The organism is Blautia hydrogenotrophica DSM 10507, from assembly GCF_034356035.1.
Lineage (GTDB): Bacteria > Bacillota > Clostridia > Lachnospirales > Lachnospiraceae > Blautia_A > Blautia_A hydrogenotrophica.
The window spans coordinates 2639434-2693343 of record NZ_CP136423.1 but is presented as its reverse complement, the minus strand read 5'-3'; the positions used below and the strand labels follow the sequence as shown (position 1 = coordinate 2693343).

Sequence of the window (53910 nt, the reverse complement as noted above, 5' to 3'; positions counted from 1 at the left end):
TCTGAGCAGGAAAAACCACAGAGTGAAGCTTCTCAGGGAGGTACAGAAGAAGGGATTCAGATTCCAGGGTATAAGTCTATTGTGATTCCGGCAGGAAAAAAAGAGGTGTCCGTGGAACTGACGAATCCTGAGGAGAACAAAGTGTATTTCAAGATTTCTTTCTATCTGCCAGAAACGGATGAGACGATTTACACCTCAAAACTGATTAAACCGGGTCAGCATTTGTACGATATTACATTAAAAAAAGAAATGGAAGCAGGGGAATATCCCCTGGTAGTCAAGTATGCCACGTGCAGTGCAGATGAGAAGAGAACTCCAAGGAACAGTGCGGAGGTCAACTGTACTTTAGTTGTGAAATGACGATGTTGTTGCGCTTAAGCGCTAAACATAAATAAAAGTAAAGGAGAGAGAATATGAAGCTAACAAAAATCTTATCAGGGGTTCTCACGGCTGCGATGGTGGGAACCATGCTGTGCAGTACAGCTTTTGCTGCGGAGCCGGCAAACGGAGAATACACAGGAGAGATTCATTTTCTCAATGGAAATGGTACGGGAGCCGCGAGCATGTGTGATTCCATCTTTGCACATGAAGCGGATGTGACAGTGAATGACGACAGTGTAAATCTTACTTTCTATGTGGCATATCCGATTCCGTCATTCTCAAATCAGGGAACTGACGGAACGATCAAGGATGTGGTTTTTACCGTAGATGAAGAGCAGTATACAGCGGAGTCTGACATTACCACAAAGCCTGTGAAGACATTCGACACTGCAGGTCCTATCTTTGGAATTAATGAGGGAGATGAGCTGACCACACAGGTTTTGAGTATCAATCTTCCAAAGACGGTACTGGATCAGCTGGAGGCAGGTGAAGTTGCAGCCAGCGCTTATGTAAATGTTGTCATGAATACGACTCAGAATTTCTATGTACAGGTGACTGACCTGCAGGCGGCAGGAGCAGAGGAAGACAGTCAGGACATGGAGATCACGGCAAATGTGGAAGAGGCAGTTTCAGAGCCGACATACAATGTTACAATTCCTAGTTCCGTAACTCTGGGAACTCTGAGCGCTGAGGCAGATAACAAGATTCAGTACAGTGTGGAAACAGAGACTAAGAACCTAAATGGTGGGAGTGTCATGATTGAAGTGCCAGAAACGGGAGTTCTGACAAGTGGAAAGAACCAGCTGGCATTCGCTAATAGTTTTAAAAAGCAGACTATCAGCGACGATGGTTCCAGAACAATGCAGGGAACAATTTTAGTAAAGGCTACTGACGTGGCGGCAGCGGCAGCTGGAAACTATACCGGAACAACGACTTTCTCTGTTACGTACACAGCTCAGTAGGAAGATGAACAGACAGTGAAAACGACGGAAATCCTCAGGCATATTGTCCGTGAGGATTTCTGATTTTCTATAATGGAGGAGAAGATGAGAGAAATAAAGGCTGTAAAAAGGATAGGGCCTCTGCTTTTGGCGGCAGTTTTATCTGTGGGGCTGTTTGGTCAGCCTTTGGCAGTAAAAGCTACAGTGGCAGAAAAATCCTCCGGATCATACACTAAAAATGGTACGTTTCATATTGACCAGTTTGGCGAGTATGACATCAATACGGCGGTGACAGTGACTGATGGTAAGATTTCCGACGTTGATGTGTCGGGAGAGAATTTCGGGGGAACTTACGCAGAGGTAAATAAGGGAAAACTGGCGACGGCAGTAGAAGGAATTATGGACAAATTTGTGGGACTTTTGGATACGGATGCGGACGGAATTCGGAATGTGGACGTAGTATCCGGCGCCACTTACTCTTCCAATGGAATTAAAGGGGCGGTGGCAGATGCTCTTGACCTGGATATTGACGGGGAAGGGCCATCAGACGTTCCCAGTGAAAAGCTGGAGGCCGGTACTTATGATATCACTGTAGCTGTCCGCAGTGACGTTATAGACCACAGTCTGGTGGAGACGGATACGACACAGGCAGTTCTTCAGGTGGATGAGGATGGAAAGATGACAATTTCCTACCGTATGGTCTCCGGAACAGATAGGGAACCTATGTATATCCTGGACTTTAATGGATATTACAAGGACAATGACCCTTCTCAGGAGCTAACCCTAGAAGGCGCTTCATACAGTACCGAGGAGAGAAACGGCTATACGGTAGTCACCGATGTCAGGTTCCCTCTGTCTGGGATGAGTCAATACTATTACTGTAACAATTATCTGTATGTGCCCGCCATGAGCAACTTAAATGGTGAAATCAGCGGAATTCTCTTTGACCACGGCAAATTTAATATCAAGACGATAGTGACGATGCATTGGGACACGCTGAAAAAAGCGGGCGGTTCCTCGGAGAGTTCAGAAAACATGCAGATCTCTGCGAGCATAGAAGAAAAGACTTCCTCCCCTTCCTACGTGGTAACGGTGCCTTCTTCCATTTCTATGGGGGATTTGAGCATTGTCAAAGACAATGTGAAGGAGTATGAGATAGGAGTATCTACCCAGGACAAAGAAGGGGCGGTTACTGTGTCAGCTCCTGGAGGAGGTGAGCTGTACAGCGGAAAGAATTCCCTGGATTTTTCCAATGATTTTGGAACCCAGACGTTCACTGTGGGGAAGGAGAAATTATTGGACATCAAGACCGATACCGGAGATATCCAGGGAACGAAGCTGAAAGGAAAGATCACGATCACTGGCGAGGATGTCTCAAAGGCAGCCGGCGGAAACTATACCGGCACCACGACATTTACCATCCGCTACCAAAAGGATGGAGAGACAGCGGAAGCTTTAAAAGAGGGCAGATATACGATTGACATCACCTTATGGCACGTTACCTTAAGTCAGCTTTCCATGGGAAACGGGGCAGTGGTTTCTCCAGGTGTTATTATGGTGGGGGCAGATGGGAAGATGAATTTGGAATTGACTCTCCAGCCGCTGGAGACTTCCGGGTTGAAAGGGTATCTGTACAATCTGAAAAAGGTGGATATGTCCACGGTGGAGTATAACAGTGTCAAGTATCCGGTGAAGTATGAGGCGGAGGATGCCGAAGTGCTGGAGCGATTTAGCGGTGTCTATGACGACTATAACAGTCCGAGCTCTCCTTCTTACGATGAGAGTACCGGCGGCAGGGAATATCCCAGAAAAATTTCTATTCCGATAGAGATGAATGAGGATATGAATTATGTGGAAATACATATTCCCGTCATGGAGTCTCTCGGAGAAGGACAGGGGATACAGGTGGCAAGGTTACATCTGGACTGGGACAGCCTCAAAGAAGCAGACGACGAGTTGGATATTAAAAACCTTGCGGATGGTGTGTACTCCGTCACAGGGCACATGGTAAAGGTGGATAAAAAGACACTTTCCATGTCTGACAATGCCATCAATCACACTGTCAAGCTGACTGTTAAAGATGGAAAATACTATATCACCTTGAATTTCAAAGGGTTGGAGATCAGCGAAAGACTGGGATATCTGAGCAAATTGAAATACTTTACCACAGGATATACGGTGGATGAATACGGCAATCCCGTGGGAAATCTCAAAGATGTCACTGTGGATTCCTATCAGAAGTATGAGGACGGTTTTCTGGTGAGTGACAGCTATGGGACGGACTATCCTGATCTCGTGACTCTGGAACTAATTCCGGAGGCGCTCGAGGATGGCTATGTTCCGCTGCAAGTATTTGTGCCGATTATGGAGTCGATCGCGGCGGGAACGGGGATACAGTATGCCTTCTTGAGTCTGAATTGGGACAGCATTGTGGCAACGACGGCGGATGACCCGGCCTTTGACGACAGCGATGTCAATGTCAAGCCCGGCACCACGACGACTCCCACAAAAGTACCCTCTCAGATTCCTGGGAATCCCACACTTACCGGCGGTGCTGGATTGAACGGAGGTTCCAGTTTAAATGGAGGTTCTAGTCTGAAAGGAGGTTCGGGCTTAAGCAGTGGTTCGGGTCTGAATAACAACGGAACTTCGGGATTGAAAGCATCCAGTGTGAAGACGGGAGATGAGATGCCTTTAGGAGGCTTTTTGGCTCTGGCAGTGTTTTCGTTGGGAGCTGGGTGTCTGATTATCTGGAGACGGCGAGAAGAAAATTAGAATAGACCTGACAGCAGGGGGTGTCTCACTAAATGGTGGAATACCATATTAGTGAGTACCCCCTTTTTTGTTGTCCAGACAGCGGGAAAATAACCAGGGATAGATGGCCAGAATCCAGGTTACCACGATAAAGTACCGGAAGAAACCGGAGAAGAGAGAGGCGCCCAGGAGAGGCTTTAGGCCCTGTTGAAGAATGAAAGTTATGAGAAGTCCCAGGAGGAAACGGGTGATTTTCTTTGACTTTTGCAGAGGGAGAGAAAACCGAATGTAGCATTTTTCCAGGTAGTATCCAAGGGCAAAGCCGGCACCGGCGCCAGCGGCTTTTGCGCAGTCTGAAGCGTAGTCCAAAGCTAAAATATCTTGTCTATAGAGGAAATAGGCATATAGCAGCAAAGACAGAGAACACAGAGCGAACAAAAAAGCGGTCAACCTGGGCCTGGAAAGTTTTCTGGTTCTTCGGTACAGGAACCAATGAAAGAAGAAAGCGGAGGCCAAGGAGATGACCATGGCGGTCAAAACATCCTTTAAAGTATGGCAGCCCAGGTACATCCTGGAAAAACCTATGAGCAAAAACGACAACACACATAGAAATTTTTTCCAGTTTTTCTCAGAAGCCAGGGCAAGAGAGCCGAAAAGGGCGGTACCGCTTTGGGTGTGCCCGCTGGGAAAGGAGTAACCCGTGGCGGCGGGAACCGCTGAAGGGACTGCCTGAAATCCGGGGTCCAAAATCCAAGGCCGGGGAATTCGAAAAGTGATTTTCAATCCCTGCACGGCCAGACCTGATACAAAGTAGGTGAAACCGATGGTATAGGCAAGCTTTTTATTTTGACACCAGTATAGCCAGCAGATTACAGCCACAGCGAGAGTTTCCTGGCCGAGATAAGTGATAAGCTGAAAGAGAGTATCAAAAAAGGGAGTTCTGTATTCAGCCAATAGGTTTAAGATTTCCATATAATCCTCCTAATATAATGATTTAGAGCGAAACCAATGAGTATAGGTGTCCTGAAAACCTAGTGAGCGATAGAGATTTTTGGCGGCTAGATTATCCGGAACGACTTGAAGATAGGCCTTTTTGGCACCTTCTTGAATCCCTGCTTTTAGGATTTCCTGACAGACAGCCCGGCCCAGATGATGACAGCGAAATTTGGCGTCCACGTTGATGGCATACAGACCGATGTGGTCCCGGTCAAGGATGCCAAGGCCGATAGCGCGAATTTTGCCATCCACCAAGATAGAGGCCGCCAACGTCTTTTTGGGGATGGCGGCATACATGGTCGGAACGATCAGACGGTGGGTTGAATTTGTGGTGTGTTTTAAGGCAAATAGAGTTTCCAGCCATTCAGGAGTGATTTTTGTGGAAATTTGTACGTCGACTTTTATGGGTTTTGAGACAAATTGGCATAGATTCATGGATTTGACTTCTGTCACATGCTCGATTTCATAGCCGAGTTCCTCCAGCATAAGGTCAAAAGCAGTTGGAAGCAATGGGGTGATTTTAAAAATGCAGGGGGTATTCCAGTAACGGTATATTTCTTCACAGTAACGAATCTTCTCTTCAAATGGGAGAGAAGAAGGGCCGATTTGTTCCACACAGTTTGTACGATGCGTATAAAAATAGGAAAAACGCAGGATCCATCCGTCGTAGATTTGCATTTGATGGGACGGCCATGCATTTAAAGAGAGATCTTCAATTGTCTTTATGTAATCTATCATAGTGATACCTCCAGTTTTTCCTATTATATGGTGGAATGAAAGGAAAAACAAGAGGAACTATAAGAATGGAAAGAAATATTCCATTTACAGATAAGAATTATAATGGTAAAATAGTTACAGTCCAGCCAGCACCATTCGAAAAAACGCATTGCGTGCTTATTGTGGCTGACGCCACCGTTTTACTCATTGAATGGCGCTCAGCTCATACAGATGTCCGCTCGCAAAAACATACAAGTGTAGTTTTGTGCTTCCCGTACACTGTATGGCTGAACTGTTACAAAAAGATACGATTGTGTAAGGAGCGTTGGTAATGTCTAAATTTTTGAAATTTATTGTGCATCTGGTGATTTTCTGTACCATCATATGTATTCTTGCTCTCGCCGTGCCGTCTTTCTTTGGAATTTATACGGCGGTTAACGACGGTACTTATGAGGATACGAACCTTCCAATGGGCTCTGTGACCTACGCAAAGGAAGCGGATATTAGCTCACTGACCAGAGGGGAGGCTATTCTGGTACAGGAAAATGGGAATATTTATCGTTACAATGTGCAGAATGTCGATCTGGAAAACAAGATTTGTACTGTGGTGAATCCGGCGAGTTCCAGTGAAAAAGAGATCAGTGTTGCTGTGAAAAATAAAGTTCCTAAAATTATCATCACAGTGGGTGTCATTGGCTTTCTGATGGCGGCTACCAAAAGTGTGGAAGGAATCATAATTTTAGGCTTGTCAGTTCTCTTTTTGATTATCCTGTACGTCATCGCGGAAATTTGGAAAAAGCCGTCAAAGAAAGTGGAAGAAGACAGTGACGGAGCTATCACGAAGACGAAAAAGGAACTGAAACAGGAGGAAAAGCAGAGGGCGAAACAACTTCGTGAAGAAGAGAAACTTATCAAAGCCCAGGATAAAGAAGACAGGAAGAAGAATAAAAAAGAAAAGCGCAGAAAGAAAAAGACAGGTGGTTTCGTGGATGAAATCTACGAGGATGAACTGGAGCTGGAGGAAGAACAACCGACGATGAATATTGTTCAGGAAGCTCATGAAGAGCTGCGAAAGGAGATCGGTGCGGCTACCGAAGAAAGTGAGCACATTCAGGAACAGTCGCGGGAAGAGGCTTTGGTCCACCAGACAGTGGTGATACCTACAGAGGAGGTCAAAGAGGCTGTGCGTCCAGCCGAACAGAAGCTGGAAGAGGAAGTGCAGCCCGAAGTGAGGAAAATGGCGATTCCGCGATGGAGCGCAAAACAGTTGGCAAAGAAGGCAGAAGCTGCCGGAGATGAGCCGGAAGTATTCGAAGACGAGATCGCAAAGGTGACGTTTTTTGATTATTCTGAGATTATTGCCAGTGGAAAAGAGAAAAAAGAAGAATAAAGGATGGAGGGCTGTTTAGGATTTTGAACAGCTCTCTTCCTATTATAATAGGACGTCTTGTATCCTTGCTTTTTCTGCTCATGAAAAAAAACAAAAAAAAGCTTGCATTTTTTAGAAACGTCCTGTATACTCATAGATGCTGTGACATGATAGCTGTGAAGCGTGAGGTTGCTGTCCACTGTGGCAGGTTTTCCGTGGAGCGAATGTCAAGTTAGGAAACTGACGACAAGTCACTGTACAAGTTCAGATATCCACAGAAAGTGTGGAAATAGTGTGTGTGAAAGTTAGGACACACACGGAGATGTGTACAGTCACCGCTTGTCGTACTGATAATAAGTGCGAAAAGGAGGCGACTTTTTTTATGGCAAGTCAAGTAATGAGAATCACATTAAAGGCATATGATCATCAGTTGGTAGATGCATCTGCGAAGAAAATTATCGACACTGTAAAGAAAAATGGAGCAATGGTGAGCGGTCCGGTACCTCTTCCGACAAAGAAGGAAGTAGTTACCATCCTGAGAGCGGTTCACAAGTATAAAGATTCCAGAGAGCAGTTTGAGCAGAGAACACACAAGAGACTGATCGACATCATGACTCCAACCCAGAAGACGGTAGATGCTCTGTCACGTTTGGAAATGCCGGCTGGTGTTCATATTGATATTAAAATGAAAACAAAATAATTAAGTTTGGCAACACTATATGATTACCGAAAGGGTAATCCGCTATAAGGAGGAAAATAAAATGAAGAAAGCTATCTTAGCTACCAAAGTCGGAATGACTCAGATCTTCAATGAAGACGGAGTGCTGATTCCAGTAACTGTATTACAGGCTGGACCGTGTGTGGTTACACAGGTCAAAACAGAAGAAAATGATGGATACAGTGCAGTTCAGGTTGGTTATGCGGACAAGAGAGAGAATCTTGTGAACAAACCAATGAAGGGCCACTTTGAGAAGGCTGGTGTGTCCTGCAAGAGATTCGTAAAAGAGTTTAAGCTGGACAATGCGGCTGAATATGAATTGGGCCAGGAGATTAAGGTGGATGTCTTTGAGGCAGGAGACCACATCGACGCTACAGCAATCTCCAAAGGTAAAGGATACCAGGGCGCAATCAAGAGACATGGACAGTCTAGAGGACCTATGGCTCACGGTTCTAAATACCATCGCCATGCAGGTTCCAACGGTGCGGCATCTGATCCGAGCAAAGTATTCAAAGGAAAGAAAATGCCGGGACAGATGGGTAACAAACAGATCACTATCCAGAATCTGGAAGTTGTTCGTGTTGACGCAGAAAATAATTTACTGTTAGTAAAGGGTGCTGTTCCAGGACCTAAGAAATCCTTAGTAACCATCAAAGAGACAGTAAAGTCCTTATAATAAGAAAGGAGGAGCACTAAGAGATGGCAAACGTATCAGTTTTAAATATGGAAGGCAATGAAGTTGGAACAATTGAACTGAATGATGCGGTTTTTGGCGTTGAGATCAATGAGCATCTGGTACATTTGGCAGTTGTTCGTCAGCTTGCAAATAAACGTCAGGGAACACAGAAAGCGAAGACTCGCTCAGAAGTTCGCGGCGGTGGAAGAAAACCATGGAGACAGAAAGGAACCGGCCATGCAAGACAGGGTTCTATCCGCGCTCCACAGTGGACCGGCGGCGGTGTTGTATTTGCTCCGGTACCAAGAGATTACAGTGTGAAGATGAACCGCAAAGAGAGACTGGCAGCTCTGAAATCAGCGCTGACCGCTAAGGTTCAGGACAATAAGTTGATCGTGGTAGACGATTTGAAATTTGAGGCAATCAAGACAAAAGATATGCAGAACGTACTAAACAATCTGAAAGCTGAGAAGGCACTGGTTGTCACACCGGCTGTAGATCAGAATGTAGTATTATCTGCTAGAAATATTCCGGAAGTTCAGACCGCAACGGTGAACACCATCAATGTTTACGATGTGATGAAACACAAGACCCTGGTTCTGACCAAGGATGCAGTAGCTTCAATCGAGGAGGTGTACGCATAATGGCAGCAATTAAATATTATGATGTAATTCTGAAACCGGTGGTTACTGAGAAGAGCATGAACGCTATGGGAGAGAAGAAATATACTTTCTTAGTACATCCGGAGGCGAATAAAGCACAGATCAAAGAAGCTGTAGAAAAAATGTTCGAGGGAACAAAAGTAAAGAGCGTCAATACCATGAACATGGATGGGAAAAAGAAAAGACGCGGAATGACAGTTGGAAAGACTGCGAAGACGAAAAAAGCGATTGTAGCTCTGACAGAAGAGAGTAAAGATATCGAGATCTTCGAGGGACTTTAAAATTGACAGGGAAGAAGAGTGGAAAGTATGACGAGATCAGGTGGCCCAAAGGGCGACGAATGTCACCTCGGAAAACAAGTTTCCTCGGTCGCATTACACGCTTACAAGTCTCAAAATAAATCATTTCTTACGTACAAGCACGACGAACTGATTTCTTTTGAAGAATTGACGAGTGTCACCTCGAAAGCGGAGCTTTCTCGGTCGCGTTACATGCTTACAATCCTTAAAATAAATCACCTCTTACGTGTGAGCACGACGAGTTGATTCATTTTAAGTCTTGACACTCTGTTTATCCCGAATATGTGCACGGAAGCACGATAAGAAATTCGAAAGGAGCAAAACCATGGGAATTAAAACCTATAATCCATATACTCCGTCCAGAAGACATATGACTGGATCTGATTTCTCTGAGATTACAAAATCTACTCCTGAGAAATCTCTGGTGGTATCTCTGAACAAGAACGCTGGACGTAACAACCAAGGTAAAATTACTGTTAGACACCGCGGAGGCGGAAGCAGAAGAAAATATAGACTGATCGACTTCAAGAGAAGGAAAGACAATATTCCAGCGATTGTAAAGGCGATTGAGTATGATCCAAACAGAACTGCAAACATCGCTTTGATCTGCTATGCAGACGGTGAGAAGGCTTATATTCTGGCACCAGAAGGACTGAAAGTCGGCGCGAAGGTTATGAACGGACCGGAAGCAGAGGTTCGTGTGGGTAACTGTCTGCCGCTGTCAGAGATTCCTGTAGGTACCATGATTCACAATATTGAGATGCACCCAGGAAAAGGCGGACAGCTGGTTCGTTCCGCTGGCAATGGTGCACAGTTGATGGCAAAAGAAGGAAAGTATGCAACACTGAGACTTCCTTCTGGTGAGATGAGAATGGTTCCGATTGTTTGCCGTGCATCCATCGGCGTTGTTGGAAATGGCGATCACAACCTGATCAACATCGGTAAGGCAGGACGTAAACGTCACATGGGAATCAGACCTACCGTTCGCGGTTCCGTTATGAACCCCAATGACCATCCACATGGTGGTGGTGAAGGTAAGACCGGTATCGGACGTCCGGGTCCATGTACTCCATGGGGTAAACCTGCACTGGGTCTGAAGACCAGAAAGAAAAACAAACAGTCCAACAAGTACATCGTAAGAAGAAGAGATGGAAAAGCATTAGCAAAATAATTAGGAGGTTAGAACATGGCTCGTTCATTGAAAAAAGGACCTTTCGCAGACGCTAGTCTGTTAAAAAAGGTAGATGCATTAAATGCAGCAAACGATAAAACAGTTATCAAAACCTGGTCACGTCGTTCTACCATCTTCCCGTCATTCGTAGGACACACGATTGCTGTTCACGACGGAAGAAAACATGTGCCGGTATATATCACAGAGGATATGGTTGGTCACAAACTGGGTGAGTTCGTGGCAACCAGAACTTACAGAGGACATGGTAAAGACGAGAAAAAATCAGGCGTTCGTTAATAGATTGAGTGTGTGAGAAAGGAGGATTTATCCAATGGCAAAAGGACATAGATCCCAAATTAAGAGATCCAGAAATGAGAATAACAAAGATACAAGACCATCCGCAAAATTATCTTATGCAAGAATCTCTGTACAGAAAGCATGCTACGTGTTAGATGTAATTCGTGGGAAAGACGTACAGAGTGCGCTTGGTATCTTGACATATAACCCAAGATACGCTTCCAGCGTACTGAAGAAATTACTGGAGTCCGCGATCGCAAATGCGGAAAACAACAACGGTATGAATATCGAAAACCTCTACATCGCAGAGTGTTACGCAAACAAAGGACCTACGATGAAGAGAATTCAGCCGAGAGCTCAGGGAAGAGCTTACCGTATCGAAAAGAGAACTAGTCATATCACAATCGTGCTGGATGAAAGATAAGGAGGGAAAACATGGGACAGAAAGTTAACCCACATGGTCTTAGAGTCGGAGTGATCAAAGAATGGGATTCCAGATGGTATGCGGACAAAGATTTTGCAGACTGCCTGGTTGAAGATTATAACATCAGAAAATTTCTGAAGAAAAAACTGTACACAGCAGGCGTTTCCAAGATTGAGATTGAGAGAGCGTCTGACCGCGTAAAAATCATCATCTATACCGCAAAGCCTGGTATCGTAATCGGTAAGGGCGGTTCTGAGATTGAGAAAGTAAAAAAAGAACTGAAAAATTACACAGATAAGAAATTTATCATTGTAGACATCAAAGAGGTGAAAAGACCAGACAGAGACGCTCAGCTGGTAGCAGAAAACATTGCGTTACAGCTGGAGAATCGTATCTCTTTCCGTAGAGCTATGAAGTCCACCATGTCCAGAACTATGAAAGCCGGTGCACAGGGAATTAAGACTTCTGTATCCGGACGTCTGGGCGGCGCTGATATGGCCCGTACAGAATTCTACAGTGAGGGAACTATTCCGCTGCAGACACTTCGTGCAGACATCGATTATGGCTTCGCAGAGGCAGACACCACTTACGGCAAGGTTGGCGTAAAAGCGTGGATCTATAATGGCGAAGTACTTCCAACAAAAGGAGCTAAGGAAGGGAGCGATAAATAATGTTAATGCCAAAGAGAGTAAAACGTCGTAAACAATTCCGTGGATCCATGAGAGGAAAAGCCCTGAGAGGCAACAAGATTAATTATGGTGAGTACGGTCTTGTAGCTACCGAACCATGTTGGATTCGTTCCAATCAGATTGAAGCAGCCCGTATTGCGATGACTCGTTACATCAAACGTGGCGGCCAGGTTTGGATTAAGATTTTTCCAGATAAACCAGTAACAGCAAAACCAGCAGAGACACGTATGGGTTCCGGTAAGGGCTCCCTGGAGTACTGGGTAGCAGTCGTAAAACCAGGTCGTGTAATGTTCGAAATTGCAGGCGTTCCCGAGGCAACTGCTCGTGAAGCGTTACGTCTTGCAATGCACAAGTTACCATGTAAATGCAAAATCGTTTCTCGTGCAGACTTAGAAGGCGGTGATAACAGTGAAAATTAATAAATTTGTAGAAGATTTGAGAAGTAAATCAGCTACAGAGCTGAACGAAGAATTAGTAGCTGCTAAGAAGGAACTCTTTAACTTGAGATTTCAGAATGCAACCAATCAGTTGGATAATACAAGCAGAATCAAAGAGGTTCGCAGAAACATTGCCAGAATCCAGACAGTGATTGCTGAGCAGGCTAAGGAGGCGTAATCGTGGAGAGAAATCTGAGAAAAACCCGTGTGGGTAAAGTAGTCAGCAATAAGATGGACAAGACCATCGTTGTTGCGATTGAAGACCATGTAAAACATCCTCTTTACAAAAAGATCGTAAAGAGAACCTATAAATTGAAAGCCCATGATGCAAACAATGAGTGCAGCATCGGTGATACCGTAAAAGTAATGGAGACAAGACCTCTGTCCAAGGATAAAAGATGGAGACTTGTTGAGATTGTTGAGAAAGTGAAATAATTGGATAAAGGTAAAATTCGTAAGGAGGAATACCAGTATGATTCAGCAGGAAAGCAGACTTAGAGTTGCTGATAATACCGGTGCAAAAGAAATCCTTTGCATCCGTGTTATGGGCGGTTCTACTAGAAGATATGCGAATATTGGTGATACCATCGTTGCTACGGTCAAAGATGCAACACCAGGCGGCGTTGTTAAAAAAGGTGATGTTGTGAAAGCTGTTGTTGTTCGCAGCAAAAAAGGCGCTCGCCGTAAAGATGGCTCTTACATCAAATTCGATGAGAACGCAGCGGTAATTATCAAAGACGACTTAACTCCGAGAGGAACACGTATCTTTGGGCCGGTAGCCAGAGAGCTTCGTGAGAAGAAATTCATGAAGATCGTGTCCTTAGCTCCGGAAGTATTATAGGAGGGTGCCGTATGTCAGCTATGAAAATTAAAAAAGGTGATACTGTAAAGGTAATCGCTGGTAAAGACAAAGGCAAAGAAGGAAAAGTTCTTGCCGTCAACGTAAAAGACAATACAGTTCTGGTTGAGAGCGTAAATATGATTACAAAACATGCAAAACCTTCTATGGCTAATACAGAAGGCGGCATTATCAATAAAGAAGCTCCGATCCATGCTTCCAATGTGATGCTGGTAGCGGATGGAAAAGTGACTCGTGTCGGATTTAAGATGGACGGAGATAAAAAAGTACGTTTTGCAAAAGCAACCGGAAAAGTGATCGATTAATTAAGAGAGGAGGCATAGGAACGTGAGTAGACTGAGAGACGCTTACAAGAACGAAATCATGGATGCCATGATGAAAAAATTCGGATATAAAAATATTATGGAAGTGCCAAAACTCGAAAAGATCGTTGTGAACATGGGTGTTGGTGAAGCGAAAGAAAACGCGAAACTTCTGGATGCCGCAATCAGTGATATGGAACTGATCACTGGTCAGAAAGCGGTTGCCACAAAGGCAAAGAAATCCGTGGCTAACTTTAAAATCAGAGAGGGTATGCCGATCGGCTGTAAAGTTACCTTGAGAGGCGAAAAAATGTATGAGTTCGCTGATCGTTTGATCAACCTGGCTCTGCCTCGTGTACGTGACTTCCGCGGTGTAAATCCTAATGCTTTTGACGGAAGAGGAAACTACGCTCTGGGTATCAAAGAGCAGTTGATCTTCCCGGAAGTTGAATATGATAAAGTCGACAAAGTAAGAGGTATGGATATTATTTTCGTAACCACTGCTAAGACCGATGAAGAAGCTCGTGAATTACTGACATTATTCAATATGCCATTTGCAAAGTAGGAATATAGGAGGAATTATTCATGGCTAAAACAGCAATGAAAATCAAACAGCAGCGCAAACCGAAATATTCCACAAGAGAATATAATCGTTGCAGAATCTGCGGCCGTCCGCATGCGTATCTGAGAAAATACGGAATCTGCAGAATTTGTTTCCGTGAGTTAGCATATAAGGGACAAATTCCAGGAGTTAAGAAAGCAAGCTGGTGATCAAAGATACCATTTCAATATTAGAAAAAGGAGGCAACCTTAAATGACAATGAGCGATCCGATTGCAGATATGCTTACAAGAATCCGTAATGCCAATACTGCAAAACACGATACTGTAGATGTTCCTGCATCTAAAATGAAAATTGCGATTGCCAACATTCTTGTTGATGAGGGATACATTGCAAAATATGATCTGGTGGAAGATGGAAAATTCCAGACCATCCATATCACTCTGAAATACGGTGAGGATAAGAACCAGAAAATTATCACCGGCCTGAAGAGAATTTCTAAACCGGGTCTGCGTGTGTATGCCGGCAAAGATGAGCTGCCAAGAGTACTGGGCGGTCTTGGAATTGCGATTTTGTCCACAAACCAGGGAGTGATCACTGACAAAGAAGCCAGAAAGCTGAAAGTCGGTGGAGAAGTATTAGCATTCGTTTGGTAGGCACTGAGCGCTTAGCGAGTGTGAGTCCAAGGGTGAAGCAAGAGGTTAGTGCAAGGGTCGTTCCTGCGAAGAAATGAGCAGGAATTTCCCAGGAAGCACTTAGGGAGTGCGAACCCAAGGGCAAAGCATTGAATTAATCATAGAAATACTGAAAACAGAGAGGATAAAGCTCCTCTCCGACAATTTAAGTAAGGAGGAAAACAAGATGTCACGAATCGGCAGACTGCCAGTTGTGGTTCCTGCAGGTGTAACTGTAGAGATCACGGAGGACAATCATGTTACAGTAAAAGGCCCAAAAGGAACTCTGGAGAAGTTTCTTCCAGTGGAAATGGGTATCAAAGTTGAAGATGGTCATGTAGTGGTTACAAGACCGAATGATCTGAAAAGAATGAAATCTCTTCACGGTTTGACCAGAAGCCTGATTCACAACATGGTAGTGGGTGTAAGCGAAGGTTATACGAAGGTTCTGGAAGTAAACGGTGTAGGTTACAGAGCTCAGAAACAGGGCAAGAAATTGACATTATCCTTAGGTTATTCTCATCCGGTTGAGATGGAAGATCCAGAAGGACTGGAAACAACTGTAGACGGCAACAAGATTACTGTTGCAGGTATTGACAAAGAGAGAGTTGGCCAGTATGCGGCTGAAATCAGAGACAAGAGAAGACCTGAGCCTTATAAGGGCAAAGGTATCAAGTATGCTGATGAGGTTATCAGACGCAAAGTTGGTAAGACTGGTAAGAAATAATTAAGGAGAGTGTGAAAATGATTAAGAAAGTATCTAAGGCGGAAATTCGTCAGAAAAAGCATAGAAGATTACGTCATCATTTGAGCGGAACTTCTCAGACTCCACGTCTGGCTGTGTTCAGAAGCAACAATCATATGTATGCGCAGATCATTGATGACACAGTAGGTCGTACTTTGGTATCAGCTTCTACTCTTCAGGCAGAAGTAAAAGAAGGATTGGAACACACTGATAATGTGGAAGCAGCGGCTAAAGTGGGAACTGTGATTGCGAAGAGAGCAGTAGAAAAAGGCATCACTTCTGTTGTATTCGACAGAGGAGGATTCCTCTACCACGGAAAAGTAAAAGCACTGGCAGACGCAGCAAGAGAAGCTGGACTGGAATTCTAGAAGGGAGGAACGAGAACACATGAAACGCAATCTTATTGACGCTAGTCAGTTAGAATTAAATGATAAAGTGGTATCCATCAAACGTGTTACCAAAGTTGTTAAAGGTGGTCGTAACTTCCGTTTCACAGCTTTAGTTGTTGTCGGAGATGGCAATGGACATGTTGGTGCCGGTCTGGGAAAAGCAGCCGAGATTCCTGAGGCAATCCGTAAGGGAAAAGAGGATGCAATGAAAAAACTGGTGACAGTTGCCAGAGATGAGAATGGAAGTATCACTCATGACTTTATCGGTAAATTTGGAAGTGCTCAGATGCTGTTGAAGAGAGCCCCGGAAGGTACTGGTGTTATCGCAGGTGGTCCTGCCCGTGCGGTGATCGAGTTGGCAGGTATCAAAAATATCCGTACCAAATGTATGGGTTCCAGAAATAAGCAGAATGTCGTACTTGCAACCATCGAAGGTTTAAAACAGTTGAAGACTCCGGAAGAAGTTGCAAAACTTCGTGGAAAATCTGTTGACGAGATTTTGGCTTAAGGAGGACTGAAAAATGGCAGATAAATTGAAAGTTACTTTAGTAAAATCTACAATCGGTGCCGTTCCGAAACACAAAAAAACTGTTGAGGCAATGGGGCTGAGAAAGCTGAACAAGACCGTTGAGCTTCCGGACAATGCTGCTACCAGAGGAATGATTCAGCAGGTACAGCACTTGGTAAAGGTAGAAGAAGCCTAAGTATTAAGTTTAACAGTGATTATAATTTAGAAGGAGGTGCCAATCATGGATTTATCCAATTTAAGACCGGCAGAAGGTTCTAAGCACAGTGATAACTTCAGAAGAGGCCGTGGACATGGTTCAGGAAATGGCAAAACCGCAGGTAAAGGTCATAAAGGTCAGTTAGCTCGTTCTGGCGCGAAAAAGCCAGGTTTCGAGGGTGGTCAGATGCCATTGTATAGACGTATTCCTAAGAGAGGTTTCACTAACAGAAACTCTAAGGAGATCATTGCAATCAATGTAGACGTTCTGAACAGATTTGAGGACGGTGCTGATGTAACCGTGGACACTTTACTGGCGAGCCGTGCGATTTCTAAGGCAGGCGATGGAGTGAAGATTCTGGGTAACGGAGAGCTGACAAAGAAACTGAACGTAAAAGTTAACGCTGTCAGCGAAGGTGCGAAAGCAAAAATTGAAGCTGCAGGTGGAACAGTAGAGGTGATCTAATGCTGAATAGTCTTCGAAATGTTTTTAAAGTAAAAGATATTCGAAGAAAATTGTTCTATCTGGTAGTAATGATCTTTATCATTCGTCTTGGTTCCCAGATCCCGGTACCCGGGGTGAATGGTGAATATTTCAAGGAATGGTTCGAAAGTCAGTCCGGTGACGCATTCAACTTTTTTGATGCGTTCACCGGTGGATCATTTACGCAGATGTCCATCTTTGCTTTGAATATTACTCCATATATTACATCCTCCATCATTATGCAGCTTTTGACGATTGCGATTCCAAAGTTGGAAGAGCTGCACAGAGATGGAGAAGAAGGAAGGAAGAAGATTACAGAGATCACTCGTTATCTGACGATTGGTCTGTCAATTTTTGAGTCTGTGGCAATGGCGATTGGCTTTGGAAGGCAGGGATTGATTCCTGTGATGTCCGCCGGTTCTGATGCTTCTGGATTTGAAAAATTTGCGGCTGCCGCAGTCGTGGTTTTGTGTCTGACTGCAGGTTCGGCGATGCTGATGTGGATGGGAGAGAGAATCACAGAGAAAAAGATCGGAAACGGTATGTCTATTGTCCTGACAATCAATATCGTGTCCCGTATGCCGAGTGATTTTGCGACGTTGTATGACAGTTTTGTAAAGGGCAAAACCATTGCGAAAGGAACTTTAGCCGCACTGATTATTCTTGCAATTGTATTGGTTGTTGTTGTTTTTGTACTGATTTTGAACGGCGCGGAGAGAAGAATTCCAGTACAGTACTCTAAGAAAATGCAAGGAAGAAAGATGGTTGGGGGACAGTCAAGTCATATTCCGCTGAAAGTAAATACGGCGGGAGTAATTCCAATTATCTTTGCATCTTCGATTATGTCTTTTCCTGTTGTAATTGCTTCCTTTATGGGAAAAAGTAATGTTGGTGGAATTGGCGGAGAGATTATGAAAGGGTTGTCGTCCAGCAATTGGTGTAATCCAGACCAGCCAATTTACAGTATTGGATTGTTAATCTATGTAGTATTGTGTATCTTTTTTGCATATTTCTATACTTCAATTACTTTTAATCCATTGGAAGTTGCGGATAATATGAAGAAGCAGGGCGGTTTTATTCCTGGAATTCGTCCTGGAAAACCAACGACAGAGTATTTGACAAAAATATTAAATTACATTATATTTATAGGAGCAGTAGGGTTAGTCATTGTAGCCGTTATCCCATATTTCTTCAACGGTGTTTTTGGTGCGGACGTGTCCTTTGGTGGAACTTCCATCATCATTGTTGTAGGTGTGGTTCTGGAGTCGATCAAACAGGTTGAGTCTCAGATGCTGGTAAGGAATTACAAAGGCTTCCTGAATGATTAAAAAGTGAGGTTGTGGTGGAGACGCCACAGCCTTGATTTGGTGGGAGGTATTTTATGCGAATTATTATGTTGGGAGCACCCGGTGCGGGAAAAGGAACACAGGCAAAAAAAATAGCGGCGAAGTATGGGATTCCTCATATTTCTACAGGAGATATTTTCCGTGCCAACATCAAAGAAGGAACTGAACTGGGGAAAAAGGCAAAAACTTACATGGATCAGGGACTTTTAGTGCCAGATGAGCTGGTTGTGGATTTGGTTGTAGATCGGCTTCAGCAGGAAGATGCTCAGAAAGGCTATGTATTGGATGGATTTCCAAGAACAATTCCACAGGCAGAAAGTCTGGATGAGGCTTTGAAAAAAGTGAATAGCAAAATTGACTATGCCATCGATGTGGATGTTCCGGATGAGAACATCATCAACCGCATGTCTGGGCGCAGGGCTTGTGTGAAGTGTGGTGCTACGTATCATTTGATGTATGCGCCTACAAAAGTGGAAGGTATCTGCGATGCCTGCGGTGACAAACTGATTTTGAGAGATGACGATAAACCAGAGACTGTGAAAAAACGTTTGAACGTATATCACGAACAGACTCAGCCACTGATTGACTATTACACCTCAGCAAAAGTGTTAAAGAGAGTGGATGGTACTCAGGATATGGAAGATGTCTTTCGGGCTATCGTCGCTATTTTAGGAGAATGAGAATATGTCGGTATCTATTAAAACTTCAAGAGAAATAGAGCTAATGAAAGTTGCCGGAAAGTATCTGGAAGAGGTACATGAAAGGCTGGCGGAACACATCAAACCAGGGATTACCACCTGGGAATTGGATAAAATAGGAGAAGAGATGATTCGGTCATTGGGCTGTACTCCGAATTTTCTGAACTATAACGGTTTTCCTGCATCGTTTTGCATTTCTCTGAATGATGAAGTTGTACATGGGATTCCATCCCACAGTAAAGTGATTCAGGAGGGAGACCTGGTAAAAATTGATGCAGGTCTGATATACAAAGGTTATCACTCAGACGCCGCGCGTACTTATGCAGTGGGGGAAGTCTCACCGGAAGCACGACAGCTTATGGATGTCACAAAGCAGAGTTTTTTTGAAGGCATCAAACAGGCAAAAGCAGGAAATCATCTCTACGATATTTCAGCAGCCATCGGAGACTATGCAGAGAGCTTCGGATACGGGGTTGTACGGGATTTGGTTGGACATGGGATTGGAACACATCTCCATGAAGACCCGCAGATTCCCAATTTCAGACAGCACAGACGCGGTCTTCGCCTCATGCCAGGAATGACGCTGGCCATTGAACCTATGATCAATATTGGTCGGGCAGATGTGGAGTTTATGGACGACGACTGGACAGTTGTCACCCAGGACGGAACTTTGTCAGCGCATTACGAAAATACCATTTTGATCACGGACGGAGAGCCGGAGCTCTTAACTCTGAGTAAATAAATAGATAGACATAGGAGGTAAAACATGTCAAAAGCAGACGTAATTGAAGTAGAAGGTACCGTACTGGAGAAACTGCCCAATGCGATGTTCAGGGTGGAACTTGAGAACAAGCATGTGGTGTTAGCGCATATCAGCGGGAAACTTCGCATGAATTTCATTCGTATCCTGCCGGGGGATAAGGTGACAATTGAACTTTCTCCGTATGATCTGTCAAAAGGCAGAATTATTTGGCGTGATAAATAGTGAAAAGAGATACACCGGGGAGCTTGCTATGGCAGGTTTCCCGGTGTATTTTTATGGAACAAACGCTTTTTATACCATCCCGGCCATGAGTCCGGCTACTACGACGGATACGATAGAAACGGATACCATCCCAGAGATAATCATTTTTGGCATGATATTTTGCAGAATAATCTCTTTTTCTTCTTCATTGTCAGCGGAAGCATTGGCTACTTCGTTGGAGACAATGAATGTTCCTGGAAAACCAAAGAGGGCAGTAGAGGCCATGGCAATGCAGATATACCAGCTCTGTCTGAAAATTTTTCCTACCAGGATAGCCACAATTGCGAAGGAAATTACACCGATAACAATTACGATGATTAATGGTTTAATCATAGATAAAATCATCTGAGGCGTGGAGGTAGCAAGGCTAGTAAACACATTTACCAGGGCTGCACCAATGACGAAGGTGAATCCATTGGCCTTCGTCAGAGGAGCTTCGTCAAGAAAGCCGATTTCTCGGAAGAATACGCCTAGCAACAGGCAGATTACCAGGTTGTTGACAGTTCCGTCAGTCAGATTGGAGAGCCACTGGGCGAGACAAGCTATGACTGCTAACTTTGCCAGGAGAAGATTATCGCCATTGTATTTTTCAGGGATAGGAGGAAAGATTCTCCACTTTGGTTTTTGTACATCCTTTTGTTGTTTGTGTTGCAGTTTTAATTTACCGGCAGCGATCTCTTTTTTTAGCCGGAGAGCTTCTTTTTTGCAACAGACGGATGCAATCGGAAAACCGACAATACCTTGCACTATCAAAATTAAGGAGCCAAAGGCAGCTGCATCAGTGGCCCCTACACTGTTCATGGCCTCCGTCATCACCAGACAGGCCACGACAGCACCGCCTAAGACAGGAGCACTCACCAGTGCATAATATTCTTCTACGAATATTCGTCCGATATAGTAGACTCCTCCACAAATTGCAAGGGTGGAACACAAGACGATGATTACGGTTTTATATTCTTGAATTAAATCACTCAACTTAATTGTGGTTCCCATGTGGACTAACATCATGCCAATTGTTACACTAGAAAAAGCAACTAAGGTGGAATCCTCGAACAGCGTAGATGGAAGTCCATTCCAAAAACAGACAGCGAAGATAACAGCGGCCACAAAGAGCATGGAGATGATAGCTTTTGTCTTTGTCGCGACAAGGTCACCGATGGCGTAGATCAATAAGATAATAGTCAATGCATATAATCCGTTCATATAATTTCCCCCTTAAAAAGAACGTCAGCTGTGATTTTCCAGCCATCTCACCGCACAGTTACAAAGGGCGGCGGTGCCGTAAGGCAGTGCTGTCTCATCGAATGTGGCACGTGGATCGTGCAGCGAGTAATGATAGCCTAAGTCAGGTCCGCCGGCATAGAGTGTGGCAAAAAATGTGGGTATGTACTCTCCATAATACGAAAAGTCTTCAGAAAAGGTCTGAGGAGGTACAATACGTACATTATCCAGGATTTCCCGGCAGTATTTCCCCATCTCTTGTGTCAGTACTTTATCGTTGATAGTCGGACCGACTCCTGCAATATATGTCACTTCGGCAGTTGCTCCCCATAAATCTGCTGTTTTCACGGAGATTTCTTCTAACTGCTTTTTGAGAAAAGCTCTGTTTTCACGGGTATAAGTGCGTATACTTCCTAGCATGACTGCTTTGTCTGGGATAATGTTGGAGGCTGTACCTGACTCAAACTTACAGATAGACATGACAGAAGGTTCTTTCATGGAAACCTGTAGCGTGAAGAACTGCTGCAATGCCACTACGATGTTGGCAGCGGCGCTTAAAGCAGATATCCCCACATGGGGCGTACTTCCATGAGCACTTTTACCGTGTACTGTGATCTGAAAAGCGTCAGCGGACGGCATCATTTTTTCTTCACTGTAAGCGAGAGTACCAACCTGAAATTCCCCTTCCTCTATGGGACCAAAATTGATGTGAAAAGCCATGGCTGCATCCACTGTGGGGGACTCTAAAGCCCCAGCGGCAATCATGCTTTTTGCGCCGCAAAGTAATTCTTCAGCGGGCTGGAAGAGAAATTTAACAGTCCCTTTTAGTTCTGCCTCATATTTTTTTAAGATTTTGGCTGTGGCCAGCAGCATGGCGATGTGAGCGTCATGCCCGCAAGAGTGACAGGCTCCGTTTTTACAGGCAAAACTTAGTCCCGTCTTTTCGTCTTGAGGGAGGGCGTCCATGTCAGACCGAATCATCAAGGTTTTTTTACCGTTCCCGCAGTTACAAATTACACCGCCGCCAATCAGCTTAGGGATATATCCATAGGAGCGGAGTTTATCAGTCACAAATGCTATCGTCTTGTCAAGTTCAAATCCGACTTCCGCGTTTTCGTGGATGTGTCTTCGTATCTGTGACATTTCTTCTTGGAGTGCCTGGGCTTCTGAAAAAAAATGAATCATGCGTCATCACCTTTCTTTTATAAGATATAACAGTATTATAGAATTAGAATTATGAAAACGGAAATTGAAAAATATAATTAACTGATAAGAAAGAGTGATAACCCTATTTATATCAGAAAATAAAGAAAACAAAATATATTTTGAAATAATAGTTATAGTTCAAGCCTCCAATATCCCGAGAGGTGTGTTACTGCTCATGAAGCACAGGTGAGTGAACAGTAAGAAATAATAAAAAAGTAGCGGAATATCGGAGTGATGATTGTAGTACTTGGAAATTATAGTTATAATAAGAAAAAATAAGGTTCTTTATTTAGAATTAGGGGGAAGGGCGATGGAAATACGGCAAATATACTATGTGTTGGAGATTGCGAAGCAAAAGAGTTTTTCAGGTGCGGCGAAGGCGTTGTTTATTACGCAGCCGGCGATTTCTCAACAGGTCAGTTCGCTGGAAAATGAGCTTCAGATAAAATTGTTTCAAAGAGATACTCATAAAGTGATTCTGACGAAAGAAGGGGAACGTTTCTGTGAGTATGGAAAGAAAGTTTTGGAAGCGGTAGATAATCTCACAGAAGCATTTGGCCAGGGAAGATCCGATCAGAAGATGATATTGAATATCGGCGTATTTCCATTTTACCGTATCGCTGGTTTGGCCAGAGCTCTTACGTTTTTCTTTTCTACAAATCCCAACGTACTTGGGAGTATGAAAGTTGTGGAGAATTATAAAGCTTTTGAAAAGCTGAAAAATAAAGTTTTGGATTTTGCGATTATCAAGGCGATTCCTGAGACGATTCCTGGTTATATTAGTTATGATATTCTGCAGGAAGAGAATTTGTGCGCGGTCATGAGCAGTAAAAATGAATATGCAGTAAAAGAATATATCGATATCCAGGATTTAGGGAAACTTCCTCTGTTGACAGGGGAGAGAAACTCACATCTGTATGATTATATGAAGAATTTGTATGAGAGTAATGGCTTAAATTTTAATGTAGCGTTTTTTAATACCAACGAGGCAGAGTTGATGTTAGAGATGATGGCGTCTGGAACGGGCATCCTTCTGGCAACACAATCTATCGCTGAGAAGATATCGGGAAAAAATGCGAAAGCCTGTGTGATTATTCCGAGACAGAAATTGTGTACTGTCTTGGCATACAAAAAAGAGTGTAAGCTTAAGGGGCTGCAAATTGCATTTCGCAATCATATACTTCACTATTACCAGACTCTACAGTCAGAGGAAGAGGAAAATTTGGTGATGCAGGTGGAAGGCTCCGCAGCTGATTTCACGGAGAAAACAGATTTTAAATAAAAAATACAGTTTTTTTGCTTGCATTTTAGATTTTGGGGTGTTATACTATAAAGCGTACTTTTGTGACAGGACAGAGTTACTCTGCCCAAAATCAGCAAATTTGGAAAGGAGGATTTCCGGTGAAAGTAAGATCATCTGTGAAACCGATTTGCGAAAAATGCAAGATTATCAAAAGAAAAGGAAGCATCAGAGTAATCTGTGAGAATCCGAAACACAAACAGCGTCAGGGTTAATTCCACTCTTGGATTGTTTGTGAAAAATTAGGCGGCTGCAGTAGAAACACCCGGAGGTGTTGTACTGTTTAAATAATATTGTGAGAGGTCACAATCTCGCAGCTTTATTTCCGAGGCAGAAACGTCACGATTTCTATCCTGTCTCGGGCGAAGTATTGCCTAATACCGAGAGGCTATTTCGGAGGTCCTTTTCAGGACACGACGGGCGTTAAGCCGGTCAATCGGAAAGGTTGTGTTGCAATTGCACGCAACTGGGTGTATTACCGAGACACCCCAATTAGGAACAATATTAACTGAGAGCAGTGAAAGATACGTCCCATTTCACCGTATGGCTACATACGTGACGTACGACACTGACTTTCCGTAGAAAAATGGAGGAAACATTACATGGCTCGTATAGCTGGTGTAGACTTACCAAGAGACAAACGTGTAGAAATCGGTCTGACCTATATTTATGGTATTGGAAGACCAAGTGCAACTCGCATCCTGGCTGATGCGAAAGTAAATCCTGACACTCGTGTTAGAGATTTGACAGACGAAGAAGTAAACAGAATCCGTGAAGTGATTGATGAGACTATGATGGTGGAAGGTGATCTGAGAAGAGAGATCGCTCTGAATATCAAGAGACTTCAGGAGATTGGATGCTACAGAGGTATCCGTCATAGAAAAGGACTGCCGGTTCGTGGTCAGAAGACTAAGACGAACGCAAGAACCAGAAAAGGTCCTAAGAGAACTGTTGCAAATAAAAAGAAATAACGCTTAAGCATGAGTTGTTGAATGCAAAAGTGTGCGCTTAAAGCTGTCAGTGGGAAGCTTTTGGCGCAAAGTTTCCATGTAAATATTTAATAGAAGAAAGCGTAGGTTAGTTTTAAAATGGCAAAAGTGACTAAGAAAACGACAAAACGTCGTGTCAAGAAAAACGTTGAACGCGGACAGGCACACATTCAGTCTTCTTTCAATAACACCATTGTTACTCTGACAGATACTGAAGGAAATGCTCTTTCTTGGGCAAGTGCAGGTGGTCTGGGATTTAAAGGTTCAAGGAAATCTACCCCATATGCAGCGCAGATGGCTGCAGAGACAGCTACAAAAGCTGCTTTGATACATGGTCTGAAAACTGTTGACGTAATGGTAAAGGGCCCGGGTTCCGGAAGAGAGGCTGCAATTCGTGCGCTTCAGGCATGTGGATTGGAAGTGACCAGTATCCGCGACGTAACACCGGTACCACACAATGGTTGTCGCCCGCCAAAACGTAGAAGAGTGTAATAGGAGGTAGCTTAGTATGGCAGTAAATAGAGTGCCAGTTCTGAAAAGATGCAGATCTTTGGACTTGGATCCAATTTATTTAGGAATTGATAAGAAATCAACCAGACAGTTAAAACGTGCAAACCGCAAGATGTCTGAATACGGTCTGCAGTTGAGAGAGAAACAGAAAGCAAAATTCATCTACGGAGTTTTGGAGAAACCTTTCCGCAATTACTATAAAAAAGCCGATAAGATGCAGGGCCAGACCGGTGAGAATCTGATGGTTATGTTGGAGAGCAGACTGGACAACATCGTTTTCCGTATGGGATTTGCCAGAACGAGAAGAGAGGCAAGACAGATCGTTGACCACAAGCATATCACTGTAAATGGCAAGGTTGTAAATATTCCGTCTTACCTGGTGAAAGCAGGAGATGTAATTGAAATTAAAGAGAAATGCAAAGGTTCCGAGAGATACAAAGGAATTCTGGAAGTAACCGGCGGTAGACTGGTTCCAGAGTGGCTGGATGTAGATCAGGAAGCGTTGAGAGGAACAGTTAAAGAGCTTCCGACTAGAGATATTATTGATGTTCCGGTTAACGAGATGTTGATCGTCGAGTTGTACTCTAAATAATCCAGATTTTTTTAGTACCCTCAAAACGATACAAGCCCAGAAGGAGGGACCTTATAAGTGTTTGATTTTAACAAACCCAAAATTGAAATTACTGAAATCTCTGAAGACAAAAAGTACGGAAGATTTGTAGTTGAACCTTTGGAAAGAGGCTATGGAACAACTTTGGGTAACTCCCTGAGAAGAATCATGCTTTCTTCTCTTCCGGGAGCTGCAGTAAGTCAGGTGAAAATTGACGGTGTGCTTCATGAGTTCAGCTCTATTCCAGGTGTGAAAGAAGATGTCAGTGAGATCATCATGAATCTGAAGAGCCTTGCAATCAAAAACAAGAGCAATGACAGTGAACCTAAAACCGCATACATTGAGTGTGAGGGAAAAGGAGTTGTCACAGCTGCGGATATCCAGGCTGATCAGGACATTGAGATCATGAATCCGGAACAGGTAATTGCTACGCTGAACGGCGGAAAAGACTGCCGGTTGGCGATGGAATTGACCATTACCAAGGGCAGAGGTTATGTGAGCGCTGACAAGGGAAAGTCGGATGATATGCCGATCGGTGTGATCGCTGTAGATGCAATCTACACTCCGGTAGACAGAGTGAACCTGGTGGTGGAGAATACACGTGTTGGACAGATTACAGATTTTGATAAGCTGACTTTAGATGTGTATACAAATGGAACGTTGGACCCGGATGAGGCAGTCAGTCTAGCGGCTAAAGTACTGAGTGAACACTTAAGCCTGTTCATTGATCTTTCTGAGAATGCGAAGACCGCTGAGGTTATGATCGAAAAAGAGGACAATGAGAAGGAAAAGGTTCTGGAGATGAGCATTGATGAACTGGAATTATCCGTACGTTCTTACAATTGTCTGAAGAGAGCCGGAATTAACACAGTGGAAGAATTGTGCAATCGTACTTCTGATGATATGATGAAGGTCCGCAACTTAGGACGTAAATCTTTAGAGGAAGTATTAGCGAAATTGAAGGAGCTGGGCCTGCAGTTGCAGCCTACAGAGGAGTAAATAAGGCTGAAGCATCAGGTTTGGCTAAAAATGTTTCGTCCGGCTGATACCGGATGAGAGCAGTCGAAGATAAAATAAAGTGGGTGCTGACGGTGTATCAGTAAGCCCGGAAGATGCATGGTATACCGTTCCACAGATGGAGGATGAAAATGGCAAAGTATAGAAAATTGGGTAGAACCTCTGCTCAGAGAAAAGCATTGTTGAGAAGCCAGGTGACAAGTCTGCTGTATCATGGCAAGATTGTTACTACCGAAACCAAAGCAAAAGAAGTTCGCAAGATTGCTGAGGGACTGATTGCAATGGCGGTTCGTGAGAAGGATAACTTTGAGACTGTCACAGTAAGTGCAAAAGTTCCACGCAAGGATGAGAATGGCAAAAGAGTAAAAGAAGTTGTAGACGGAAAGAAGAAGACTGTTTACGATGAAGTAAAGAAAGAGATTAAGAAAGATTCTCCTTCCAGACTTCATGCGAGAAGACAGATGCTGAAAGTATTCTATCCGGTAAAGGAAGTACCTGTAAAGGCAGCTGGAAAGAAGAAAAATACCAAGGAAGTTGATATGGTTGCAAAGATGTTTGATGAGATCGCTCCAAAGTATGTAAACCGTAACGGTGGATATACCAGAATCATCAAAATCGGACCTCGTAAAGGTGATGCAGCTATGGAGGTTGTATTGGAGTTAGTGTAAAATGAGTACCTTAGATGGGACTTAAGTTAGATAATACTGACAAAAGGTGAATGAAACATTACTGGAGAATCGTCAATTTGATGGTTCTCCAGTTTTTTCTTGCGTGTTTCACTTTGACGTAGTAAAATGTATCCAAAATGTGTTGTCGATAATGATAGGAACAGAAGGGATGCCGTATGGAGAAAAAAATGCTTTTTATCTTTAATCCGCGGGCGGGAAAGGGTCAAATTAAGTCAAAGCTAGTTGATATTGTGGACATTTTTGCGAAACACGGCTGGGAGATTATCATCTATCCTACGCAGAGAGCCCGTGACGCCTATGAGCAGGCGAGAAAATATGCCAATCAGGTAGATATGATTGTGTGCAGCGGAGGCGACGGGACGCTAGATGAGGTAGTGTCAGGAGTAAACCAGGAAAACGATCGCCTTCCGATCGGTTACATTCCGGCAGGAAGCACTAATGATTTTGCCAACAGTCTTTTTATTCCTAAGAATATGATTAAAGCGGCAGAGATTATTATGGAGGGCCATCTGTACCACTGTGATATTGGAAAGTTTAATGAGTCTATCTTTGCGTATATCGCAGCGTTTGGCCTCTTTACAGATGTGGCTTACCAGACAGATCAGGATTTAAAAAATGTGTTGGGCCATGTGGCTTATGTGCTAGAGGGGATGAAACGGATATTTGATATTAAGTCCTGTCACATGAGAGTGGAGGCAGATGAGAATGTATACGAGGAAGATTTCATATTCGGTATGGTGACTAACTCCAGATCGGTGGGAGGATTTAAACACCTCACGGGGAAAAATGTGGATATGAATGATGGTCTGTTTGAAGTGACCTTGATCAAAAAGCCGAGAAATCCGCTGGAGTTGCAGGAGATTGTCACTGCGATTTTAACCCAGGAGGATAACACGGAAATGATTTACTCGTTTAAAGCAGCCTGTCTGCAGATCGAGGCTGATACGCCGGTTCCCTGGACGTTGGATGGAGAGTACGGGGGGAAACCCTCAAAGATTTTGATTCAAAACTGCCACCAGGCGCTGAATATTTATCTGAGCAACAGTAAAAAACCCGTTCTGCGTTAAACGTCTATGGCGTTAACATACAAAAGATCAGTCAGGAAGAAAGGAAGAGAGCATGAGTGAATATGTGAAAGTAGCAGAAATTTTCGGACAGGATGTTTTCAACGACTCTGTGATGGAGGAACGCTTGCCCAAGAAGGTCTACAAAGAGCTGAAAAAGACCATTGAAGAGGGAAAAGAGCTGTCTTTGGAAATCGCGGATGTGGTTGCACATGAGATGAAGGAGTGGGCCATCGAGAAAGGCGCGACTCATTACACGCACTGGTTTCAGCCTTTGACAGGATTGACCGCTGAGAAACATGATTCTTTTATCACTGCACCGAAAGAAAATGGCAAGGTGTTGATGAGCTTCTCAGGCAAGGAGTTGATAAAAGGAGAGCCGGATGCCTCTTCTTTTCCGTCCGGCGGGCTGAGAGCCACCTTTGAGGCGCGGGGCTATACAGCCTGGGACTGTACTTCTCCCGCTTTTGTGAGGCATGACGCCGCAGGGGCGATCTTGTGTATTCCGACGGCTTTTTGTTCGTATACCGGGGAAGCTTTAGATCAGAAGACGCCTCTTTTGCGTTCCATGGAGGCTATTAATAAAGAAGCTTTGCGTTTGCTACGATTGCTGGGAAATACTACTTCTAAGAAAGTGACGCCGTCTGTAGGGGCGGAGCAGGAATATTTTCTTGTGGATAAGGCGAAATATCTACAAAGAAAAGATCTGATCTATACAGGTCGAACCTTGTTTGGGGCTATGCCGCCGAAAGGTCAGGAAATGGACGACCATTATTTTGGAGTGGTGCGCCAGAGAATAGCCGGATATATGAAAGAGGTAAATGAGGAGCTGTGGAAACTGGGAGTCACCGCTAAGACTCAGCACAATGAGGCAGCTCCTGCGCAGCACGAGCTGGCGCCGATTTACGCTCCAGTGAATATTGCGGTGGACCATAATCAGATCATTATGAGAGTTCTCAAGAAAGTAGCCAGCCGTCATGGGATGAAATGTTTGCTTCACGAAAAGCCATTTCAGGGTATCAATGGTTCCGGGAAGCATAACAACTGGTCATTGACCACGGATGATGGAATCAATCTGCTGGAGCCGGGAAAAACACCTCATGAGAATATTCAGTTTCTTTTGATCTTGACTTGTATTTTGAAAGCAGTGGATATTCACGCCGATTTGTTAAGAGAGTCAGCGGCTGATGTGGGGAATGATCAGCGTCTGGGCGGCAATGAAGCTCCTCCTGCGATTATCTCTGTTTTCCTGGGAGAGCAGTTACAAGACGTGTTGGAGCAGTTGATTACAACTGGAACAGCGACGAGAAGCAAAAAGGGAGGAAAATTGGAAACCGGTGTGCGGACACTTCCAGATTTGGTCAAGGACGCTACCGACCGTAACCGTACCTCACCGTTTGCGTTTACCGGGAATAAATTTGAGTTCCGTATGGTAGGTTCCAGAGACTCTGTGGCTGCATGTAATATTGTATTGAACACGATTACAGCAGAGGTATTCCAGGAGGTAAATGAGCGGCTGGAAAAAGCTGAGGACAGAGATCTGGAAATTCATGACATTATAAAAGAATTTGCTGCGGAGCATCAGAGAATTGTCTTTAACGGAAATGGTTATTCCAAGGAGTGGGAAGAAGAGGCAAAACGTCGTGGACTGCCGAATCTGCCTACGATGGTGGACACAATTCCAGCGCTGACGACTCCGAAAGCTGTGAAATTGTTTGAGAATTTCAAGGTGTTCAACCGGGCAGAATTGGAATCCAGAGCAGAGATTCAGTATGAGTCCTATGCGAAAGCCGTAAATATTGAAGCAAGGACTATGATTAACATGGCTACGAAACAGATCATTCCGGCAGTCATTCGCTATACGACAGTGCTTGCGGATTCGATTCACTCCGTGGGTTCCATTGAGGGAATGGATGTGAGCGTGCAGACAGAGATTCTCAAAAAGTGCACGGACTATCTGAGGGAGGCCAAAGAGGCGCTGAATGATCTAACGGAGGTTACGGATATTGCGGCTGAGATGGAGGATGGAAGAGACCGTGCTGTCTACTACCAGAAGACGGTTTTCCCGGCGATGAATCGGTTGCGCCGTCCAGTGGATGAGCTGGAGATTTTGGTAGACAAAAAGATGTGGCCGATGCCATCCTATGGAGATTTAATTTTTGAAGTATAGACGGATTTGATGATGTAATAAGGCTGTTGTCCAGATGGACGGCAGCCTTTTTATTCTATAGGAAAAATCCTTTAAGAAGGATGTGCGATCGCAACAAGATATGTTACCGCTTCGTGATATGGTAGCAGATCACCTTGCCATTAATAAGCTCGAATTCGTAAAAGTAGACATTTTGCGGGCAACGGATAGCAAACGGCAATGTAGTAGGTGGCTATGGTATCGTAGCGGATAAGGGAAGGAAATCTCCCCTTATCCAAGCAAATCACTTGTATTTTAAAAGAAAGTAGATTATAATTGTATAGAATATGTGAATTTGACAGATGGAACAAAAAGGAAGATACAGGAGATAGAAGATGAATCAGTTAAAATTTTTGGAAGATCAAAATGTGAGTTCAGGGTTGATCGAAGCGGTGAGAAAGTTTCGGAAAACTTATCCGGTGGATGAGGAAGTGGCACGCCGGATCGTGGAACCGAGTATTCCTTTTTATGGAAAAGATATCCTGGAAATGGCGATTGCTGCTTTGCTGGAAGGAGAAAACTTATTGCTGACTGGGCCAAAAGCGACGGGAAAAAATATACTTGCTGAGAATCTGGCCTATATTTTTAACCGCCCTACCTACAACGTATCCTTTCACGTAAATACCAATAGCGGGGATTTGATCGGTACAGATACTTTTGTCAACAATGAGGTACAGCTCAGAAAAGGAAGTATCTATCAGTGTGCTCAGTATGGCGGTTTTGGAATCTTAGATGAGATTAATATGGCGAAAAATGATGCAGTTTCTGTGCTCCATGCGACTTTGGATTACCGTCGCAGCATCGACGTACCGGGATACGACAAGATTGATCTGCATCCAGCGGCCAGGTTTATCGGTACGATGAATTATGGATATGCGGGTACAAAAGAGCTGAATGAGGCGTTGGTCTCTAGATTTCTGGTGATTGACATGCCGCCTCAGAATGAAGAAACTTTGCAGTTTATCTTTGACCAGATGTTCCCGAGTGCGCGGCAGGAGGCTGTTCAACAGTTTATCGGTCTGTTTTTGGATCTTCAGCTGAAGGCTTTGAACAGTGAAATTTCTACAAAAGCTCTGGATTTGCGGGGACTTTTGGCTGCCATGCGCATTGTGGATGCGGGACTAGAACCTTTAAAAGCTGTGAAGATGGGGATTGTCAACAAGACTTTTGACGTCTTTGAAAAAGAGATCGTGGAGGATGTGGTGATGACACGAATCCCGGAGGAGTGGACTAGAGAACAGGTCTATCAGGACTAGCGAGGAGAAAGTGGAAGATGCAGGAAACCATTTTAGACGATTATCAGCTGGAAATGGAAAATCGAATCCGCAATCTGCTTTGGACAGTCAGCGGAGATTATACGCTGGAGATGAAACCGAATGTAGAGACTTTCTTGCGTTCGAAGTCTCTTGCCCTTTATGACGGAATTAAACAGGGAGCTTTTGCCAAATATTACGACAAAGATCTACTGGGAATGTATCTGGTCAAGAAAATTTTCTTACAGGGTCTGGAAACTCCTCTGACGGCGATTGCGCAGCTTTGTATAGAGGAGGCGATCGGGGAAAAGATTGTCAGGGAGAGGCCTGGAATTGTGAGAATCCGCCTACAAGCATTTCAGGATATGATTGACCAGGAATTCGAAGTCTTGGCTAAGAGTCCGCTGGGAAGGCTGAAGTTTGCGCTGCTGAAGGAAAAGGTTCAGGGAAGCTATTTCGTGGAGCGACAGATTCGTGAGTGGATGGAGCAGGTCTATGAGGCGGGAGATGCTAAGGATACCATGGAGCTAATTGTTATCATTGACCGGCTGTATAATCAGATTGTCGATCCCTGGTTTGAGCGCCAGCACGGTACGCTTCAGACAGTTATGGCTGTGACGCTAGAAGAGCTGACGGAATACAGTTGGGAGGATTTTCTCTCAGAAGAGATGTATGAGGAAGCTTTAGAGAGTTATGTTCAGAAAATCACAGAGAATATGACAAATCTAGAAGAGAATCAGGTTACCCAGGAGATGGAGGAGAAGCGCAGAGTCAAAAATAAGATTACAGTGCTGGATCCTGCGGTTTTGGAACGGTCTTATACTTATGTAGAGCTGAATTATGGGAGGACTTATCTAAACCCATTGGAGGAAAAACGTCTGAATTACCATTTGTGCCGGGATATTCACAGTGACTGCAGTCTGTATTTTACGCAAGGAATTTTAAAGAACCCGGTGAAGAGAAATTACCAGTTGGAGTATGCAAAGAAGCAGAAAGATAAGAATCTGTGGACCTACCATGACAAACATCGGATTGTAAAGAGAAATATTTCTTTGTTGACCGAGATGCTTCGAAAATCTCTAGTACTTCGCAGCGAGTCGGTTCAAGTTCTGTCAGACAGAGGGGAGATCATTCCCTCCCGCCTATGGAGAGTGGGACGTTCTACCGACGCGAAGGTGTTTCGAAGGGAGTTGAAAGCGGATTCCTCGGAGTTTGTGGTGGATGTGCTGATGGATGCCAGCGGTTCACAAAGAAGCAGACAAGGGGATGTGGCCCTCCAAGGCTACATTATCAGCGAAGCTTTGAGCAATGCCCAGATTCCCCATAGAGTTATGAGCTTTTGTACCTTCTGGGACTACACGATTTTGCATCGGTTCCGAGACTATGACGATGACAGAAAGGCCAATGCGAATTTGTTTGAATATAACACTTCATCCAACAACAGAGATGGTTTGGCGATCAAAGCCGCGGGGTATGAGCTGCTTCAGAGAGATGAGGAGAAAAAGATCATGATAATTCTCAGTGACGGAAAGCCTTACGATGTCATTGTAAACCGTCCGAATGCCAGAAATCCGCAGCCCTATCAAGGAAAGTATGCGGTCAGAGATACAGGATTTGAGGTGAGAAAACTGAGAAATATGGGAGTGAGTGTTCTAGGAGTGTTCGCGGGTGAGGAAAAGGATTTGGCGACGGAGAAGAAAATTTTTGGCAAGGATTTTGCCTATATCCGGGAGATCACGAACTTTTCCAAAATTGTCGGGAGGTATCTCACAAAACAACTGGAAGCTGATTCCTGAGATACAAAAGGAAGAGTTTTGGCATCTTAGCTGCACGCAGAAAAAGGACCACGCGCAATGGTCCTTTTTCTGTGTTTACGAAGGAGGTTGATTAGGCTACTCCTTCAGAGGAATTAAACGAATTAACTGTATGTTTCTTTTTTAGGAACAAGATGCCAGCAGCAGATAAGGCTCCAACGATCAACACGATAGTTTGGAATATGAAAATGTAGGTATAAGCAACATTTCCATAATTATCTAGCCAGTGTCCATACATGGTGAACTGGAAAAGGTCGGGGGAGAAACCAACTGCTGCTACCAAGCCGATAGTAGAAGCGGTGTATTCACGGGAGACACCTGCCTCCGTGACCGTTGCGTAGTAGGAGCCGCGTCCAATATATACGGCAGCGGACATAATCAAAGTCAGAGCAATTAGGAATGCTGCGCCTACGCCTTCACCAGCCTGAATCAGATAGATCAGTCCTAAGACGCCGACGGCATAGACACCTAATAGAACTTTTGACGGTGATTTGACAAGGTCAGAGAGAAAACCGCCTACAGGTGCGCCTACCAAAGTCATGCCGTGTTGTCTGGCGATGGCTACCCATCCGGTGAAGACAACGGTAACTCCTAAAACATCGGTGAAATATGGAGTAAAATAAGTTAGTGTATTCAAGAAGGAATATACTGCGAATACATTTAAGGCTACCAGCCAGGTCGCGGGAGATTTCACAATCACCTTGGCGTCTTTTAAGAAGCTGGTTTTTTCTGTCGCCTCAGCAGCTTTTTTCGCAAGCTTTTCTTTGGGGTTATCCAGCACGAAGGCAATCAGGACTGTCAAAACGAAAGAGAGAATAGCGATGCCGATAATTGCAGCTTTCATCCCGGCAATTCCTTCCATAAATTTTACGTACAAGAGCATCATCACGGCATTAAAAATAATATTAAAGATACCGATACAGGTTTCATTCATACCAAAGATTTTTCCTTGGTTTTCGTCTGTGGTCAAGTCCCGTACGATTTTAATATGAGTAGGGTAGTTTAAGAATAAACTTGCTACTGCGAATCCAATCCACATTAGGAAAGCGAAGGTGTAGGTCGGATTTAAGACAAATAAAAGTGAAAAAACACCGTTTAGAAATACAGAAGCAACATAAATGTACTTGTAATTAAAACGGTCAGCCAACCAACCGCCAATGGGAGCTCCGAAAACATTTCCGAAGCCGTAAACCGTAATTAAAAGACCAAGCTGAGTGTTGGTGGCTCCGATGAATTCTTGAAAAGGATCGTACCAAATATATTGAATAAATGGTATCAGATAGACGATTGACCAACATGCGCCTAAAGATAACAGAGTGATTGGAAGTTTCAGTTTGCTTTGTTTCATTGACATAATTTCATCCCCCTTTACGTTTGCTTAATCAATGTTTGTTCTGAATGATAGAACGATGTTCTAATATATTCATACATTATCATAAAAATTGTAAAAAATCAATTAAAAAATACAAAAAATCAGAATATATTATAAAACAGTAAAAATATACAAAAAATATTAAAAAAGATTTCTTATAATACAAATAAAATATTTTTTGTTCTAAAATAAGAATGGGCAATACTTTGGATAAATCTAACAAAAATATATGAATTTTTTACGATTTACTCTTTTATTTTTGTCTATTTTGTTATAAAATAAGACTAGGTATGTGAAAATAATAAATAGAAGAGAAATAGGGGAACATACACTTTTACGAGAAGGGATTGAGCTTATGATATCGAATCAGGTACTTCAGAATACGTTAGAGGGACTTAAAGAGATCTCTAGGACAGAATTTTGCGTAATTGACACAGAGGGAAAAGTGCTCGCTTCCACTTTTACAGATTATGTGATTAATCAGGTGGATGTGCAGGCATTTGCGAATTCACAGGCAGACAGCCAACTGGTAAAAGGGTATCAGTATTTCAAAGTTTGCGATGACCATCAGCTGGAGTATATTTTAGTGGTTCATGGAGAAGACGAGGATACATATATGGTGGGAAAGCTGGCTGCTTTTCAGATACAAAATCTGATAGTGGCTTATAAAGAGCGCTTTGACAAAGACAGCTTTATCAAAAACCTTCTGCTAGATAACCTGTTGCTGGTGGATATCTATAATCGAGCTAAAAAACTTCACATTGAGGCGGATGTGCCCAGAGTCGTTTTAATCCTAGAGACGATGCAGGAAAAAGATCACAATTCTATAGAAAGTGTAAAGTGCCTGTTTGGAGGAAAAAGTAAAGATTTTATCACTGCTGTGGACGAGAAGAGCATTATCATAGTTAAAGAGTTGGCGGAAAATGAGGGGTATGCGGAGATGGATAGACTCTCCGAAACCATTCTGACGACTCTTGGTCTAAATAAGCAGCCCGGAACACATATTGCCTATGGAACAATTGTAAAAGAGTTGAAGGAGGTCTCACGTTCTTACAAAGAGGCAAGGATGGCACTGGATGTAGGAAAGATCTTTTTCGGGGAGAGGGAGGTCATCGCGTACAGTTCTCTTGGAATAGGAAGACTGATCTATCAGTTGCCAATTCCCCTTTGCAAAATGTTTATTAAGGAAATCTTTGAGAACAAGTCGCCGGATGACTTTGACGAGGAGACATTGGTGACGATTGATAAATTTTTTGAGAATAGTCTGAATGTGTCTGAGACATCAAGGCAGTTGTATATTCACAGGAACACTCTTGTGTATCGTTTAGATAAATTACAGAAGAGTACGGGACTGGATCTGAGAGTGTTCGAGGATGCGATAACGTTTAAAATTGCTTTGATGGTAGTACGTTATATGAAGTATATGGAGACCTTGGAGTACTAAGCCTGTAAAATCAAGGGTTTGCGGGATTTTTGAATAAGAAAAATAGAGTTTTGCCTACCATTTGCCTACCAAAATTTTCATGGTAGGCAAACTCTATTTTATGGCGTTTTCAAACAGGGAGACTGCCTGGTTCTGCATCTCTTCTGTATTGAACACGTACCGCTCCATTGTGACTTTGATATTCTTATGTCCGAGGCGTTCCATGATGGTCTTTGGCGAAGCGCCGCTCTGGGCCAGAATGGTGCCGTGTGTGTGACGCAGGCAGTGTGGATGGAATAATTCTATGCCGACCTTGTCTTTGACGATTCTGGACATATGCTTCGCATGTTCAGTGGTCAGGATGGTACCGTCTTGTTTTACACCGAGCGGCCAGATCTCCTGGTAACTGTCAGGCACCTGAGAGTCCGCGGGCAGCTGGACGATTGTGTTGTCCGGCAGCAGGTAGGTATTTTTATAGTATTCCCTGTAGCGCAGCCGATCACATTCCCTTCTTTTTAGTTCTTTTTGGATTTCAGCCTCGAGTAAGGAATCAATTTTGTTTATCCGGAAGGAATCATACTTTGGATTTGTGTACAGCAGAATTCCCTTCTGTTTTTGGAGCTGATGCGAGACAGACAAAGTATGCCGAACAGGATTGTAGTCAGCAAGCAGATCTGTGCCGAAGATCTCTCCGATTCTCTCCCCGGTATGGTATCCGACAATCAGAGGAAAGAAGAGATACGAATGACTCTCAGGAGCAGAAGAGAAATATTCTTTAATTTGCTTCCAGTCTTCTTTTGAGAGAACAAAGTCCGTATGGTCTTTGGCTTTCTTGTCCACCTTAATATCCGGTATTTTTACATAGATACAAGGATTGCTGCGTATGTACCTTAAAGGCTGTACGGCATAGTTTAAAGCTCCTGACAGTACTCCCAGAATGTTTGCAATGGACTGTCTTGCAAGCTTTTTTTGTGAGTGAAGGACCTCATCCACCCATTCCTGGATAACATCCGGTTCCAGGCTGGAAATCCGGTAACTGCCCAGGTAGGGCTTGATATGCAGACGGATATGATTTTTGTAGGTATCCTGTGTCTTGTATGTTAATTTGCTGGCATATCTTTTGTACCAGTAGTCCAGGTAATCCGACAGGCTGATTGCAGAGGGAGTGAAGACGCGTCCGCCGCTGTCGTATTCTGCCTTTGCTTTTATGCCCGCATTTAGGGCGTCTGCTTTGGTGCGGAATCCGCCCTTGGATATTGGTTTTCTTTTTCCGTCAATTTTGGCTCCTTCGAAGCTGTATTCCCAGGTCTTTCCTCTCTTTCGTGTTCGTAGTTCACCCATTCTATATCATCCTCCTTTTGGGTATAAAAATAACAGCCAGCGCGAACGAGTGTTCCGCTTGCGGGGGCTGTCCGAAGATGATACAATATTACCGATCAAAGTACTTGCATATCTTCGGATATGTGGCCGCTCTGGTGTTGGCGCACTGGGGCGGTTTTTATTTTTGCTCAATTTGTTTCTTTATGTTTTCTTTCAATCGGTTGGCAGCATTGCTGTTTTCCAATGATTTCAACTGATAATAAGCCACACTTCTTAATTTCTGTACTCTTTCTTCAGTTGGAAGCCCCTGACGAATTAAGTCAGCGTTTAAGCTCTCAAGATTTACCAAGACAATGAGTTGTTCTACGCTGGCAAAATCACGCATATTTAATTTTTTATTTCCAGTTTCTTCTCTCCATTGCTTTGCTGTTTTTCCAAACAAAGCCATATTCAATATGTCTGCTTCTGTGGCATATTTATAACTTTTCTCTTGCTTTGTAAGTTCTGGAGTAATGAGAAATTCTTTTATTGCATCTGTGTGGATGCGATAATTGATTTTTGATAGTTCCCTTTTCGTATCCCATCCGATTTCAAGACGTTTGGACTCTTCTAGCTTAAGTCGTTGGTAATCCTTTATTATGTATAGTTTAAATTCCGGGGATATCCACGAAGCAAATTCAAACGCTATATCTGAATGAGCATAAGTACCACCGTATCGGCCGGCATGTGATGTAATACCAATAGCGGACATACGCTCTATCCATTGTTTCGGTGTCATAATTAGGCGCCCAGGTTCACTTCTAACCGTCTGGAATTCCATACGGTTAAAATTAGGATTATATAAACTTTCCCAAGTTGCCAGGAAATCTATTGTTGAATAAGAACTCATCCAGTTAGATATTACAATTCTTGGGTCATCTGTGTTTTTCCGTTTGGCAATATCGGTAAGGGAAATGTAATCGCGCGTATTACCCTGATTTAATATTACAGATATTTCAGTTCCGTTTGCATTTATTTTCATTATATACACCTTCTTCCTTTTGTGGCAACTCCTGTTGGCGCAGGGGCGGTTTTAATTTCTGGTAAAAGTAAAAAGCACCCATACAAATACTTGCATGAGTGCCTTTCAACCATAATCAATATGGTTCTCTCTACACAAGTATACTACTATAAACAAAAATATATTACAATATATTAAAATATATTATTTTAAGTGTTTTAATGTTTTTTTTGACTATGATATTTACTATTTTGTTATGTGTTGATGCATCTAAATACTACTTATCAAATTTATTATATTCTATCTCGTTTTTCGGAAAGGAAAGCAACCTATCTAAATCATTTAGATGTTTGATACCAATTTGTCCGCGTATTGTCTTAAAAGCATGTGGATGGATTTTAGATTGTAAATCATTTAACATAGTTTTCAGCTCAGAAATGAACGCTTTGTATTCTCTTTGAGGAAGGTAATATTTGAAATATACTATTAAATCAAATACTTTTTGTTCCAGATCCCTAGTATAATTATTACCAAGCATACGAAAATAACTTTCGAGAACTCTGCCCGAATTTCGAGATTTATCTGGTTTTCTAGTTAAACAGTAAATACGTTCATTATGGGCGCAGGAGTTTCTTATTGTCCGCATCCAATGAAGACTCCCGATTAACAGTTTTACGTTAGATAGTCCTTTTTTATCTGTTAATCCATAAAGATGACACAACGAATGCGAAACATCCATTTTGCTAACATTTATTAAATCTATAAAGGTGGAAAAATTTACAACTTTAAACATAATCCAAGTAGGAATCTGCTTATGATTTTCCATATAAAACTTTACATAATCAAGTTTGCTTTTGCTCAACTCACTATAAGCTTTTGAAATAACGTTCATTTTATCTTGTAAAGATTTTCTTGGATTATAAGCAGTTGTATCATACCAAGGAATATTTCCATTATCATTACATTCGTCAAACTTATAACCTGATAGTGTTCTAGTTTCTTCCTCTACTTGAGTAATATAGCGCAAAAGGAAAGAACGTAACTGTTCATCAAACTTTTTTACAGATTGTAGCTGACTTAATGATGTGCCGGAAATATATATGTGATTTCCGCCGGCATCACAACCGCTAATGAACGGATTTTTATATCCATTTACAATATTGAAATAACCAGCACGCACTAAAATTTTCTTATCTAACGAACCATTACAGATAATATTTTTATCATTTCTAAGTTTTCTCATTTGCTGATTATAAGTTAAAAAGAATTTGTCATTCTTCATATAGCAACGCCTTTCTTTCCTTTGCACTATAGAATTTATATAATCGATTTCGCAGTTAATTGGTTATAAAGCATTCCCGTATAGTTTTGGATATTCATTAATGGAAAGTATTCGGGTATGTGACCGATCCGGTGCGTTAACACAGGGGCGGTTTTTACGTTTGACAAATAATTTGCATTGACATATAATATACTTAACAAGGAAGCCGATACGATAGTTCACACCTATCCGTTTCCGGCGAAATAATGTACTGAAAATAGCACCTTTACTTTACCAGAGCGGGGGTGCTATTTTCTATGGGTATAATTAAGAATCATTACAAGTAAATTACAAGCTGCCAAAATAATCATGAATTCTTCATATGTACTCATAGAAACCGCCTCCTTTCTGCAAGGCTCAGAAACGGCGGTATTTACACCCTATCGGCTGCCCGGGTAAGTATATTATATTGTCAAAGTATCTCCCTGCCCGAAGGCAGGGAAGATGTGTTTATTGTAGAGATTCTAATGAATTCATTAAATCTTCAGTACTCATACCAGATGTTGAATTAGTATAAGCATCTGTAATTTGCTTAGAATATTCCATATAAACATCCTGCAATTTTCCGGCCCACTCTTCGTAAGTTTCGTATTCATCTCCGTTTTTTGTCATAAGTTCTGCCATTTCTTCTACGCCAGTATTACAGATTTCTGCAAGTTTTTCTACTTTGCTATTGGATAATTCGGCCAGAGCATTGAGATCGTTGGTAATATCTGCTGATTCAGAATTGTACTCTTCGATGAGTCCTGGTGTGGCATCCTGAATTTGTTTTGTATAGTCATCTAGAATTGTTTGATATGTGACCTCAGGCTGCGATTCTTCGGTCGTTTCTGTTTTAGAGGCATCATTAGAAGAACTGCCAGATTCACCGCTGCATGCAACTATAGATAATGCCAAGGCTCCCACAAATAATAAAGCAACAAGTTTCTTTCTCATAGTTTCATTCTCCTTCTTATAAAATTAAATTTTAAAACGCCTGTGGCGAATTAATCTAAAATCTCACAAACTTTTAAACATGGTTCAAAGTAGACAACATAATTGTCAATTTTTTTATAAACGCCATATTTGTTTCTATAACAAAAAATGGCCTCTCTCAGATATTCTTCCGTCACATCTAAGTAAGCAGCCATTTCGTATAAAGTTTGACATCCATGTATATAGGCATTGATAATTCCCATTAATCCGATCAAACGATTATAGCCCCAAAGGCGGGCTAACTCATCCCATTCGGAATGCAGTTTTATAAAAGACAACAACAAATATAAAATTTGCATTAAATTATCTTGCCCAGATGAATTACTTAAATAATCATATTCGGGAGTGTTTACTCCTCCTGAACGCTTTTTGTTTATTTCATAGTTAGATATGCTCTCGATAGTATCTTCTATTGACAATATATTTTTATAATTTGTTAACAGCCATCTCAAATCACTTTGGGTTAATTTACTTTTAAATCTACGTTCCTCGACAACTTCTGCTTCGTTTTCACCTAATGGGTATAATCTGCTTAACCCAAGATAGAATGAAGGCAAGGGAAGCTTTTTGGCAGTTTTAGCCCTGGATGAAGAAGCGGGATCCCCCCAATTATTTAAAATGCGAAAACGATTTTTATTTTCAGATTCACGAGTTCATTTTTGCCAAGTTACACGTAGACCAATTTTCATGGGATCAGTAAATGCAGGATGATGATACTCAATAAATCCTATGCTTCCACTCGCTTTATCATGGATTTTTGATCCTTTAAATAACTCAGAAAATTCGGTTTTGAATTGCTTATCGGTGATAGTTGTTCCGTATTTACTTTTTAGTTCACTTGAATTCCCTAAAATTCCAAGAATTGTAGACTTACCTGTTGCATTATGCCCTGCGATTGCGGTTATAGCCTTTCCAAGTTTTATTTTTTGATTTTTAGAAATGCGGAAATCATCTAATTGCAACTCAATAAACATAATTTTCCCTCTTTTCCTTTGTGCTTCCGAGAAACACCACTATATAAACGCTACAGCGGTTATACCTTATTCATTATTCATAAGCTTCATTTCTTCATCGGTTGGGGCACGACCGGTTTTTTTGATCATTCTAGCCAGACGTGAGCGCATGTTATCTCCCCAAGCTCCCGCTCTTAATGCATCGCAACAAACAGAAACGGCTTCTTCAAAATTATTTTGTTTTTCATATAGCATGGCAAGGCGTTTAAATGCCGGTGCATTTGGAGGAGGAGTCTCATTATACAGTTGTTCGATTTTTGCCATTTCTTTATATAATTTTATATTTTCAATACATTCTCTTTCTAGTTTTTGCGCACATTTTCCCGAAAAATCGTTAAGGTTATAGGTGATAGACCATTCTTCTTCAATGCTATGCATTTGTGAAAAGTATTTATCTGTAATTGCTTTATGTCGCCTATCGGACCAGGCACTGTCATTCCACTTACCTTTTGTATTTCCTTCTCGATTTCTCCCTGTTTGAAATTTCCAATCATTAGCTTTTATTAATTTTTCCCATTCATCGGAAGTGCCGCCCTTGTCTAAATAATCCAACCAATTATCATATTCTGATTTGCTAAAATCGGGAGTAAAAACTTGGCGCTTGTTTCCGCTGAATATAGAGCTAAAAAAACCCATATATTCTCCTTTTTCCAAAGAAACACCACATTAATTAAAATCTTTCAGCCGTAATTCTATCAGCTTCTTATTATATTCGAATAGGCGTGAGAACTGCGCTGTGGAAAAATTCAAGTGCTCCTCTACAAATCATCGCCGTATAGCTTATGATTTTCAGCAACTCTGAAAAAATAGTCAGCAGATTCATATTTCTGTATAAATTCAATAGCCTTTTGCCGTTCTTTCATTTTTCGTTGATCCCGTCTTCTTTGTCTTCGAAGCCGTTTGATTCGATCTTCAAACTTATTTGCTGGAATAACCTTAGCTTTAGGCGAGATTTCTGGTGTATGCGCAATCATCTCTATTTCTTGAACATTTTCTTTTTCAAAATCTCCAGCTTCGATATGTTGTATAGCATGTATGTAGGCTTTTAATTGCGTTTCGTAGTTAAAACGGGAATTTATAAAGATTGTGTAACTTCCATCGTCATTTGGAGTTACCAATTCTTTTTCTTTTGTGTTGGGGAAATCCATAAGGACGACATTAACATCCTGTATCGTCATCGGTATTCTGCTCCTTTCTTTTTAGAGCCATAAGCATATCATAAGTAGTGCGTAAATCTTCCGGATTAGCATCACGAGCGGCATCAAATAAAACACGGAGTTCTTTATTTTCGAAGATTTCCTGAGCTACTTTGGCGGTTTCTTCATTTAAATAATATTTTGTTTCTGTATCCTCTCCTTTCATTAAGTAATCAACAGTAACTCCGAAATAATCAGCTATTATTTTGGCTTTGTCTCCGCTTATCAAATTTCTTCTTTGCTTCCAATTACTAAATGTGGATTGGCTGATTCCTGTAGCTTTTGAGACTTGATAAGTAGTAACACCAAATTTTTGTAGTAATTTCTCAAAAACCTCATACATATTTTGTGCTCCTTTCACAAAAAACGCAATAATACACAAAATGGAAGTAAAAGGTATTGACTAATACCCAAATGTTGGTATAATAAAAACATACTTCACGAAATGGTAGCAATACAATAAAAACAAACCCATTTTGGAAATGCATTAAATTTATGATGCTTTAAAGGCTAATTGAAGTATATCACAAATGTGAAGTATGTACAATATTAGTTTTTGTGAAAGGAGGAAGAATTTTGTACGAAAAATTTGCTGAATTATTGGAGAAAACCAACAAAACAGCTTACCAGGTATCTAAAGATACAGGAATTGGTGAAAATATCTTTTCTTATTGGAAGGCAGGGAGGAGTAAACCAAAAGTCGACAAGCTCAAAATCTTAGCTGATTACTTCGGAGTATCTATCGAATATTTTCTCGAAGAGAAGGCAGTAGACATGAAGGAGGAGTTGTAAATGGGGGCTGAGGAGGTGAGATATTGAATGTGGAGTGTTCTTGCAGCGGCGGTATTAATTTATGCTAAGCACAATGGCGTAAATAATTTAATTGAAGCAATAGCATTTGCGATAATTATTTTTATTGGGACAAAGGAAGTAGTTGAATTCCTATTATATCTCCTACAACATTTGCAATGAAGAAAAATACGATCAAAGGGGAGAACAAAAATGAAGATGAACAAAGAAAAATTCTTAAAGACTGAATTAGGAAGCAGCATGAAGGAATGTGTAGCTGCTTGGGATAAGTGGTTAGAGATCGGAGACAGAAAAGCAGAATACTGGTGTCAGGCACAATGGGAAGTGTATCAGATGGCACTCCGGCAGTTCTATGGTATTGAGTGTCATTTGACACGAACCGATGAATATTTTGGCATAGTGACTGAGGATGAGTCAGATTGGCTGTTCAAAGTTGAGCGATAGGAGGTGGAGATTATGGTAGAGCCGTATAAACCGCTTTATACAGTGAGAGAAGCATCAAGAGTTTTAATGATGAGTATATCAGATACTTATGCACTTATCAATTCAGGGGAACTTCCCTATTTGCTGTTAGGCAGCAAAAAGATTAGAGGCAGTGATCTTGAAAGATTTATTGAGTCTTACAAACCGGAGGAAATAAACCATGAGAAAACTACTGAAGGACCCCGCTAGGGACCTGGCGATCACGGGTCTGTTGGCATATCTGATTACCTGCTCAGGATTTTTCGAGTTTGGCCGGGTATCTCAAACAATCTGTACTTTTCTAGGGATGGCCTTGGTGATTTTGATCGTAGTGATCTGGTTGGAAAGTAAAAATGAGCCTCAGGGCAGCACCCCATAAGGCTCTAAATAAAAAAATACAGGTAAAAATACCTGTCTTTATCATAAAAGAAAGAGAGGGAAATGTCAAATGATTAAAGTAGATTACGAAGATTTCATTCGATTAATCAAAGCAGAAGAGAAACTGGAAATCATTAAAAGAATGACGGATAAAGATGGATGCATTCTTTCAGAAACATTGAAAAAGATTATTGGAGAGTCAGATGAAAACGAATAATCCAGTATTAGATGCGGAAAGGCACGAACAGACGGACCGGGATTTTATTCTTTGTGATCTTTGCGAACAGCCCATATACCGGGAGGACAGCTTTTACAATGGCGACATGGTGTATGAGATCAATGGGCTGTCGGTCTGCGAAGACTGTATTGGCGATTATATACGATCACTGGGGAAGGAGCTGAGTTGATGGATAATACGGAACGAATTTCCAGGCTGTATGAGCTGATCGATGAACAGCTTTCAGAAATCAATGATAATCCAGTTTATGAGCAGTATCGCAGCCGGTCAATTTCAAATTATGCGCAAGCAATAAAAACGTTGATGGAGGTGGACAAAAATGAGCGACAGGTGGGAAATACATATTCCTGCAAGAAATAGAGAACGTTTGCCAAAGGGATGCTAGGCAGTCGTTAGAGTTTCCGCAGAAGCGTACAATGCGCTTATTGACATTTACAACGAGTCAACTCTTTCCATGAAGGAAATCGCAACGATTTTGATTTTGGAAACGGCGGACAAAGTAGTATATGACAAAGGAGAGGAAGATCAGTGTCAAAAGTAATCTGCATTGCAGGGGAATCTGGTTCCGGCAAAACAACGAGTATGCGGAATTTAGACCCCAAAACGACGTTGTACATAGACTGTGATAAAAAGGGGCTGTCGTGGAAGGGATGGAAGCAGCAGTATAACACAGAAAACAAGAATTATATCAAGACAGATTTTGTACAGCAAGTGCTTATTGCATTAAAAAAGCTGGAAACAGACTGGAAGGATAAAAAAGTAGTTGTTATTGATACTCTTAACGGGCTTATGATAGCGGACGAAATGCGTCGGAGTAAGGAAAAAGGGTATGACAAATGGGTTGATCTAGCCGCTTGTGTCTGGGATTTAGTATGCTATGCCTATGAATTACGAGACGATCTGACAGTAATTTTTACAGCCCATACCCAGACAGACCATGACGAAGCAGGCTATATGTTTACTCGCATTAAAACATCCGGGAAGAAGCTGGACAAGATTGTGCTGGAAAGTAAGTTTACTACGGTACTTCTGTCAAAGTGTGTGGATGGGAAATACCTTTTTGAGACCCAGGCGAAGAATAGCACGGCCAAGAGTCCCCTAGGAGCTTTCGAAAGTTTTGAAATTGAAAATGATATTGTAAAAGTAATTGAAGCATTGGAGGAATTTTAGAATGAAAAAATTAAATGGTTATGAAACAGCACAGGCATATTTTGAACAGGAGCGGCTTCCGGTAGGGGGCTATGTCCTGAAAATCTTAGATGTGAAATATCAAGAAAATAGCTGGGGAGACGTAATCCTTTTGTCTTTTGATATTGAGGAAGGCGAATATAAAGGATTTTTTGCCAACAATTACCGGGCGCAGACACAGGAGGATAAAAAATGGAAGGGTACATACAGACTCCGTGTTCCAAAGGACGATGGTTCGGAACAAGATAACTGGACAATGCGCAGGTTTAAGACGGTGATTTCCGCCTTCGAGGAATCTAATTCAGGCTATCATTGGAACTGGGATGAACAAACCTTAAAAGGAAAAATGATTGGCGCTTTGTTTAACAACAAAGAATATGAGTTTGACGGCAGACATGGGTTCTTTACAAATTGCCACAGTCTGGTAACAGTAGAAAAAATCCGTTCCGGCAAATTCGAAATTCCAGCAGACACACTTTTGAAAGAAAAGAAAGACAACGGATATCCAGCAGGCAGCACACCGGCAGGGGGCGGCTTTATGAATATTCCAGAAGGAGCAAAGGATGAATTGCCATTCTAAAATGAACATTTTTGAGCAAAAAGAAGTCTTAAAAACGTTTGAAATATTGGTAGATACAAGGGAGCAGGATACCGAAAAAAGCAGAAAAAGGTATGAAGAATTTGGTGTTCCATACACAAAAAAAACTTTGTCTTATGGGGATTATACATACAATTTAATTCTTCCAAATGGTACTAAATTATATGATAATTCGGAAACAATAAGCCCTATTTGTGCCGTGGAAAGGAAGATGAATTTGGACGAACTGGCAGGCTGTTTTACACGCAGCCGCCAGCGATTCCAGAGAGAATTTGAAAGAGCTTTGGACAATCATTGTAGGATATATTTGTTATGCGAAAACTCTAATTGGGAGAACTTGTTGAACGGAAAATACCGCAGTAAATTCCACCCAAAAGCATTCGCAGCGTCTACAATAGCGTGGATGATTAGATATAACTTAAATGTCATTTTTTGCAAAGAAGAAACATCAGGAAAGCTTATCAAAGAAGTCCTCTACAGGGATGCTAAAGAGAGATTGGAAAGAGGTGAATTTGATGGCTAAAGGATGGGTAGTGATATATCGAAGCATTATGGATAATCCTTTATGGGAAGATAAGCCTTTTTCCAGGGGACAGGCGTGGATAGATATGATTCTTTTGGCCTCTCATAAAGATACTGAATTTTACTTTGACGGAGATATGGTTTCAATTGAAAAAGGACAAATTATCACAAGTAAGAGGAAATTAGGAGATCGGTGGGGATGGTCAAATTCTAAGGTAAATAAGTTTCTAAATGAATTAGAAAAGGTCGGAATGTTGTCTCAAAAAAGCGACACTAAAAAAACCACTATAAAAATTGTGAAATACGAGCAATATCAAGGGTTTGGGAGTATCGAGGCTATAGAGAAAACATCACACAAAGCATCACAGAAACGTCACAGAAACATCACTCAGGCATCACAGAAGCATCACGGAGGCATCACAGAGGCATCACAGAAACACACATTCAACAATGTAAACAATTATAACAATGATAACAATGTAAACAATAAAGAGCCTGTGGCGCCTATTTCTCCTCCGCTTGAGGAGCGAGAAGGAATTGATCTGTGGAATATGAGCGACGAAGAGTATGCGGAAATGAAAAGGAAAATAGAAAATGGAGATATACAAATTTGACCGAGAGGATGCAATACGGTTCGGAAGAGAGATCAGGGCCAGGTATTGTGTAAAGGGAGATGAGCTGAGATTTGACCGATGCCCTTACTGCTTAGGTGGAAGCAACGGAAAAGACAAAGGGACCTTTTCGATCAATCTTGATACTGGACAATTTAAATGTTTAAGAGCGTCCTGTGATGCCCACGGTAATATGATTACGCTCGCTAGGGATTTTAATTTTTCGCTTGGAACTGAGGTGGATGAGTATTACAGCCCCAAGAAACGATTTCGGAATATCCACAGAAAAGAAAAGCCGCAGACAAAGCCAGCAGCAGTTAAATACCTGGAGAGCAGGGGGATAAGCGAAGAAACAGCAAAACGGTATAATATCACCACGCAAAAAGACAATGAAAATATTTTAGTGTTTCCGTTTTACGACGAAAATAACATCTTGCAATTTGTAAAGTATCGGAAAACCGACTTTGACAAAGATCGGGACAAGAACAAAGAGTGGTGCGAACGAAACTGCAAACCGATATTATTTGGAATGAACCATTGTGACCCAGAGCAACCAACGTTGGTTTTGACAGAAGGACAGATAGATTCTTTGTCTTGTGCGGAAGCTGGAATTAAAAACGCCGTAAGTGTTCCGAACGGGGCAAAAGGATTTACCTGGATACCCTATTGCTGGGACTTCCTCTCTAGATTCGCAAATTTGGTCATATTTGGCGATTTTGAGCATGAGGCGATATCTTTATTACCTGAGATGCAAAAACGCTTTCACGGGACCGTTAAGCACATCAGAGAGGACGATTACAAAGACTGTAAGGACGCAAACGAAATTTTACAGAAATATGGTCCGGAATATTTACAGAAATGTGTGGAGAATGCAGTTCCGGTAAGCAACCCCAAAATAAAACCTTTGGAAGAAGTAAAACGAATGGACCTGAACGCCATGGAAAAGATAAGGTCCGGGATTTATGGACTGGACAAACTAACAGGTGGTTTTTACTTTGGACAAGTAATCTTAGTTACCGGGGAGCGTGGTTTTGGAAAATCTACGTTGGTGTCCCAATTTGGCACACAAGCAATCGCGGCTGGATACCCTACATTTTTCTATTCTGGTGAGCTGATGGATTGGTATTTTAAAGCGTGGATAGAGTACCAGATCGCAGGGGCGCGGAATATCAATGCTTTGATATCAGATTATGGCTATAAGTCATACTCCATTCAGGCAGATAAATTGCAGCAAATTGAAAATTGGTATGCCGGGAAAGCTTATATTTATGACAATGGGATTGTTACGGAAGACACAGAAGAAGAGACTTTGCTGGAAACTCTGGAAAATGCTATTAAACAATATGGATGTCGAGTTTTGGTTATTGATAATCTTATGACGGCAATCTCAGATGATTTATCATCAGACTTGTATCGGATGCAGACAAAGTTTGTAAAAGCCTTGACTGTGCTGGCAAAAAGATATGATGTGCTGGTATTTCTGATTGTCCATCCTAGAAAGTCTACTGGGGTAGCATTTGATAATGATGATGTGGCCGGAAGCTCAAATATTACTAATCTGGTTGATGTGGTAATCCGGTATGGCAAACCGAAAGATAACGATAAAAAGGACTCCACAGAGAGGATTTTAAGCGTGTATAAAAACCGTTTAAACGGGAGGACAAATCGAGATGGCATCAAGCTATATTTCCAAGAATCTTCCAAGCGAATTTCTGAAAACCCAGAAACATTTGATTGGGAATTGGGATGGGAAAAAGAAGAATTTGTTACTGTTCCGGATGATTTTGAACCAATTTTTGATTGACGGAGGTGAGTGTGTCAGAAATCAAAAATAATGACAAAGTTACAGAATCAAAAATGATATCGGAAATCTGGCGAGTAATTAAAAAATATTATTTACCAGAAGAACAAGATGGATATTGGGCGGATTTAGTGACAGACCTTGATGAGATATACAAAAGATATCCCACGGAATTATGCAAATATTTATGTCTGTCAGTATCACAATATTTGGAATCAAAATATCGAAAGGGGATGCATATATGAAAATTAAAGTTGATGAAAAATACTTTATCGAGACAGACAAGTTAAATTATATTTTGAAAGAGAAATGTACAGCAAAGAAGAGTGGAAAAGAGATATATCGTACAGTTGGGTATTATGGCAGCATGACAGCTTTGGCGGAAAGATATCTGGAAGAGCGACAAAAAGCGATTATGGACGATTCCACGGTTAATCTGGATGAATATGTAAAATTGGTTGAGGAAAGCAATCAAAAGGCTGTATCGAGATTATACGATGTTTTACGGCTATATCCAGAGAAAGGGTGATAAGAATGATTGAGATTGAAAACATGATTGATGAACGGCAGCAGAAGCTTCGCCAGATCGCAGACCACTACCAGGAAAAGCAGCTTTGGAAGCTGGCAGAGGAGTGCGGCGAGCTGGTTCAGGCATTGAGCAAGTATGTTCTGACAGGGGATAAACGCCCTATGATCGAAGAGATCGCGGACGTAAAGAATGTGGCTCCGCAGGTGGAATATTTGCTAGGGATTGAGGATGATGTGGAGCCGATGATGGAGTATAAGCTTGACCGGACGATCAAAGACGTAGAAAAGCAGCAGAAAAAAAATGGATTATCGGGAGCGGATGCTGCGGACGTTTTTGGGAGGTAACTGTGACAGACAGAGAAGTAATCGAAAGCTTTAATAATGCATGGAGAGCGCTGTGCAGGCAATACAAAGAATATCCACGGGCAGATTTCCAAAGTGCACTGAATATGCTTGGCAGGATAATTGGAGAAGTAGAAAGTGAAGTGGAGAAATCCCACAGGGAAGGACAGATTACTTTGGAGGAATGGATAGAGATGTTGAATGAAAGATTGGAGGACTAACATGCAGGAATTAGAGAAGATTCTGGAAGAGATAAAAGTATCATCAGTATATGCAGAAGTAGCAGATGGGTATGGCGCCATGTGTGTTTCGATAGGAACAATAGAGTGTATCATCCGCAAGCATATGAATGATGGTAACGACATAAATGTCGCTGCCAAAGATGATGGCTGGATTCCGGTGGAACGTGAGTTGCCGAAAGATGACAAATATTTTCTTTTATCATTTTCGAATTCTAGTCTTCCAATGGTCGGAAGATACGATAGAGACGAAGAAGGGGGCGGGGCATTTTATCTGGGTGATTGCGATGAACAGGATACTTGCATTGCCAATGATTTATACGTTAATGCTTGGCAGCCTCTCCCAGAGCCATACCGCCCGGAAAGGAGAAAAGATGGACAAGCTGATTAGTGCAGAAAAATTATATAACAAGATAACAGAGTTTGAAGAATTGGCAAAGAAAAGAGTTTTAGATACGCCAACAACAAGCCATGCATATCCGAGATATGTTGCACAGCTAAATGAAAGAACAGCATTAAAGCACATGATTATGGATGAGCCTGCCGCCTTTGACAAGGAAAAGGTGATTGAGGAACTGGACAAATGTAAACAGATTATGCTATCACCTGCAAGTAAAGACTGCTTCGGAGAAGAATGTAGAGAAAATGATTGTATGGCTTGCGTATTTAATAAGGCGATAGAGGTTGTCGAGAAAGGCGGGATTGAATGAAGGGAATTATTGTTGATGAAATTCTAAAGGAGGGCAGCAGATGAATCATGAAAAAATTCCAGACCCCACTGCCGATCAGGCGATCGCGAAAGCAGACAGGCAGCGGCGCCTGGAAGAAAAGCACGGGATAAGGATAGGGGAAACCATTTACATAACCGAAACGACTATGGAAGGAGAGCACGGCAGAAAGACCGTGAGAAAAATTAAAGTGAAAGTCGCTGGGCTATACGAGCATCACATTCGCCTGTTATTCCCTAGCGGATACTGTGAGTGTTATACCTGGTGGGCATTTCGTCAGATGAGGGGGTGAGGCCGGTGAGATCAGAAGAATTGAAAAGATTCTTGGATTTTGTAAAAGAAAGCCAAGACCTTTATGAGACTGCGAAGAAAAACATGCAGCAGGAAGACAGAAGGCTTCAGGACTTTCTTCATGAAATTGAGTTCGAACCCACAGCCAAGAAAAGAAGTAAGGTCTGCACCAGGCTTCACAAAAGCAGGGAGGTGCGAAGGTGCTACAAAGATCTTGTAGAGGAAACCGAAGATCTTGTGAAATTTTTTGAAGAGCCACAAAATAAGAAAACACTGGACAAGATGGTACAGCTTTTGGGAAAGCTTCGGAAGGTCGAAAAATACCACCGGGAAAGGACCTATTATCCGAGAGTAAAGGAGTGAGAAGAAATGGAAATGACAAAGGAAATCCTGATTGAGTACTGCGAACTGAGGCAGGAAGCAGCAGATCTCAGGCTGAGAATCGAAAGAGACCAAAGAAGATTAAGTGAGATGCAGGAAAAAGGATATGTGGTCTCAGATACTGTCAAAGGAACCAGAAAAGATGGAACGATCGGCCCCATTAAGATCACAGGATTTCCTGAGCCAGCCTATGAGGATACCAAGGCGATGCTAAAAAAAAGAATTGCGAAATTGGAGATTGTAGAGAGCGACCTTCTGGCAGCAGTCAATAAGGTGGACGATTACATAGAGACGATTCCCAAAAGTGAGTTGAGACAGATATTCAGACTTTATTATCTGGATGATCTAACCTGGGCCCAGGTAGCGCTCCAAATGAACGTTAGATATCCAAAGAAGAGAATGAAATATACAGAAGATGGATGTAGAATGAAACACAATCGCTATTTGGAAAAAGTAAAATAATTTGAAAAATGTTCGGTCACGTTCGCTTAAAGTGTGGTATTCTTTAGAATAAGCAGAAATGCAAAAATCTTTGACGTTGCGGTTGCCGGTGTGTCAGAGCCCGGCGGCTGATTTTTCCCCTATGTAGTTTTTGAGAAACACCCTGTAGAAATATGGGGTGTTTTTGTTAGAATAAATAGTTCCTCCTATTGACAAGTGTGTATAAAATGTGTATAATATAATCATAAGGAGGAACGATATGAAGCAAAGGGACCTGGTTAAGAAACTTCAAAGTGCAGGCTTCAAATTTGAACGGCATGGTGGCAATCACGATATTTACCGACGGGGTAAAGATGAGGAGCAAGTACCAAGACACAAAGAAGTCAACGAAAATCTAGCAAAAGCAATTTTGAGGAAATGGGGGTTGTAAAACCCCCTGACCTTAAAAAGCGAAGGAGGTAGAAAGGTGAAAGTAGCATATCCAGTTATTTTTACAGAAACAAAAGATAATATTTTAATCGAGGTTCCAGATTTA

At 42.2% G+C, this 53910-nt stretch carries 79 protein-coding genes (2 of these 79 cut by a window edge); 65 read left to right on the top strand and 14 right to left on the bottom strand.

The genetic code is table 11. The features are described from left to right. From BLHYD_RS13060 to BLHYD_RS13050, 3 genes are all read left to right on the top strand, one after another. A protein-coding gene (locus BLHYD_RS13060; RefSeq protein WP_005950398.1) for a hypothetical protein crosses the window boundary here: on the top strand, nt 1–360 show its 3' portion. It extends 117 nt beyond the left edge of the window; 360 of the gene's 477 nt are visible here — the last part of the coding sequence; its start codon lies beyond the left edge, outside the window; its stop codon occupies nt 358–360. Between the two features lie 53 nt (nt 361–413). After that, nucleotides 414–1343, top strand: a complete 930-nt coding sequence (locus BLHYD_RS13055; RefSeq protein WP_005950400.1) for a hypothetical protein — start codon at nt 414–416, stop codon at nt 1341–1343. Between the two features lie 84 nt (nt 1344–1427). Next, nucleotides 1428–4097, top strand: coding sequence for an NEAT domain-containing protein (locus BLHYD_RS13050; RefSeq protein ID WP_050769910.1), 2670 nt, complete (start codon nt 1428–1430; stop codon nt 4095–4097). A gap of 48 nt (nt 4098–4145) precedes the next feature. On the opposite strand, the gene BLHYD_RS13045 is transcribed toward BLHYD_RS13050, so the two are convergent. Beyond that, on the bottom strand, nt 4146–5048 hold the full coding sequence (locus tag BLHYD_RS13045) for a phosphatase PAP2 family protein (protein ID WP_005950404.1): 903 nt from the start codon (nt 5046–5048) through the stop codon (nt 4146–4148). Between the two features lie 9 nt (nt 5049–5057). Further along, the gene (locus tag BLHYD_RS13040; protein WP_005950406.1) at nt 5058–5810 is read right to left on the bottom strand and encodes a GNAT family N-acetyltransferase; all 753 of its coding nucleotides are present in this window, start codon (nt 5808–5810) and stop codon (nt 5058–5060) included. Between the two features lie 310 nt (nt 5811–6120). Here BLHYD_RS13040 and BLHYD_RS13035 point away from each other — a divergent pair, with 310 nt between their 5' ends. The 26 genes from BLHYD_RS13035 (at nt 6121) to infA (ending at nt 20297) form a co-directional block, all read left to right on the top strand. Beyond that, nucleotides 6121–7179, top strand: coding sequence for a hypothetical protein (locus BLHYD_RS13035; RefSeq protein WP_005950409.1), 1059 nt, complete (start codon nt 6121–6123; stop codon nt 7177–7179). A 361-nt stretch (nt 7180–7540) separates the two neighbouring features. Next, the gene (gene rpsJ, locus BLHYD_RS13030; protein WP_021845142.1) at nt 7541–7858 is read left to right on the top strand and encodes a 30S ribosomal protein S10; all 318 of its coding nucleotides are present in this window, start codon (nt 7541–7543) and stop codon (nt 7856–7858) included. Nucleotides 7859–7919: 61 nt separating this feature from the next. Further along, a complete protein-coding gene (gene rplC / locus BLHYD_RS13025; RefSeq protein WP_040350751.1) occupies nt 7920–8552 on the top strand; it encodes a 50S ribosomal protein L3 in 633 nt (210 codons plus the stop codon). Between the two features lie 23 nt (nt 8553–8575). Further along, nucleotides 8576–9196 carry a 50S ribosomal protein L4 gene (gene rplD, locus BLHYD_RS13020; RefSeq protein ID WP_005950417.1) on the top strand — a complete coding sequence of 207 codons (621 nt, stop codon included), beginning with the start codon at nt 8576–8578 and terminating at the stop codon, nt 9194–9196. After that, entirely contained in the window at nt 9196–9495 is a 300-nt protein-coding gene (rplW, locus tag BLHYD_RS13015) for a 50S ribosomal protein L23 (protein ID WP_005950419.1), read from the top strand. Before rplD ends, rplW begins: the two co-directional genes overlap by 1 nt. 343 nt (nt 9496–9838) lie before the next feature. Then, nucleotides 9839–10684: a 50S ribosomal protein L2 gene (gene rplB / locus BLHYD_RS13010; protein ID WP_021845144.1), complete on the top strand. Its 846-nt coding sequence runs from the start codon at nt 9839–9841 to the stop codon at nt 10682–10684. Between the two features lie 15 nt (nt 10685–10699). Continuing rightward, on the top strand, nt 10700–10981 hold the full coding sequence (gene rpsS / locus BLHYD_RS13005) for a 30S ribosomal protein S19 (RefSeq protein ID WP_005950425.1): 282 nt from the start codon (nt 10700–10702) through the stop codon (nt 10979–10981). A gap of 34 nt (nt 10982–11015) precedes the next feature. After that, a complete protein-coding gene (gene rplV / locus BLHYD_RS13000; RefSeq protein ID WP_005950427.1) occupies nt 11016–11405 on the top strand; it encodes a 50S ribosomal protein L22 in 390 nt (129 codons plus the stop codon). An 11-nt stretch (nt 11406–11416) separates the two neighbouring features. Continuing rightward, on the top strand, nt 11417–12076 hold the full coding sequence (gene rpsC / locus BLHYD_RS12995) for a 30S ribosomal protein S3 (protein ID WP_005950429.1): 660 nt from the start codon (nt 11417–11419) through the stop codon (nt 12074–12076). Beyond that, nucleotides 12076–12513: a 50S ribosomal protein L16 gene (rplP, locus tag BLHYD_RS12990; protein ID WP_005950431.1), complete on the top strand. Its 438-nt coding sequence runs from the start codon at nt 12076–12078 to the stop codon at nt 12511–12513. Before rpsC ends, rplP begins: the two co-directional genes overlap by 1 nt. Then, nucleotides 12503–12709 carry a 50S ribosomal protein L29 gene (gene rpmC, locus BLHYD_RS12985; RefSeq protein ID WP_005950433.1) on the top strand — a complete coding sequence of 69 codons (207 nt, stop codon included), beginning with the start codon at nt 12503–12505 and terminating at the stop codon, nt 12707–12709. Before rplP ends, rpmC begins: the two co-directional genes overlap by 11 nt. 2 nt (nt 12710–12711) lie before the next feature. After that, nucleotides 12712–12966, top strand: coding sequence for a 30S ribosomal protein S17 (gene rpsQ, locus BLHYD_RS12980; protein ID WP_005950435.1), 255 nt, complete (start codon nt 12712–12714; stop codon nt 12964–12966). 37 nt (nt 12967–13003) lie between these two features. Further along, nucleotides 13004–13372, top strand: coding sequence for a 50S ribosomal protein L14 (gene rplN / locus BLHYD_RS12975; protein WP_005950437.1), 369 nt, complete (start codon nt 13004–13006; stop codon nt 13370–13372). 11 nt (nt 13373–13383) lie between these two features. Further along, the gene (gene rplX, locus BLHYD_RS12970) at nt 13384–13695 is read left to right on the top strand and encodes a 50S ribosomal protein L24 (protein WP_005950439.1); all 312 of its coding nucleotides are present in this window, start codon (nt 13384–13386) and stop codon (nt 13693–13695) included. 22 nt (nt 13696–13717) lie between these two features. After that, complete coding sequence (gene rplE / locus BLHYD_RS12965; protein ID WP_005950440.1) at nt 13718–14257, top strand: 50S ribosomal protein L5; 540 nt, start codon at nt 13718–13720, stop codon at nt 14255–14257. 20 nt (nt 14258–14277) lie between these two features. After that, entirely contained in the window at nt 14278–14463 is a 186-nt protein-coding gene (locus tag BLHYD_RS12960; RefSeq protein ID WP_005950441.1) for a type Z 30S ribosomal protein S14, read from the top strand. Nucleotides 14464–14506: 43 nt separating this feature from the next. Continuing rightward, nucleotides 14507–14908: a 30S ribosomal protein S8 gene (gene rpsH / locus BLHYD_RS12955; protein WP_021845471.1), complete on the top strand. Its 402-nt coding sequence runs from the start codon at nt 14507–14509 to the stop codon at nt 14906–14908. A 205-nt stretch (nt 14909–15113) separates the two neighbouring features. Further along, on the top strand, nt 15114–15653 hold the full coding sequence (gene rplF / locus BLHYD_RS12950) for a 50S ribosomal protein L6 (RefSeq protein WP_021845472.1): 540 nt from the start codon (nt 15114–15116) through the stop codon (nt 15651–15653). Nucleotides 15654–15670: 17 nt separating this feature from the next. Then, on the top strand, nt 15671–16039 hold the full coding sequence (gene rplR / locus BLHYD_RS12945) for a 50S ribosomal protein L18 (RefSeq protein ID WP_005950450.1): 369 nt from the start codon (nt 15671–15673) through the stop codon (nt 16037–16039). A 19-nt stretch (nt 16040–16058) separates the two neighbouring features. Then, a complete protein-coding gene (gene rpsE / locus BLHYD_RS12940; protein WP_005950452.1) occupies nt 16059–16568 on the top strand; it encodes a 30S ribosomal protein S5 in 510 nt (169 codons plus the stop codon). Between the two features lie 13 nt (nt 16569–16581). Further along, a complete protein-coding gene (rpmD, locus tag BLHYD_RS12935; RefSeq protein ID WP_005950454.1) occupies nt 16582–16764 on the top strand; it encodes a 50S ribosomal protein L30 in 183 nt (60 codons plus the stop codon). 45 nt (nt 16765–16809) lie between these two features. Beyond that, nucleotides 16810–17250, top strand: a complete 441-nt coding sequence (gene rplO, locus BLHYD_RS12930; RefSeq protein ID WP_005950456.1) for a 50S ribosomal protein L15 — start codon at nt 16810–16812, stop codon at nt 17248–17250. Beyond that, nucleotides 17250–18596, top strand: a complete 1347-nt coding sequence (gene secY / locus BLHYD_RS12925; RefSeq protein WP_005950458.1) for a preprotein translocase subunit SecY — start codon at nt 17250–17252, stop codon at nt 18594–18596. Before rplO ends, secY begins: the two co-directional genes overlap by 1 nt. Nucleotides 18597–18649: 53 nt before the next feature. Next, nucleotides 18650–19294: an adenylate kinase gene (locus BLHYD_RS12920; RefSeq protein ID WP_005950460.1), complete on the top strand. Its 645-nt coding sequence runs from the start codon at nt 18650–18652 to the stop codon at nt 19292–19294. 4 nt (nt 19295–19298) lie between these two features. Then, complete coding sequence (map, locus tag BLHYD_RS12915; RefSeq protein WP_005950462.1) at nt 19299–20054, top strand: type I methionyl aminopeptidase; 756 nt, start codon at nt 19299–19301, stop codon at nt 20052–20054. A gap of 24 nt (nt 20055–20078) precedes the next feature. Next, complete coding sequence (gene infA / locus BLHYD_RS12910; RefSeq protein ID WP_005950464.1) at nt 20079–20297, top strand: translation initiation factor IF-1; 219 nt, start codon at nt 20079–20081, stop codon at nt 20295–20297. 69 nt (nt 20298–20366) lie between these two features. On the opposite strand, the gene BLHYD_RS12905 is transcribed toward infA, so the two are convergent. Beyond that, on the bottom strand, nt 20367–21539 hold the full coding sequence (locus BLHYD_RS12905) for a hypothetical protein (RefSeq protein ID WP_005950465.1): 1173 nt from the start codon (nt 21537–21539) through the stop codon (nt 20367–20369). Between the two features lie 24 nt (nt 21540–21563). Then, nucleotides 21564–22742, bottom strand: coding sequence for a M20 metallopeptidase family protein (locus tag BLHYD_RS12900; protein ID WP_005950467.1), 1179 nt, complete (start codon nt 22740–22742; stop codon nt 21564–21566). A gap of 331 nt (nt 22743–23073) precedes the next feature. Here BLHYD_RS12900 and BLHYD_RS12895 point away from each other — a divergent pair, with 331 nt between their 5' ends. From BLHYD_RS12895 to BLHYD_RS12845, 11 genes are all read left to right on the top strand, one after another. Then, nucleotides 23074–24045, top strand: coding sequence for a LysR family transcriptional regulator (locus BLHYD_RS12895; protein ID WP_040350753.1), 972 nt, complete (start codon nt 23074–23076; stop codon nt 24043–24045). 119 nt (nt 24046–24164) lie between these two features. Further along, entirely contained in the window at nt 24165–24278 is a 114-nt protein-coding gene (gene rpmJ, locus BLHYD_RS12890) for a 50S ribosomal protein L36 (protein WP_003497809.1), read from the top strand. A gap of 387 nt (nt 24279–24665) precedes the next feature. Continuing rightward, nucleotides 24666–25034, top strand: a complete 369-nt coding sequence (gene rpsM, locus BLHYD_RS12885; RefSeq protein WP_005950471.1) for a 30S ribosomal protein S13 — start codon at nt 24666–24668, stop codon at nt 25032–25034. A 117-nt stretch (nt 25035–25151) separates the two neighbouring features. Continuing rightward, nucleotides 25152–25544, top strand: a complete 393-nt coding sequence (gene rpsK / locus BLHYD_RS12880) for a 30S ribosomal protein S11 (RefSeq protein ID WP_005950473.1) — start codon at nt 25152–25154, stop codon at nt 25542–25544. A 16-nt stretch (nt 25545–25560) separates the two neighbouring features. Then, entirely contained in the window at nt 25561–26154 is a 594-nt protein-coding gene (gene rpsD, locus BLHYD_RS12875; RefSeq protein ID WP_005950475.1) for a 30S ribosomal protein S4, read from the top strand. A gap of 57 nt (nt 26155–26211) precedes the next feature. Next, a complete protein-coding gene (locus BLHYD_RS12870; protein WP_005950477.1) occupies nt 26212–27171 on the top strand; it encodes a DNA-directed RNA polymerase subunit alpha in 960 nt (319 codons plus the stop codon). Between the two features lie 149 nt (nt 27172–27320). Then, complete coding sequence (locus BLHYD_RS12865; protein WP_021845475.1) at nt 27321–27857, top strand: bL17 family ribosomal protein; 537 nt, start codon at nt 27321–27323, stop codon at nt 27855–27857. A gap of 176 nt (nt 27858–28033) precedes the next feature. Continuing rightward, nucleotides 28034–28945, top strand: coding sequence for a diacylglycerol/lipid kinase family protein (locus BLHYD_RS12860; protein WP_005950481.1), 912 nt, complete (start codon nt 28034–28036; stop codon nt 28943–28945). A gap of 52 nt (nt 28946–28997) precedes the next feature. Then, a complete protein-coding gene (locus BLHYD_RS12855) occupies nt 28998–31112 on the top strand; it encodes a glutamine synthetase III family protein (protein WP_005950483.1) in 2115 nt (704 codons plus the stop codon). A gap of 353 nt (nt 31113–31465) precedes the next feature. Further along, the gene (locus BLHYD_RS12850) at nt 31466–32386 is read left to right on the top strand and encodes an AAA family ATPase (protein WP_005950485.1); all 921 of its coding nucleotides are present in this window, start codon (nt 31466–31468) and stop codon (nt 32384–32386) included. Nucleotides 32387–32403: 17 nt separating this feature from the next. Continuing rightward, nucleotides 32404–34179, top strand: coding sequence for a cobaltochelatase CobT-related protein (locus BLHYD_RS12845; RefSeq protein WP_005950487.1), 1776 nt, complete (start codon nt 32404–32406; stop codon nt 34177–34179). 91 nt (nt 34180–34270) lie between these two features. Here the strand turns inward: BLHYD_RS12845 and BLHYD_RS12840 are convergent, their stop codons facing one another. Continuing rightward, nucleotides 34271–35551, bottom strand: coding sequence for an MFS transporter (locus BLHYD_RS12840; protein ID WP_021845476.1), 1281 nt, complete (start codon nt 35549–35551; stop codon nt 34271–34273). A 373-nt stretch (nt 35552–35924) separates the two neighbouring features. Here BLHYD_RS12840 and BLHYD_RS12835 point away from each other — a divergent pair, with 373 nt between their 5' ends. Then, a complete protein-coding gene (locus tag BLHYD_RS12835) occupies nt 35925–37013 on the top strand; it encodes a PucR family transcriptional regulator (RefSeq protein WP_260784529.1) in 1089 nt (362 codons plus the stop codon). A 93-nt stretch (nt 37014–37106) separates the two neighbouring features. Here BLHYD_RS12835 and BLHYD_RS12830 read toward each other — a convergent pair whose 3' ends face one another. The 9 genes from BLHYD_RS12830 to BLHYD_RS12790 all read right to left on the bottom strand — a co-directional run bounded on the left by BLHYD_RS12830 (nt 37107) and on the right by BLHYD_RS12790 (nt 44160). Further along, nucleotides 37107–38333: a tyrosine-type recombinase/integrase gene (locus BLHYD_RS12830; RefSeq protein WP_005950494.1), complete on the bottom strand. Its 1227-nt coding sequence runs from the start codon at nt 38331–38333 to the stop codon at nt 37107–37109. 157 nt (nt 38334–38490) lie between these two features. Then, on the bottom strand, nt 38491–39333 hold the full coding sequence (locus tag BLHYD_RS12825) for a KilA-N domain-containing protein (RefSeq protein WP_005950496.1): 843 nt from the start codon (nt 39331–39333) through the stop codon (nt 38491–38493). A gap of 256 nt (nt 39334–39589) precedes the next feature. Beyond that, the gene (locus tag BLHYD_RS12820) at nt 39590–40594 is read right to left on the bottom strand and encodes an Abi family protein (protein ID WP_005950498.1); all 1005 of its coding nucleotides are present in this window, start codon (nt 40592–40594) and stop codon (nt 39590–39592) included. A 489-nt stretch (nt 40595–41083) separates the two neighbouring features. Further along, nucleotides 41084–41569: a hypothetical protein gene (locus BLHYD_RS12815; protein ID WP_005950500.1), complete on the bottom strand. Its 486-nt coding sequence runs from the start codon at nt 41567–41569 to the stop codon at nt 41084–41086. Between the two features lie 50 nt (nt 41570–41619). Beyond that, complete coding sequence (locus BLHYD_RS12810) at nt 41620–42165, bottom strand: hypothetical protein (protein ID WP_005950502.1); 546 nt, start codon at nt 42163–42165, stop codon at nt 41620–41622. A 96-nt stretch (nt 42166–42261) separates the two neighbouring features. Further along, a complete protein-coding gene (locus BLHYD_RS12805; RefSeq protein ID WP_005950506.1) occupies nt 42262–42582 on the bottom strand; it encodes an AAA family ATPase in 321 nt (106 codons plus the stop codon). Between the two features lie 66 nt (nt 42583–42648). Further along, entirely contained in the window at nt 42649–43275 is a 627-nt protein-coding gene (locus tag BLHYD_RS12800) for a hypothetical protein (protein WP_155799572.1), read from the bottom strand. Between the two features lie 104 nt (nt 43276–43379). Beyond that, nucleotides 43380–43799, bottom strand: coding sequence for a hypothetical protein (locus tag BLHYD_RS12795; RefSeq protein WP_005950510.1), 420 nt, complete (start codon nt 43797–43799; stop codon nt 43380–43382). Beyond that, the gene (locus tag BLHYD_RS12790; RefSeq protein WP_040350754.1) at nt 43780–44160 is read right to left on the bottom strand and encodes a helix-turn-helix domain-containing protein; all 381 of its coding nucleotides are present in this window, start codon (nt 44158–44160) and stop codon (nt 43780–43782) included. Before BLHYD_RS12790 ends, BLHYD_RS12795 begins: the two co-directional genes overlap by 20 nt. Nucleotides 44161–44393: 233 nt before the next feature. Between BLHYD_RS12790 and BLHYD_RS12785 the strand changes: the two genes are divergently transcribed. The 24 genes from BLHYD_RS12785 to BLHYD_RS12670 form a co-directional block, all read left to right on the top strand. Then, entirely contained in the window at nt 44394–44609 is a 216-nt protein-coding gene (locus BLHYD_RS12785; RefSeq protein WP_040350755.1) for a helix-turn-helix domain-containing protein, read from the top strand. 27 nt (nt 44610–44636) lie between these two features. Then, on the top strand, nt 44637–44789 hold the full coding sequence (locus BLHYD_RS12780; protein WP_005950516.1) for a hypothetical protein: 153 nt from the start codon (nt 44637–44639) through the stop codon (nt 44787–44789). Between the two features lie 30 nt (nt 44790–44819). Continuing rightward, nucleotides 44820–45071, top strand: a complete 252-nt coding sequence (locus tag BLHYD_RS12775; RefSeq protein WP_005950518.1) for a hypothetical protein — start codon at nt 44820–44822, stop codon at nt 45069–45071. A gap of 12 nt (nt 45072–45083) precedes the next feature. Then, nucleotides 45084–45299 (top strand): helix-turn-helix domain-containing protein, encoded by a 216-nt coding sequence (locus BLHYD_RS12770; RefSeq protein ID WP_005950520.1) that lies wholly within the window; start codon nt 45084–45086, stop codon nt 45297–45299. Further along, entirely contained in the window at nt 45271–45468 is a 198-nt protein-coding gene (locus BLHYD_RS12765; RefSeq protein ID WP_260784530.1) for a hypothetical protein, read from the top strand. The genes BLHYD_RS12770 and BLHYD_RS12765 overlap by 29 nt, the downstream gene beginning before the upstream one ends. Before the next feature lie 69 nt (nt 45469–45537). Continuing rightward, nucleotides 45538–45684: a hypothetical protein gene (locus BLHYD_RS12760; RefSeq protein WP_260784531.1), complete on the top strand. Its 147-nt coding sequence runs from the start codon at nt 45538–45540 to the stop codon at nt 45682–45684. After that, the gene (locus BLHYD_RS12755) at nt 45671–45874 is read left to right on the top strand and encodes a hypothetical protein (RefSeq protein ID WP_260784532.1); all 204 of its coding nucleotides are present in this window, start codon (nt 45671–45673) and stop codon (nt 45872–45874) included. The genes BLHYD_RS12760 and BLHYD_RS12755 overlap by 14 nt, the downstream gene beginning before the upstream one ends. Further along, a complete protein-coding gene (locus tag BLHYD_RS12750; protein WP_322141401.1) occupies nt 45874–46065 on the top strand; it encodes a hypothetical protein in 192 nt (63 codons plus the stop codon). The genes BLHYD_RS12755 and BLHYD_RS12750 overlap by 1 nt, the downstream gene beginning before the upstream one ends. 168 nt (nt 46066–46233) lie before the next feature. Further along, a complete protein-coding gene (locus tag BLHYD_RS12745; RefSeq protein WP_021845493.1) occupies nt 46234–46875 on the top strand; it encodes an ATP-binding protein in 642 nt (213 codons plus the stop codon). 1 nt (nt 46876) lies between these two features. Then, entirely contained in the window at nt 46877–47473 is a 597-nt protein-coding gene (locus BLHYD_RS12740; protein ID WP_021845494.1) for a hypothetical protein, read from the top strand. Continuing rightward, the gene (locus BLHYD_RS12735) at nt 47457–48014 is read left to right on the top strand and encodes an ERCC4 domain-containing protein (protein ID WP_242648404.1); all 558 of its coding nucleotides are present in this window, start codon (nt 47457–47459) and stop codon (nt 48012–48014) included. The genes BLHYD_RS12740 and BLHYD_RS12735 overlap by 17 nt, the downstream gene beginning before the upstream one ends. Beyond that, the gene (locus tag BLHYD_RS12730; RefSeq protein WP_005950526.1) at nt 48007–48627 is read left to right on the top strand and encodes a hypothetical protein; all 621 of its coding nucleotides are present in this window, start codon (nt 48007–48009) and stop codon (nt 48625–48627) included. The genes BLHYD_RS12735 and BLHYD_RS12730 overlap by 8 nt, the downstream gene beginning before the upstream one ends. Further along, on the top strand, nt 48608–50428 hold the full coding sequence (locus BLHYD_RS12725; RefSeq protein ID WP_005950528.1) for an ATPase domain-containing protein: 1821 nt from the start codon (nt 48608–48610) through the stop codon (nt 50426–50428). The genes BLHYD_RS12730 and BLHYD_RS12725 overlap by 20 nt, the downstream gene beginning before the upstream one ends. Nucleotides 50429–50439: 11 nt before the next feature. Continuing rightward, nucleotides 50440–50670: a hypothetical protein gene (locus BLHYD_RS12720; protein ID WP_005950530.1), complete on the top strand. Its 231-nt coding sequence runs from the start codon at nt 50440–50442 to the stop codon at nt 50668–50670. Beyond that, complete coding sequence (locus BLHYD_RS12715; protein ID WP_055163699.1) at nt 50667–50954, top strand: hypothetical protein; 288 nt, start codon at nt 50667–50669, stop codon at nt 50952–50954. The genes BLHYD_RS12720 and BLHYD_RS12715 overlap by 4 nt, the downstream gene beginning before the upstream one ends. A gap of 5 nt (nt 50955–50959) precedes the next feature. Then, complete coding sequence (locus BLHYD_RS12710; protein ID WP_260784623.1) at nt 50960–51298, top strand: nucleoside triphosphate pyrophosphohydrolase family protein; 339 nt, start codon at nt 50960–50962, stop codon at nt 51296–51298. Between the two features lie 2 nt (nt 51299–51300). After that, nucleotides 51301–51516 carry a hypothetical protein gene (locus BLHYD_RS12705; protein WP_040350756.1) on the top strand — a complete coding sequence of 72 codons (216 nt, stop codon included), beginning with the start codon at nt 51301–51303 and terminating at the stop codon, nt 51514–51516. Nucleotide 51517: 1 nt separating this feature from the next. Next, nucleotides 51518–51925 carry a DUF551 domain-containing protein gene (locus BLHYD_RS12700; protein WP_050769912.1) on the top strand — a complete coding sequence of 136 codons (408 nt, stop codon included), beginning with the start codon at nt 51518–51520 and terminating at the stop codon, nt 51923–51925. After that, nucleotides 51909–52244, top strand: coding sequence for a hypothetical protein (locus BLHYD_RS12695; protein ID WP_040350757.1), 336 nt, complete (start codon nt 51909–51911; stop codon nt 52242–52244). The genes BLHYD_RS12700 and BLHYD_RS12695 overlap by 17 nt, the downstream gene beginning before the upstream one ends. A 40-nt stretch (nt 52245–52284) precedes the next feature. Further along, nucleotides 52285–52554, top strand: coding sequence for a hypothetical protein (locus BLHYD_RS12690; RefSeq protein ID WP_005950536.1), 270 nt, complete (start codon nt 52285–52287; stop codon nt 52552–52554). 5 nt (nt 52555–52559) lie between these two features. After that, nucleotides 52560–52916, top strand: coding sequence for a hypothetical protein (locus BLHYD_RS12685; protein WP_155799573.1), 357 nt, complete (start codon nt 52560–52562; stop codon nt 52914–52916). Nucleotides 52917–52922: 6 nt separating this feature from the next. Next, nucleotides 52923–53396: a hypothetical protein gene (locus tag BLHYD_RS12680; RefSeq protein ID WP_005950539.1), complete on the top strand. Its 474-nt coding sequence runs from the start codon at nt 52923–52925 to the stop codon at nt 53394–53396. 238 nt (nt 53397–53634) lie between these two features. Then, nucleotides 53635–53805 (top strand): type II toxin-antitoxin system HicA family toxin, encoded by a 171-nt coding sequence (locus tag BLHYD_RS12675; RefSeq protein ID WP_005950542.1) that lies wholly within the window; start codon nt 53635–53637, stop codon nt 53803–53805. A 36-nt stretch (nt 53806–53841) separates the two neighbouring features. Beyond that, nucleotides 53842–53910: the 5' portion of a type II toxin-antitoxin system HicB family antitoxin gene (locus BLHYD_RS12670; RefSeq protein ID WP_005950544.1), read on the top strand. Its footprint extends 366 nt past the window's final position; the window shows 69 of its 435 coding nt (coding positions 1–69); it begins with the start codon at nt 53842–53844; its stop codon lies beyond the right edge, outside the window.

What these genes read in the sequence shown, in the direction of transcription:
- BLHYD_RS13055 (WP_005950400.1), top strand. Translation starts at nt 414, where the DNA reads ATGAAGCTAACAAAAATCTTATCAGGGGTTCTCACGGCTGCGATGGTG.
- BLHYD_RS13050 (WP_050769910.1), top strand. Translation starts at nt 1,428, where the DNA reads ATGAGAGAAATAAAGGCTGTAAAAAGGATAGGGCCTCTGCTTTTGGCG.
- BLHYD_RS13045 (WP_005950404.1), bottom strand. Translation starts at nt 5,048, where the DNA reads ATGGAAATCTTAAACCTATTGGCTGAATACAGAACTCCCTTTTTTGAT.
- BLHYD_RS13040 (WP_005950406.1), bottom strand. Translation starts at nt 5,810, where the DNA reads ATGATAGATTACATAAAGACAATTGAAGATCTCTCTTTAAATGCATGG.
- BLHYD_RS13035 (WP_005950409.1), top strand. Translation starts at nt 6,121, where the DNA reads ATGTCTAAATTTTTGAAATTTATTGTGCATCTGGTGATTTTCTGTACC.
- rpsJ (WP_021845142.1), top strand. Translation starts at nt 7,541, where the DNA reads ATGGCAAGTCAAGTAATGAGAATCACATTAAAGGCATATGATCATCAG.
- rplC (WP_040350751.1), top strand. Translation starts at nt 7,920, where the DNA reads ATGAAGAAAGCTATCTTAGCTACCAAAGTCGGAATGACTCAGATCTTC.
- rplD (WP_005950417.1), top strand. Translation starts at nt 8,576, where the DNA reads ATGGCAAACGTATCAGTTTTAAATATGGAAGGCAATGAAGTTGGAACA.
- rplW (WP_005950419.1), top strand. Translation starts at nt 9,196, where the DNA reads ATGGCAGCAATTAAATATTATGATGTAATTCTGAAACCGGTGGTTACT.
- rplB (WP_021845144.1), top strand. Translation starts at nt 9,839, where the DNA reads ATGGGAATTAAAACCTATAATCCATATACTCCGTCCAGAAGACATATG.
- rpsS (WP_005950425.1), top strand. Translation starts at nt 10,700, where the DNA reads ATGGCTCGTTCATTGAAAAAAGGACCTTTCGCAGACGCTAGTCTGTTA.
- rplV (WP_005950427.1), top strand. Translation starts at nt 11,016, where the DNA reads ATGGCAAAAGGACATAGATCCCAAATTAAGAGATCCAGAAATGAGAAT.
- rpsC (WP_005950429.1), top strand. Translation starts at nt 11,417, where the DNA reads ATGGGACAGAAAGTTAACCCACATGGTCTTAGAGTCGGAGTGATCAAA.
- rplP (WP_005950431.1), top strand. Translation starts at nt 12,076, where the DNA reads ATGTTAATGCCAAAGAGAGTAAAACGTCGTAAACAATTCCGTGGATCC.
- rplN (WP_005950437.1), top strand. Translation starts at nt 13,004, where the DNA reads ATGATTCAGCAGGAAAGCAGACTTAGAGTTGCTGATAATACCGGTGCA.
- rplX (WP_005950439.1), top strand. Translation starts at nt 13,384, where the DNA reads ATGTCAGCTATGAAAATTAAAAAAGGTGATACTGTAAAGGTAATCGCT.
- BLHYD_RS12960 (WP_005950441.1), top strand. Translation starts at nt 14,278, where the DNA reads ATGGCTAAAACAGCAATGAAAATCAAACAGCAGCGCAAACCGAAATAT.
- rpsH (WP_021845471.1), top strand. Translation starts at nt 14,507, where the DNA reads ATGACAATGAGCGATCCGATTGCAGATATGCTTACAAGAATCCGTAAT.
- rplF (WP_021845472.1), top strand. Translation starts at nt 15,114, where the DNA reads ATGTCACGAATCGGCAGACTGCCAGTTGTGGTTCCTGCAGGTGTAACT.
- rplR (WP_005950450.1), top strand. Translation starts at nt 15,671, where the DNA reads ATGATTAAGAAAGTATCTAAGGCGGAAATTCGTCAGAAAAAGCATAGA.
- rpsE (WP_005950452.1), top strand. Translation starts at nt 16,059, where the DNA reads ATGAAACGCAATCTTATTGACGCTAGTCAGTTAGAATTAAATGATAAA.
- rpmD (WP_005950454.1), top strand. Translation starts at nt 16,582, where the DNA reads ATGGCAGATAAATTGAAAGTTACTTTAGTAAAATCTACAATCGGTGCC.
- rplO (WP_005950456.1), top strand. Translation starts at nt 16,810, where the DNA reads ATGGATTTATCCAATTTAAGACCGGCAGAAGGTTCTAAGCACAGTGAT.
- secY (WP_005950458.1), top strand. Translation starts at nt 17,250, where the DNA reads ATGCTGAATAGTCTTCGAAATGTTTTTAAAGTAAAAGATATTCGAAGA.
- BLHYD_RS12920 (WP_005950460.1), top strand. Translation starts at nt 18,650, where the DNA reads ATGCGAATTATTATGTTGGGAGCACCCGGTGCGGGAAAAGGAACACAG.
- map (WP_005950462.1), top strand. Translation starts at nt 19,299, where the DNA reads ATGTCGGTATCTATTAAAACTTCAAGAGAAATAGAGCTAATGAAAGTT.
- infA (WP_005950464.1), top strand. Translation starts at nt 20,079, where the DNA reads ATGTCAAAAGCAGACGTAATTGAAGTAGAAGGTACCGTACTGGAGAAA.
- BLHYD_RS12905 (WP_005950465.1), bottom strand. Translation starts at nt 21,539, where the DNA reads ATGAACGGATTATATGCATTGACTATTATCTTATTGATCTACGCCATC.
- BLHYD_RS12900 (WP_005950467.1), bottom strand. Translation starts at nt 22,742, where the DNA reads ATGATTCATTTTTTTTCAGAAGCCCAGGCACTCCAAGAAGAAATGTCA.
- BLHYD_RS12895 (WP_040350753.1), top strand. Translation starts at nt 23,074, where the DNA reads ATGGAAATACGGCAAATATACTATGTGTTGGAGATTGCGAAGCAAAAG.
- rpsM (WP_005950471.1), top strand. Translation starts at nt 24,666, where the DNA reads ATGGCTCGTATAGCTGGTGTAGACTTACCAAGAGACAAACGTGTAGAA.
- rpsK (WP_005950473.1), top strand. Translation starts at nt 25,152, where the DNA reads ATGGCAAAAGTGACTAAGAAAACGACAAAACGTCGTGTCAAGAAAAAC.
- rpsD (WP_005950475.1), top strand. Translation starts at nt 25,561, where the DNA reads ATGGCAGTAAATAGAGTGCCAGTTCTGAAAAGATGCAGATCTTTGGAC.
- BLHYD_RS12865 (WP_021845475.1), top strand. Translation starts at nt 27,321, where the DNA reads ATGGCAAAGTATAGAAAATTGGGTAGAACCTCTGCTCAGAGAAAAGCA.
- BLHYD_RS12860 (WP_005950481.1), top strand. Translation starts at nt 28,034, where the DNA reads ATGGAGAAAAAAATGCTTTTTATCTTTAATCCGCGGGCGGGAAAGGGT.
- BLHYD_RS12855 (WP_005950483.1), top strand. Translation starts at nt 28,998, where the DNA reads ATGAGTGAATATGTGAAAGTAGCAGAAATTTTCGGACAGGATGTTTTC.
- BLHYD_RS12850 (WP_005950485.1), top strand. Translation starts at nt 31,466, where the DNA reads ATGAATCAGTTAAAATTTTTGGAAGATCAAAATGTGAGTTCAGGGTTG.
- BLHYD_RS12845 (WP_005950487.1), top strand. Translation starts at nt 32,404, where the DNA reads ATGCAGGAAACCATTTTAGACGATTATCAGCTGGAAATGGAAAATCGA.
- BLHYD_RS12840 (WP_021845476.1), bottom strand. Translation starts at nt 35,551, where the DNA reads ATGTCAATGAAACAAAGCAAACTGAAACTTCCAATCACTCTGTTATCT.
- BLHYD_RS12835 (WP_260784529.1), top strand. Translation starts at nt 35,925, where the DNA reads ATGATATCGAATCAGGTACTTCAGAATACGTTAGAGGGACTTAAAGAG.
- BLHYD_RS12830 (WP_005950494.1), bottom strand. Translation starts at nt 38,333, where the DNA reads ATGGGTGAACTACGAACACGAAAGAGAGGAAAGACCTGGGAATACAGC.
- BLHYD_RS12825 (WP_005950496.1), bottom strand. Translation starts at nt 39,333, where the DNA reads ATGAAAATAAATGCAAACGGAACTGAAATATCTGTAATATTAAATCAG.
- BLHYD_RS12820 (WP_005950498.1), bottom strand. Translation starts at nt 40,594, where the DNA reads ATGAAGAATGACAAATTCTTTTTAACTTATAATCAGCAAATGAGAAAA.
- BLHYD_RS12815 (WP_005950500.1), bottom strand. Translation starts at nt 41,569, where the DNA reads ATGAGAAAGAAACTTGTTGCTTTATTATTTGTGGGAGCCTTGGCATTA.
- BLHYD_RS12805 (WP_005950506.1), bottom strand. Translation starts at nt 42,582, where the DNA reads ATGTTTATTGAGTTGCAATTAGATGATTTCCGCATTTCTAAAAATCAA.
- BLHYD_RS12795 (WP_005950510.1), bottom strand. Translation starts at nt 43,799, where the DNA reads ATGACGATACAGGATGTTAATGTCGTCCTTATGGATTTCCCCAACACA.
- BLHYD_RS12790 (WP_040350754.1), bottom strand. Translation starts at nt 44,160, where the DNA reads ATGTATGAGGTTTTTGAGAAATTACTACAAAAATTTGGTGTTACTACT.
- BLHYD_RS12780 (WP_005950516.1), top strand. Translation starts at nt 44,637, where the DNA reads ATGTGGAGTGTTCTTGCAGCGGCGGTATTAATTTATGCTAAGCACAAT.
- BLHYD_RS12775 (WP_005950518.1), top strand. Translation starts at nt 44,820, where the DNA reads ATGAAGATGAACAAAGAAAAATTCTTAAAGACTGAATTAGGAAGCAGC.
- BLHYD_RS12770 (WP_005950520.1), top strand. Translation starts at nt 45,084, where the DNA reads ATGGTAGAGCCGTATAAACCGCTTTATACAGTGAGAGAAGCATCAAGA.
- BLHYD_RS12765 (WP_260784530.1), top strand. Translation starts at nt 45,271, where the DNA reads ATGAGAAAACTACTGAAGGACCCCGCTAGGGACCTGGCGATCACGGGT.
- BLHYD_RS12760 (WP_260784531.1), top strand. Translation starts at nt 45,538, where the DNA reads ATGATTAAAGTAGATTACGAAGATTTCATTCGATTAATCAAAGCAGAA.
- BLHYD_RS12755 (WP_260784532.1), top strand. Translation starts at nt 45,671, where the DNA reads ATGAAAACGAATAATCCAGTATTAGATGCGGAAAGGCACGAACAGACG.
- BLHYD_RS12750 (WP_322141401.1), top strand. Translation starts at nt 45,874, where the DNA reads ATGGATAATACGGAACGAATTTCCAGGCTGTATGAGCTGATCGATGAA.
- BLHYD_RS12740 (WP_021845494.1), top strand. Translation starts at nt 46,877, where the DNA reads ATGAAAAAATTAAATGGTTATGAAACAGCACAGGCATATTTTGAACAG.
- BLHYD_RS12735 (WP_242648404.1), top strand. Translation starts at nt 47,457, where the DNA reads ATGAATTGCCATTCTAAAATGAACATTTTTGAGCAAAAAGAAGTCTTA.
- BLHYD_RS12730 (WP_005950526.1), top strand. Translation starts at nt 48,007, where the DNA reads ATGGCTAAAGGATGGGTAGTGATATATCGAAGCATTATGGATAATCCT.
- BLHYD_RS12725 (WP_005950528.1), top strand. Translation starts at nt 48,608, where the DNA reads ATGGAGATATACAAATTTGACCGAGAGGATGCAATACGGTTCGGAAGA.
- BLHYD_RS12715 (WP_055163699.1), top strand. Translation starts at nt 50,667, where the DNA reads ATGAAAATTAAAGTTGATGAAAAATACTTTATCGAGACAGACAAGTTA.
- BLHYD_RS12710 (WP_260784623.1), top strand. Translation starts at nt 50,960, where the DNA reads ATGATTGAGATTGAAAACATGATTGATGAACGGCAGCAGAAGCTTCGC.
- BLHYD_RS12700 (WP_050769912.1), top strand. Translation starts at nt 51,518, where the DNA reads ATGCAGGAATTAGAGAAGATTCTGGAAGAGATAAAAGTATCATCAGTA.
- BLHYD_RS12695 (WP_040350757.1), top strand. Translation starts at nt 51,909, where the DNA reads ATGGACAAGCTGATTAGTGCAGAAAAATTATATAACAAGATAACAGAG.
- BLHYD_RS12690 (WP_005950536.1), top strand. Translation starts at nt 52,285, where the DNA reads ATGAATCATGAAAAAATTCCAGACCCCACTGCCGATCAGGCGATCGCG.
- BLHYD_RS12680 (WP_005950539.1), top strand. Translation starts at nt 52,923, where the DNA reads ATGGAAATGACAAAGGAAATCCTGATTGAGTACTGCGAACTGAGGCAG.
- BLHYD_RS12675 (WP_005950542.1), top strand. Translation starts at nt 53,635, where the DNA reads ATGAAGCAAAGGGACCTGGTTAAGAAACTTCAAAGTGCAGGCTTCAAA.